The sequence below is a fragment of the Vibrio jasicida CAIM 1864 = LMG 25398 genome (genome assembly GCF_000400365.1).
GTDB classification, from domain to species: domain Bacteria; phylum Pseudomonadota; class Gammaproteobacteria; order Enterobacterales; family Vibrionaceae; genus Vibrio; species Vibrio jasicida.
On sequence record NZ_BAOG01000038.1, the window covers coordinates 1 to 42,844 of the forward strand.

The window sequence follows — 42,844 nt, forward strand, 5'->3', positions numbered from 1 at the left end:
GTGAATGGTAGACATATGGTTCACCTCGTTCTGAGAGCCTACTCTAAGCGTAGGGCTTGAGAGTGAGGCGGACCATATAATTAGCCCACGCGATGGTGGGCTTCAATTGAAATGAGAGCGTGATTACAGGGCGATAAACAACCCTGCCAGCGCTGCACTCATCATGTTGGCAAGCGTAGCAGCAATCACGGCACGGAAGCCAAGTTTTGCCACTTCTTGGCGTCGCTCAGGTGCCATTGCGTTAATTGAGCCAAGCTGAATTGCGATAGAACCGATGTTAGCAAAACCACACAGTGCGAAAGTGATGATGATTTGGCTATGTGCTGAAAGAGTTTCTTTCACGTTGACGAAATCAAGGAAGGCCACGAACTCATTCAGAATCGTCTTCTGACCGATCAGCGAGCCAGCGGTTAGGATTTCATTCATCGGGATACCAGCAAAAAACGCCAGTGGTGCGAACAGGTAGCCAAAGATCAATTGCAGCGTTACGTCTTCGTAGCCAAACCAGTTGCCCACGGTTTCAAAGCCTGCGTTGACCATCGCGATGACGCTGACAAAAGCAATCAGCATGGTACCCACTGCAACTGCTACTTTCACGCCGTTCATTGCACCAGAAGCTAAGGCATCAACGATGTTGGAATCTTCGCTTTTCTCTAGCTGAATTGTGCCTTGATGCGCCGATACTTCACGTTCTGGCACTAAGATCTTCGCCATCAACAAGCCACCTGGTGCTGCCATAAAGCTCGCCGCGATAAGGTATTTCAGTTCAATACCCAGTGCCGCGTATCCGCCTAGTACGGAACCTGCGACAGACGCCATGCCACCAACCATTACTGCGAACAGTTCAGAACGAGTCATGTTGGGCAAGAACGGACGAACCACCAAAGAGGCTTCACACATAGATAGGAAGATGTTGCTGGTTGCAGCAAGAGATTCGACTTGAGAAGTACCCAGTAGGCGATGGATAGCACCACCGATGACTTTGATAAGAGCTTGCATCACGCCCAAGTAGTAGAGCATTGAGATGATAGCGGAGAGGAAAATGATAAGAGGGAGTACGCGAATTGCGAAGATGAAATTGCCCGTTGCGAGTTCGCCAAAAACAAACCCGATACCTTCGTCTGCGAATGAGAGGAGCCCGGATACGCCGTTGCTGATGGAGCCTAACATGGATTGCCCGAGAGGGAAGTAGAGCACCAGTGCCGCAAAACCTGCTTGAAGAGAGAATGCGCCGATTACGGTGCGCCAGTTGATGTCGCGACGACTATCAGAAAGTGCGTAAGCACACGCCAACAAGGCCAATACGCCGGCCAAGCTGAAGATGATTTGCATTATGTTACCTTGCTATGTATCTGTATTTGAGCGAGCCGTGAAAAAGACGCACGCGTGCAGAGGCAACATTGCGGAGAGTGCAAAATGTTGTCTTTACCCGAAGTCGAATTCAAAGCCCGTAAACGCTAACAGTTACGCTGGGCCCTGTTCCTTGGGGCAAGTTTCCATTTTGCAGCCGATTGAAAGCTGGTTCGGTTCCATTTCATCGTGAAAGGAGAACCTATCTAACCGGGCGCGGAGTATACGCACGGTTTTCGGTGCTGACAATGGTTATTGAGGGGATTTTTCGTTGAACGAAAGCAAGGGCGCAATTGTTAATCAGCTAAGGCCTCAATCGCTTGTTGGACGGAAGTGAAATGGATTTTGATGATGCAGCGCTGTGCTTGAGCAAACTCGTGTTTTTGAATCAGCTCTGTCACTTGCTGCACGTTCAAGGTTTGTGGCAATAGACCCAATTCCACCGTGTTATTGCGACCCGTTTTTAACGCAAAGCAGTGACCTTGTGTATCAATCACAATGTCATCCTGACCCCAAATTAAGGCTTGGCACTCGGCGTTTAACTGCTCTGGCGAAGCCAAATACACCAGTTCGTCGTCGCCATCGAGTTTGAGCAAACAAGGCCATGTGATCATTGCGTTACCTTAGTATTGGAGTGGGTCATTTAAAATCGTCTACGCGCTAAATTAGCGGTGTAAGGCAAGTACGATACACAAAGCTTAAAGAGAGCAAAAGGCTTTGTGTCTTGCTGTGTATTTAAAGAGCTTTAGTTTCGCGTTTATTGAGAGAGGCTAAGCGTACTTGCCAATGATGCTGAGCAAGTCTGCCACTTGATGTGCCACATAATCGGGCTGGGCGAACCAGTGCTCTGGTTGAGCGCCGCTGTACGCCGCTGCTACGGCAATCACTTTGCAGCTGCCACCTAACTGATGCTCGATATTACGTGCAAACTGCGTGTCTGCCTCGTGGTCCCCTATGTACATCAGCAGTTGCTTATCAGAGTGCCCAAAGATGGACTCGATGCATTTAACGCCGCCAAAAGGGTCCGGTTTTTGATGCCCGTTAGACACATCATCGTAGCCCACGACGGCTTTAAACGGTGCATTGATTTGGTTGGCGCTGAGTACGTTACGAATGTTGGATTGCGAGTTCTGAGAGCAGACTCCGTGTGGTAGGTGTTCGAACGCATTCACCACATCGACAATGCCATTGAAAAGATTCACTGGTGTTTGGTTTTGCTCTTGGTGCTCAGCCCACATGGTACCCGCGATGAGCATTTCATCATGGGACAGACCATAGTAGTTTACGTACAGATCTTGCCAGTTTTTCGCCGCGTGATTGGCATGATGGTAATCCGCTTCACTGCGTAGGTATTTCGGTAAGTTATCCCCGGTCAGGTGCGGTGCTATAACGGACAATATCGCTTTGGTGATGTCGATATTTTTCGGAACAGAATTTACTAGGGTGCCATCGTAATCCCACAATACGGCGTCTAACTTCATGCAAAACCTTTTGATACAGCGAAGGGTGAGTAGGTTTAAATCTTGCCAGTCTTAGTGGGGAGATAATCAGATCTTGCTCATGTTTTCATAAGCTTGCTTTGAATCACTCGGGAAGGGCGGAAGAGAGAGCTAGCGAGAGGAAAACAAAAAGCCAGCAAGGTGATGGTTGCTGGCTTTCTAGTGCATGCTGCGTTGTACAAAGCGTTAAGCGATGTGCGACATCTCGTTTAGAGTGAAGGTGTCTACCGCGCCTTCAGTTGCTTTCATGTATTGCGCTAGGTGCTCGTTGTCCATGTGCGTGCGCCATAGTTCGCGTGATTCCCAGTTTTCGTAGAAAGTGAAATGCGCTGGGTTTTCGTTATCTTGGTGAAGGTCGTAGTTGATGCAACCTTCTTCTGCACGAGTGACATCAATCAGTTTAAGTAACTCGGCTTTTACCAATTCTACTTGGTCTGCTTTGGCGATGATGTTAGCGACGATAGTCAATTTAGCCATGATGGAAATCCTCTGTTGTTCGTGATGTATCGTGTTGACGAGGTAAAGATTAGTCGCGAATCATCAAATGATAAACAGCACAATGATTGATTTATTATCAAATATAAATTGATAATCGAACTTCAATCTTGTGCTAGCTGTGTTTAAAAACTGGAACCCGGCTGTTGTAAGAATTCCACTTCTTCTGCGGTGCTATCTCGGCCTAGAATCGCATTGCGGTGCGGGTAGCGACCAAAGCGATCAATTATTACTTTATGCTTTAGTTCGAACTCGTAGTTCGATTCTCTACCTATCGCTTTGAACAGCTTCTCTGCCTCTTCATGAATCCGCTTAGATTCACTGTGCATAAATGGCATGTACAAGAAGCTGCGTTCGACGTCCGTCAATTCTTGGTCTAAGCCTAGACGAATTGCCTCTTGTGCCAAAGCAAGCGCGAGAGCATCTTGAGCGAACGCTTTAGGCGTATTGCGGTAAACATTGCGAGAGAATTGGTCGAGCACGATGATCTCTGCGAGGCGACCTTGCGCTGTGTCTCGCCAGTCAAACAATTCAGATTGAGCGGCTTGTTCTAAGGTGGTGAGAAAGCGTGTTTCGATTTGTTTATCGACGTCGGCATTACTCACAAACCAGTCTTTTGGTTCCAGTTCTTCAAACCAGAAAGTCAGGATATCTTGGTACATGGTTGCTTCCCTGATAGAAAAAGAGCTAGGGGTATATAATACCCCCAGCTCTTGGTTTAGCTTATCGACCGTAAGTCTCTTGGATGTAGCGCTCAAACTGCTCGCACATCTGCTCGTCTGAGACCGAGTTGCTTGCAAGCTCTTTGCTGCCATCTACCACCTTGATGCTGGCATTTAAAGACGCTACTGGAGCACGTTCACGAGTTTGCAACGAGGCAATTTTCTTCTGCTGAACTTCCCATGCTTGTTCTGGCGATAGGTTACACACGTCTGCCAGATATTTAGCGTTAAAGCCCTCACCCGTTAGGCTAACGATAGTCTCGTTGTGCGATAGGTGATTACCCGCATGCCAGTAATGTTTCGCCAGTAGCGGACCAATCTCTGGGTTGTCAGTCAGGTAGCCAAACTTGTCGAGGAAGTAAGCGCGAGTCTGGTAAACCGCCATGTGTGCTAGCAAGTAACCGTGGTAGGCACACGCTGCTTCATCAGACAGAAGGTGTGGAATTGCCATCAATGGGCGTGGGCTGCATTCCAAACCAAGAATTTGCTTTTCGCAATCGCGTGCCAGCTTCGTGATGCGCTCTGGCGTCAGTTCTTCATCACTTAATTGGTAAAGCGCACGTTCAAAATACGGCACAACCAAAATGCTGCGCTCTTCGTACGCTTTGAATGGCTGACGGCTGTTGATCATCGCCTGAATGATCTCATCCGGTACTGGGTTACCTTCTGCGTCCAACGCGTATTGTTTGAGCCAATCGGCATCGGTCAACAGGCTGTCACAGAACATAGATTGTGTTTCTGCGTATGCCATGGAAGTTGGTGCGAATTCTTGAGAGAAACACGGCGCGTTCATCTTCACGTTAGCGAAGTGCGCAGCGTGACCGCCTTCGTGGAACAGAGTATTGATGCCATCGTAGCCGCTGCCCACTTGGTCTGGTTTCGCGTTACTGGTGAAGTTCACCTGCGCGGCAACCCATTCGCCTTGGTTGTAGAACGATGGGATAGGACCATGGCAGAAACCGTTCGGGTATTTGCCTTTGCGGTCAAGTAGGTCTAGCGTCAGCTCTGCGCCTGAGTATTCGATGTTAAGACGACCGAACGATTCCACCCAACGACGTAGCGACTTTGAGAACGGTACGTACGGGTCAAGATCACGCATGACGTCACCCGCGAACGAGTACACAAAGTTGTAGCCAGTCAGTGCGCTTTGACCTTTTTGCTCAGCAAGGTTTGCCAAGCTGTTTAGGTGGGCATCACGCGTGCGCTGTTCAAAGTCATCTAAGATGCTGAACAGTTGCTCTGAGCTCATCTTTTCCGTCTTCTTCACTGAGTAGTCAAAGAAGGTTTTGTAGCCCAAAGAACGTGCGAATTGATTACGCAGTTTGATCAGCTCAATAAAGCCGTTTTGCAGCAACCATTGCTCAAGGTCGAGCAGGGTTTGGTGTGCTGATTGACGTACTTCTTCGTGATTATTGGCGCGAATGGTCGAAGATAATACTGGCAAAGAGCCCTCTGTTTTTTCGCCGTTTTCATTGGTAAACGTCAGAACGTGGTTTTGCTTTTTCTCGAACAACTCGGCTTCAAATGCAATCAGATCATTCTTTTGTGCTTGAGCTTGTTCGCCTTCAATTGCATGCGATTCAAACGTTGCCAACCAGCCTTGCAGACCAATTTGCGTTTGCTGCTTCTCTTGTGGATCTGCAATTGTTTCAGCCGCTTCAAGTTGCACTTTGATAGCTGAGATTTGCTCGGCGTTACTTAAGAAATTGGTCCAAGCGGTTTGTGCTTTTGTCGAACCATCGTGGTCGTCGCTGATGCCCATGTAAGTCTCCCAAAAGAAATCTTCTTTGGTGCGATGGATAGCGAGGTAACGTTGGTTTAGGTCGTTTAGGTATTCCGTTGCAGTCATTTTGATCCTTCAAATGTTTGCTTTATTGAGGTTTTTATCGTCATTGATTATGGCACGCATAAGCAGCAGAAAGGAATGCGAAATCCATTTGCCATGTTTATGGCTTGTAAACAGGAATTTACCGCACTTTTTACATGTGCAGACGTCAGTCACAAAATTTTTCCGTTTTTGATTAGTAATGGCCGTTCTCTATTTATAAAATTCGGTCTTTCGCAGTGGTGCTGAAAGTAAGGAAAACAATAATGAAAACAAGAATCGCAGCTCTAACAATGGGGCTAACCTTGGTGGGATGTTCAGCGACAACACCAACCAATGACCAAGTTTTTAATATCGAGGAAAACTGCGCCGTCATTATGAGTGAAGGAGTGACGCCAGAAGAACGTTGGAGCGCCTACAACAAGCTTATTGAAAGCTATGGCGACCACTATGTATCTGATAAGAACCGCTTGGAATTGGCTCGATGGAACTCATTTCGCCAAAAACTGATTCGCGATGAGAGTCATCAGTTACTCAAAGAATTTATTGAAGTGAGTGACTGGGGCTGCGCAAATGGCAATTACCTTGAAGAGATGTACTTATTTGTGAAGGAAACACAAGCGAGCAAATCAGAGTAAGACCTGCGCCTTACTCGTCTTCATCCGATTCTTGATGCTGATTGATCTCTTTACCACACCCTAAACATTGGTTTGAGAGGTCGGTTGGCATCATGATGATCAAACCACAATGAGGACATAAATCGCCTTGGTCGTATCGTCGCATTGTTCACCTTTTCATTATACGGTCTGTTGTTTTGTACTTTTAAACCAACCCCGCAGAAATTACGACATCATCAGCAAACTAAACCAATTTGCATATACTCAATGTGTTAGCGAATACAACGGAAGGTGTCATGTTAACTCCTCATAGACTGATTCTTGGTGCTGCGTTGCTGCCTGTATTTAGCGCGTGGGCGAATGCTGCTGAGCAAACCGCAGACGTGGTGTACATCAACGCTGGTATTTATGGTCATCCAAAAGCAGACGCTGTTGCCGTGCATCATGGACGGATTGCTTTTGTTGGCGATAAAGCTAAGGCACAAATGTGGGTTGGTGAAGGCACGGAAGTGGTGGATTTGACTGATACCTACTTGTTGCCAGGTTTTGTCGATAACCACAATCATGTGTTTGAGGCGACTTCCGAAGCAGGCGGTACGTGCTTATTGCAAGCTGGCACCTTGTTGGATGAGCAAATCCCACAACTGCAAGACTGTAAAGAGTTTGTCCAAGATGGCGAATGGTTGATGGGATACGGTTTTACGCTTGATGCGACCTTATCGGAAGAAAACCAACGCACGCCTCTCGAAGTGATCGATGAGGTATTTCCTGAGACGCCGGTGGTGTTAATGGAGCAAACCTCTCATTCGATGTGGGTGAACTCGGCTGCGCTGAAAGCGGCGAATATTGATAAAAGCACACCCGATCCGCAAGGCGGTCGTATTCTCAAAGATCCGGATACAGACGAGTTGAATGGAATCTTGTTGGATAACGCCGGTGATGTAGTGATGGAACTGGCTTGGAACAGCATGAGTGCGCAATTTGCGGTGAGCTACCAAGGTTTGTTGACTGGTTTAGAAGAAGCCGCGCTTTACGGCATTACCACAATTGGTGATGGGCGAATGTACTGGAAGCGAGGTTGGTATGAAGTGTGGAAGGAGAGTGAAAAACGAGGTGATCTGACCGCTCGCGTCTCTTTGCGACCATGGATTTATCCGACTGACAGCATGGACTCTCAGCTGTCGTATTTGAAAGGCATTCAGTCCGACGATACTTCTCGCTTATTGCTGGTGAACCAAGTCAAAATGTACAGTGATGGCATCTTCATCAATGGTACAGCAAAAACCCTTGCGCCTTATCTTGATACTTACCTGCCAGATTCTCCCTATGGGCTGAATTACATTTCGCCACAAGCAATGCCCGAATGGCTAAGCAAGCTCGATAAACTCGGTTACAGCGCGCACATTCATGCTATCGGTGATGGTGGTATTCGTGAATCACTCGATGCAATTGAGAAGGTGCGCAGTCAGGGCAATCAGAGACGTTACACTTTGACGCATGTCGAATTGGTCAACAGCAAAGACGTGCCAAGGTTCGCCAAGTTAGGTGTCACGGCAGACTTTCAAGTTGGCTCCGATTATGTGGCTTATCACGATCACCAATGGGCAGAAGCCTTCTTAGGCGGTAAGCGAGCCAGAGCCTTAATGAACCTGCGTGCGCTTTACAATGCCAAAGCTAACGTGACGTTAAGCAGCGATTGGAATGTGCATGATTTGAATCCATTGGTTGGCATCTCCAATAGCTTGGTGATGGGCGAAACTGGATTGCCAAACGTCTCAGCTGCGATTGATGCCTACACGATTCATCCGGCTTACAGCTTGGGTTTAGAAAAGGAAATTGGCTCAATCGATATCGGGAAATCGGCAGACTTTGCTGTATTGGATCAAGACATCACCCAACTGAAAGCGGAAGACATCGCCCAAGGTCGCGTCCTCATGACGGTGTTGAGAGGGGAAGTGGTCTACGAGCAACTAGATGATGAATAAGCCGAGCGATGACTCACTCGGCTGAAAGGTTATACCCAAGTAGCTTCAAGGTGTTAGGTTCAGCGAGAATGACTTGGTTTGAAGGCGAGGCAACAATTTGAAGATCTAGTGGTTCTAAATCAAAAATTGTTAACGAAGCATACGAACCAAGGCAACTCGCCCTTTGGGATCGTGTCACTGACGCAATTTCATCGTCAAACAACTTGCTATTACGCTGCGTTGTTTTCCTTGCTTGCTTTCGGTAAATAGGGAATCAGTGACAACGCTCTGAATCCTGCATCTTGAAGTCATTTGGGTATATTGTCTTTTTGAAGCGTATTTAGAGACTATTGCTCAGGGTATTCGCCCATACCTTGCGTTTGCCCTTCTGCTTTCCAATGCTCGCCTGGGTCAAAAGCTTCATCGCATAGATCAACGGTGTAGCCCATCTCGGTAATTTCTTTCAGGGTGAGGTTGTCAGCAATTTTGGCAATGTCGCCCGCCTTGTTCCGCAGTTCCATGGTTTCCCTCCGGTCACTGTTTGGTTGTCGGTTCAAGTCGCGCCAAGCACAAAAACTTGGGTGGCTCGGTTATAAGTATAAGCAGTGATGAAGGACTTTTTGGGTTAATAACCATAGTTTATTTAAGGTTAATTGGTCGGTATAACACTTTGGCGTCGATATCAGTTCAATATCATGGCGATAGAAGACAAAGTGTGATTTATTGACGCCTTAATCGTGGAGATTTTAGGAACGGAAATGGTGATTCTCGACCACACACTCGCGCAGCAAATCGTCGATCGCACCATGTCGATCATTGGTCATAACATCAATGTAATGAACGCGGCAGGAACCATTATTGGCAGCGGCGATGCTGAGCGTATTGGTCAAAAGCACGATGGTGCAGTGCTGGCGCTGAATCATGGTGACTCGTTAGAGTTGGATGAGCAAAGTTGCCAATCATTACAAGGCGTGAAACCGGGCATCAATATGCTGCTGCACTTTAAAGGTGAAGTGGTGGGCGTGGTGGGTGTGACTGGCAACCCTGAACACATCCGAGCGTTCGCTCAGTTAGTGAAGATGACAGCAGAACTGACGATTGAACAAGCTTCGCTGGTGGAGCAATTGCAATGGGACCGCCGCCATCAAGAAGAGTGTGTCTCAGCATGGTTGAACCAACAACTTAGTGATTCTGAGCACCACGATTGGGCGCAGCGTCTTTCCATCGATTTAACAACACCACGAGTTGCTGTCGTGATCGAGCTTAAAGCAGAGAATGCTCCTGTTAGTTTGAACAGCGTGCGCGGCGTTGTTGACGTGTTGTATCGCTCTGAAGATAAGCCGTTGGTGGCGATCATGTCGATGAATGAAATTGTTGTTCTCAAGTCTTTACGTTCCTCTTCTTCGAATAGCGACCAAAGTGTGCTGGAGAGTATTCAGCGCCGCTTAACGGCCAATCAGATTGATGATGTCCGTCTCGCGATTGGGCAACGTTTTGATGGCGCACAGCAGCTTCCTCTCTCTTACCAAAGTGCCAAGCAGGTGCTTGCTGTCGGTCGTCGCTCTCATCCAGAAAAAACTATGCTTAGCTTCTCTGAATATCGCTTACCTGTGTTACTCGCCCCTTTAGCCGATTCTTGGCAAGGTGAACAACTCGCTCAAGCGATGGCAGCTTTGGTTTCGGCAGACAAATCTGGACAGTTGATAAAAACCTTAGAGGCGTATTTTCAAGCCAATGGTAACGCCAATGACTGCGCTAAGGCATTGTATATTCATAGAAATACCCTGAGATATCGTCTGGATAGAATCAGTGAAGTGACGGGTATCTCGACGCAAGATTTTACGGGATTGACCGAGCTGTATATCGCAAGCCAGTTAAGAAAGCTAAATTAGCTAGTTGTGCAAATGCACAAAATAATTCAAGCATAGTCAGTATTGTTTGGATGTTTGACTAAAGAATATGCCAAGTTTTTAAGTGAGAATAGCCACATTGATGACCTGCGACTTGTCGCTCGCAGCGTGCTGTTTTCAGGAGAATGAAATGAAAGTTGTGATTGCCCCAGATTCGTTTAAAGAGAGCTTGACCGCCAAACAAGTGAGTGACGCGATCAAGAGCGGTTTGTCTCGTGTTTGGCACGATGCAGAATTCGTTACGGTACCTGTTGCTGATGGCGGTGAAGGGACAGTTCAATCTTTGATTGATGCGACTGAGGGCGAGCAGGTTTTCGTGACCGTAAAAGGCCCACTTGGCAATGATGTCGAGGCGTTTTATGGCATTCTAGGTGACGGTGAAACCGCAGTAATCGAAATGGCAGAGGCAAGTGGTTTGCACCTTGTGCCAAGTGAGCAACGTGACCCGAAAAACACCAGCAGCTTTGGTACCGGTCAGTTAATTCTAAATGCGCTTGATCGCGGTATTCAACGCTTGATCATCGGCTTGGGTGGCAGCGCAACCAATGACGGCGGCACGGGTATGCTGGCGGCTTTAGGTGTTAAGTTTCTAGACAGTGCAGGTCAGCCAATCACTCCTAACGGTGGCGGTTTAGTTGCGCTAGCAAGCATTGATGTGTCTGGGCTTGACGCTCGCTTAGCGGACTGCGAAGTGCTGGTGGCATGCGATGTGGACAACCCATTGTGTGGCGAGAAAGGCGCGTCAGCGATTTTTGGCCCACAGAAGGGTGCGACGCCGGCGGATGTGGAGCTGTTAGATTCTGCTCTAAGCAAATACGGTGAACTGACAGAGCAAGTGACAGGCAAGCATGTGCTGACTCAAAAAGGCGCAGGAGCCGCCGGTGGTATGGGCGCGGCGTTACTTGGTTACCTACCTGCACGACTTAAGCCGGGTATTGAGATTGTGCTAGAAACCGTAAAGCTCGCAGAGCACGTAGCAGACGCTGATATTGTCTTTACTGGCGAAGGCCGTATTGATCACCAAACTGTGCATGGCAAGACACCAATGGGTGTGGCGAAAGTGGCGAAAGAATATGGTTTGCCTGTCATTGCCCTAGCTGGTTGCACAGGTGATAACTTCCAAGCAGTCTACGAGTGCGGCATTGACGCAGTATTTGTATGTGTACCACGCGCAATGAGTTTGCCAGAAGCTATGGAAGAAGCCGACGTGAACCTTGCGAACTTGGCTGAAAACGTAGCCAGATTGTGGCAATTACCTCGCTAACACTCTGTGTTTGGTTGAGCAACTAGCTCAGAGAACTCAAATCAAAGCCTCCCAATTGCGGAGGCTTTGTTGTTTCTGGTGCTGAATGTTTGGAACGGAATGCTTGGAACGAATTGTCTGGAGCGACTATTTAGCGTGTTGAGCAATCAGTGTTGCTAGCGTTTCCATCGCAGGGATCCAGTTTTTCTCCGCTCCAAAGTTCGCGACGCTGAGACGAATGCAGTTTTGATACTGTCCCTGAGTGCCAAATACCGAGCCGGGCAGGATACTGATTTTGTGTTCGTTACAGGCTTGATAAAGCGCATAGCTGTCAGTTTTGGGTGGCAAGCGTAACCAAAGCAAGAATGAACCTTGTACTGCATTGATTTGGTAGCGGTTTTTTAGTTCAAAGTGTGCATCTAAGCATTGGTTGAGCATCTGCAAATATCGTCTCACGTTGGCTTGGTAAACACGGCACATACGCGAAGTGTGAGTGCGGTATTTGCCTGAGGTTAGGAAAGTGCCCACCGCCGATTGCATCAAGTTCAAACTGCCCATGTTTTCACATAACAGGTATTGCTCGACTTGAGCGCGATAACGTCCCGCTAGCATCCAACCAATACGAAGGCGTGAATCGAGCGTTTTCGATAACGAGTTGACGTAAATCACCCGTTGTTTCTCGTCCAATTTGCGCAAGCTTGGCAAGGGTTCGTCGTAACTCAACGCGCCAAACACGTCATCTTCAATGATTGGAATATCTCCAGAAACCTTAAGCAGTCGCTCTCGCCTTTCAAGGGGCATCATTGAGCCTGTTGGGTTGGTGAAGTTTGGCGTGACAATAATGACTTTGATCTCCCACGTTGCCATGGCTTTTTCCAGCGCGTCTGGATCCATACCATCACGAGGGCAGCTAGGGATCTCGACCACTTGTAAACCGAGAGATTCGAGCATCAACAAGTTGCCGAAATAGCAGGGCGATTCTACCGCCACAATATCTCCAGTCTGTGTTGTTGCTCTAAGGGCAAGACTGATCGCTTGCTGTGCTCCATGGGTAACCAAAAGATCATCCACGTTTGCCGGCGTTCCCAGATCTTGGGTGATCTTCGCCAGCTGTTTGACCAACAAGTCATCACCCGGTGGCAGTTGATAATGACTGGAAATATGACTTTGTTGGCGGCTCTGGCGGCCAATTTCGGCATACAGGCTTTTGATGGCTGGCGCGTCAATGTTCGGGTGTGCTGAGCCAGTCGGAAGCAGCTCTTGATACTCGGGATAGGTAAGGATTTGTTTGCACACCGAGAGCAAATCCACACGCGTAGGCTTAGCAATCTTGGCTTCATGTCGCTCGGTTGGCTTTACTCGATAACCGGATTTTGGCACCGAGTAAACCATGCTTTGTGCTTCTAGTTCCTGATAAGCGCGGATCACCGTGTTCTTGCTTACCTTGAGTTCAGTGCTCAATTGACGGATGGAGGGCAACTTGTCGTCTGGCTGATAAACCCCATTGCTGATCGCTTGTTTGAGATGCTTCTCGACGATCAAATACTTATTGGCATCAAGTGTACTTGCTAAATCTGTACCCATAAAAACACTTCCATCTGTCACTTTTTGAAAACACTGTACCTAACTACATTAGCAACATTCGAGATTAAAAACATTCAAGATTTAAAAGTAAGTAGAGTGAGGGCGAATCATGTTAATCAGAGCCATTCCTTTTGTGTTCGTGATCCTTTGGGCTTCTGGATTTGTTGGTGCGCGATTTGGTTTGCAATATGCCGAGCCTGCGACCTTGTTGTCGATTCGCATGGCGTTTAATGTCCTGCTGTTTCTGGTGATTGTTGCCTTTCTGCGCCGTCGTATTCCAACGGGAAAAGACTTTTGGCACAGCTGCGTTGTCGGGATATTGATTCACGGCTTTTACCTCGGTGGAACGTACTTCGCCATCAGTTTGGGAATGCCTGCGGGCTTAAGTTCGCTACTCGTCGGGATACAACCTATTTTGACGGCCGTATTGCTGGTGGCGTTTGCTTCTGAGCAGTTCAAACCATCACAGTGGATTGGTTTGTCCTTGGGTTTTGTCGGTATTGCTATGGTGCTTATGGGTAAGATGGAGTGGCAATCCGATTTGCACAAAACCTTAGCGATTGGTGTGTGCTTGTCGTCATTGTTTGGTATTACGCTTGGCACTTTGTATCAAAAGAAATATTGCCAACAAGTGGATATGGTAGGCGGCGCGACCGTGCAGTATTTAGCGGCATTGGCCATGTTCCTGCCAATCGCGATACAGTTTGAAACCATGCAGGTGCAATGGACGACGGAATTCATTCTCACCTTAATCTGGCTTGTGGTCGTGCTGTCTTGTGTGGCGATTCTGTTGCTGCTGTACATGGTGAAGAATGGCGCGGCATCGAGTGTTGCTTCTGTGTTCTACCTTGTGCCTCCGACCACGGCGCTTCAAGCTTGGTTTGCCTTCGGTGAGTCGTTTGATTGGATGGGCATTATTGGCTTTGTATTAGCGGCGACGGCGGTCTACTTAGTGGTGAAAAAGCCTGAGCTACCAATGTTTAAATCAAAGGTTGCAAAGCAGAAACGTAAAATATACCTAAATTAGGTAGGGACATTTGCGTGCCAGAGAGTACAATCCGGCTCCTTACATGTTTGTGGAGTCGGATGATGACCGTCAAGCCAGATCGAATGAGCGCGATGCGCAATATCATTGAACAAGTGAAAGCAGAATTGCCGATTTATGAATCGGAGACCTTTGTTTGTGGTCCTGAGGGTAAATGCATCGGTTGCCCAAAAAAACTGTTGGAAATGGTCGATTCTGAACTGAGCTATTGGGAATCTGCAATGGATCGCGGTATCACGCCTCAGTTTGATGAAATCCGCCGATTTGGCAAAATGTGCACCAGCGTACGCCGAGGTTTAATCCGCAATAACGTGCCGTTGCTCAACGCTTAATCAACACTTTTTCGACATCCCCCTCGTTACCTTGTCTTTATTGATTAAACGAAGACAAGGGGCTTTCATGCGCAAATTCTTTTTCTCTGCTGTTTTGTTATTACTGGCTTCCAGTTCTGGTTTTGCGGGTTACAAATGGTTCACTGACAACCAATATGGCGAAGCGGATCTTGCTGCGGGTAAGCAGCACTTTGAATCTTACTGTGTCTCTTGTCATGGTGATAAAGGGCATGGTGATGGATTGGTGGCTAAGGCGATGAACATCAAACCCGATAATATTTTTGATGAACTGACCAATCCATTCGGAACAAAAGTGGAGTTAATAGAGACGGTATTGGAAGGGGAGAATGGTCAAAGCGGTGCAATGCCACCATTCAAATCTGTGCTGAGTGAAAAGCAAGTAAATGACATTTTTGAATACATCAAAAGTATTAACTGATCTAAATTCTTATTTTAGAAACAGTTACTTATTGTTTTTCTGTGTGCTTCAAGGCTTTGAATTCTGTCGAATTTTTACGTTACTTTAGCCGCTAGTTTCAAGGTAATTTGGCGGTCACTCTCAAGTTCTCGATTCCCTCGTTTTTTCTTATCATTTGCGCGTTTCTCTGCGTAATTTCAACGATATATTGGCTCGATTCTCACATGGATGTGGGAGCGAACCCCCTATCATCTGTCTGTGCGCTGAGAGTCAAAAGTGAAAACAAAAGGATTTACGTTGATGGAAATCACCATCGTCTTAGCAACCTTGGGTTCCATCGCTCTCGCCGCCTTGCCAATTCTGCTCGATATTCACCGCCAAGCTTATGTTTCTATGCTGCACAGTTCGCAGTCTTCTCTGGGGACGTCTCTTAAGTTCTTCCATGCCAAAGTGATGATTGATGATGCGCAGGAACGCAGACAAATGACGTACATTGATCATCAAGTGAACATGCTCAGTGGGATGCCAGAAGCAAGTGCAAATAGCATACGAGCGTTATTAGAGATTGGTCTGCCTGGCAAAGGCAATTCACCCATTGATAAGCCGTGTGAAGGCAGCGACTTTTGCATTATGGGGAATCAATTCCCAAACAGTGCCTATTTTGTTGCGATTCCTGAGTATGAGTTCGCTGATCATTCTGGTTTAGATCGTGTGGTGTATATTTGGCCGCAAGGGTACACCTTGGAACGTGAAGCCTGCTATTTCTATTACGTTAATCAAGCGTCGACGCGCTCAGTGGTTAGAGGGCATGTTACAGAAGGTTGCTAGACATCAAGCAACCTGACGCGAGCAAAAAAGTACAAAGCCCCAAGTGCAGAACTTGGGGCTTTGTTTATTCTTAGGTTGGAAAAACTTAGCGAAGCGCTAAATCTCTGCGACCAACTTTTTTAGCAAGCGAAGCATCTCTTTTTGTTCTGCTGGCTCTAGCGGACTCATCAGCTCTTTATTAACAGCCAGTGGAATTGGCACCAAGGTTTCTTTGAGGCTTCGTCCCTCTTCCGTTAGATAAATACGGAACGAGCGGCGGCTGTTTGGATCGGGATGGCGCTCTACCAAACCTAACTTCTCCAACTTGTCTAAGGTACGAGTCGTGGTTGAGTTTTCTACCTTAGATTTCGCTGCGATATCGCGCTGCGTCACGCCTTCTTCTTCCCACAAACACATCATGGTCGGCCAAAGTGCAACGGTAAGTCCGTGCTTTTTGAGCTCGGCTTCAAATCGTTTCGCTGCATCGTGTGCAACGACATTGATCATCCAGCCAAAGCTGTCTTGTCTGTCAAACTGTTCGCTCATTTTCTTACTCTTATGATAAAGCAACGATTGCCATGGTAACCAATGTTGCAGCAACTAGCACCCCTAAAGCACGGCTTTGCGGCGCGAGATAGACAATTTTCTGTTCGGTGATGAGCGCTTGCTTGTTCATTTGGGTTTGTTTACCTGTGATCATCGCTTTCAACAAGGGTTTACCTCTTAGTTTATAAAAAAGGATCGCACCAACATGTAAGACGATCAGTAAAGGCAAAAGATCGGCCAAGGTCAGGTGTAACCACTCAATCCCTACAAATACGTTGTCGTTAAGCCAAACATCGGAATACGGCCACGTATCGAATAAGCCGCCAAGCGCCATTCCCGAGATACATTGAAGCAGCAATGTCGTCAGCAGTGCTGCCACCATCCAGCCGCCAGCAGGGTTATGACCCACAGTCGCCGCCGATTTGCCTTTTAAGTATGTAATGACACCTTTTGGCGAGCGGAGAAACTGTCGAAACAAACTGGTTTCGCTGCCGATAACTCCCCAAGTCAATCGCCATAACAACAAAGTGAATAACGCTAACCCCAATTGAACATGGGGCCCATTGCCAGACAATCCAGATGCCATCAAAGCCATAAACAGTAAGGCTTGAGCCCAGTGATAAAGTCGCGTTGCTAAATCCCAAATTTTCATAATTACCTCGATCTTTTCTCGGTGTGATGATCTTCTTTACGGTAATTTACATGACAACAGTTGCGAACGCAATGATTGTTGTGTAAATTTATTTGCAACCACACAGCAATAACGAAAAACCAGGAGAACGAAATGAAAAAGACATTGGCACTGATTGCACTTTTACCGACCATCTTTGTATCAACAACAGTGTTTGCCCAAGACTTCAGCGCTCAAATCGAAACGCGTCAGAATGCATTTGAGCAAATAGAGTCTCTGTCGAAACAAGCCGATAAAACATTGAAAGGCAGCAATACCGATTGGCACGCGCTAGAGCAGATTGGTGTTGAGCTCACTCGCCACAGCGCACAACTGCAACAAGCGTTTCCAGAGGGAAGCCAAGCTGAGAGCAAAGCGAAGAAAGAAGTGTGGAGCAAACCAGATAACTTCAATCGCTTGATGCTTCAAATGGATGAAGGGTTTGCACAGTTGTATCAAGCTGCGCAGAACCAACAAGTTTCATCGGCTGAGGCAGGACTTAAGCAAGCTCAGAGTACTTGCCGAAGCTGTCATCGTGCATACCGCAGTCGTTGGTAATCAAGCGATCCACAACATTGAATTTATATTGAAGCAAAAAAGAAAATCGTTAAGTGAAAGGTAACCTTATGAAAAAACTCATTCTATTAAGCACGCTGACTGTGGCTTCTTTCTCTAGCTTTGCTGCTGATTACGGTGTGGAACTGGCTTGGAACACCAATGATTCGGAGCAGGTTCTCAAAACATTGCCAGAACAGAAAGCGGCCTTTAGCCAACTGATCGAACAAGGTGATGTGAAAGATATGTTTGTTTTACCAAGCAGTATTGATGGTAAACCAGTACAGATTCTGCGTTTCGTGTTGTCGGCAGATAACGAGGCGGAAGTTGCCACGAAATTGCAGGACTTACCTATGTACCAGCAAGATTTGGTGAAGATCGCGAGCATTCAACCACTGGGAGCCAAATGGTTAGACAATACGCCAGAAAGTGATAACTACAGTGTGACGTTACGTTGGAAAGAAGGCATTGAGGCGTTAGAAATGGACCGTGTATTGGGTGTCGATTTGCAGCGAGTGATCAGCTTGAACAACTCTGGCTTAGTCACGTCGTCTTACATCAATACCCAAGTGTTGGAGAATGGTGTTGAGCGTCCGATTTACTCCGTCGCCGTATTGGCGAAAGATGCCAAGCAGGCGCAAAACCTGATGTACTCTTTTGAAGCGGTACAGCTTGGGTATGCGACTTTTGAAATTGAATACTTGGGTAAAAAGTTGGATATGAAAAGCTAACTAAGCCTTTATGTTTAAAGGTCTAGATACAGACGTAGCATGTCTTTGTGCTGGATACCGTTCTCCCAAATTGGTTCTGGGTAGTGGAGTAAGAAGTGATCTTTATCCACGCTCTCTACCCTGAAACCCAAGCGTTGATAGTAAGTCAGTTGGTAACCAAACGTCCCCGTTCCTAATATCAACTTTTGGAAAGATTGGCCTTTTAACTGTTCAATGGCAAATCGCAATAAATCTGAGCCAATACCGCGTTGTTGATGCGTAGGTGCGACTGAGACGTTCATGATTTCAGCCTGCGTTTCTGAAAGCGGCAGCACCACGCATGCTCCGACGATCTGGTTCTCTTCCACCGCAACAAAACTCAATGAATTGGCAAGATAGCGATTAACATTGTCTTGGTCTGGATCGGCTTCTAATAGCAAAGCCATCGGGATTTGATTTGGCGATAAGGGTTTATATTCAATCATTACTAGCACGCGGTAAATATTGGGTTCCGGTCAGTATATCGCAAAGGCAATGTGGTCTTGCTACTAGAATCAACTTACGGAAGCTTTAAAACCATTTTCTGACTCATCAGATATTTGCCGTTAGGCAGCAGCACTTCACCTAATTCGCCACAATGCCCGAAGCCAAACTTCTCATACAGAGCAATCGCAGGGTGGTTGGTCTTGTAAACATTCAACGCAATAGTGTCATAGCCATATTGCCAACCGCTTTGAATGGCGGTGGTAAGTAGCTTCTTTCCTAACCCTTGGTTTCGATAGTGGCGGTCAATATGGATGCCAAGAATGCCCGTCTTAGCGAATTCTCCTCCTTCATAGCCACACATTTCGGCTGGAAAGATTTCGATGCTGCCAACTAGGCGTTTTCCATCGAAGGCCACAAATTGGGGAATGGATTCTATTTCTACACGAGTGATTACCTCACTCAGCATCGCTTTGTCCGGCGCTGGCGAGCGTAAGTATTCTCCTTCCTCATAAACGCGATTCCAGAGCGAAATAAAGTGGTCAATGTCGTTGACGGTAATCGGTCTAATCTGCATTCATCTTCCTTGATTGGTGAATAAAGTTTAGTGGCTCAAGTGTATTTGTGCGTATGTCGGTTAGATGCGTAGTAACTCGGACAAACAACGTATTTGATTTGGGATGGGTTTGTTTGGCGCAGGGAAGTCTTGAGGATTGAACCAAACGACGTTTAACCCTGCGTCCATTGCTGGGTAAATGTCTTTTTCTGGTAAGTCGCCAACCATGGTGAGTTGGCTCGGCTCAACGCCCAATTGTTTTGCGACCGTAAGATAAAAATCAGGCTGATTCTTGGCAATCCCAAGGTTAGCAAAGCAAAAGTAGCCAGAAAGGTATTGGTCGAGTCCGACTCGTTGAAAGGCTTTTTGCACATCTTCCATCGCGGAATCTGATGCGCTGGTCGCGATATAAACTTGGTGATCTTGTGTGAGTTGAGCCAGAGTCTCTTTGGCTTGAGGAACGGTTTCAACGTGTTCCCAATCGCACATTTTTCCTTGTGCGTGAGGAAAATCGACCATCAAGGTGTTTCCCCAATCGAAAAGATAAATCATGTTCGAATCTCCTTTATACCCAAGTCAACTCGCTCTGAATCCTGCATCTTGAAGTCACTTGGGTATATCCGTACATCATATCGTCTTTTCGAAAAGGGAAGGGAAGCGCGAAAGATAAATGCGATTCACGTTAGCTTTAACGCTGAAATTCGCTTAAATGCCGTGATCGTTACAAACATTTCATCATAAGACGGGAGTTGGGAACAAAGCCCAGTTTGTCGTAAAACTGCTGCGCATTGTGGTTAAACTCCATGACTTCTAAGCGGACTTGAGTTGCACCTGACTCGCGTGCCCATTGCTCAACGGCCGTCATTAAGGCTCGGCCAACGCCTTTTGACTTCTGATTTTCATCGACAACGATGGTGCCAATGCGGCAAATCGGGTCTTTGATTAAAAAGCTGATGTTTTCATTTTGGGTAATGGTCGCAGTGATAAAGCCAAGTGCTTGTTGACCTTCTTCGGCTATGAGCACCAATCGAGCATCATCGGCCAGCGCATCTGCGAGAAAGGTTCTGTCTTCTTCAGAAGGTGGTACAAAAGTGTGTGGCGCATGACGAAAGTGAAGTTCGCTAATTTGCGTGTTTAGTACAAAGAGCGCATTGAGATCGTCGGGTGTCGCTGATCTGATTTTCATTACTGTTCCTTAATTTCCGCCAGCTAGATCGATAAACGAACCTGTGACATAAGACGCTTCATCACTGAGTAGCCACGCGATGGCATTGGCCACTTCATCTACCGTGCCACCTCGCTTGAGAGGGATTTTTTCACTGAGCCTGTCGACTCGATTCGGCTCGCCGCCATCGGCATGGATGTCGGTATAAATGCAGCCGGGACGAATCCCGTTTACGCGGATGTTTTGCTCCGCCAACTCTAACGATAACCCCTTGGTGAGCGAGTCCATTGCACCTTTTGAGGCAGCGTAATCAACGTATTCAAATGGCGCTCCAGAGCGGGATGCGGCAGAAGAAACATTAACAATCGCATTGCCAGATTCAAATCGTTTTGCTGCTTCTCGGCAACAAAGAAAACAGCTCGTAACATTAGCGTTCATGACAGCTTGGAATCGCTCAAGGCTCATGTCCGCAAGACGAGACTGGGTGAATAAGATGCCCACATTGTTGACGAGGTGAGTGACTTTTCCGAGTGCTTGTTCGGTTTGTTCAAACAATGAGAGTACCTGCTGCTCATCGGAAACATCCGCTTTTATGGCGATAGCTTTACCGCCAACCTCCTCAATCTCACGAACAACTTGCGCGGCAGCCTCGGCTTGTGCGCGATAGTTAACGCATACGGCATAGCCTTGTTTGGCGAGTAATTTGGCGGTTGCGGCTCCGATGCCTCGGCTTGCGCCTGTGATAATGACTACTTTCTGCAAAACACGTCCTTATTGTTTGTCGTGAATATTATTTTTGTAATGAATAGAGCTTATCTGCGTACTTTTTCCCGCCTATTTCATAGGCTTCGGGGATGGTCTCGGTGAGTTTGAAACCACATTTTTTCAGCACTCGCTCAGAGCCAATATTGCCCTCAGTGACCGTGGCGGAAAACTGAGAAATTTTGTGCTGCTCAAACGCCCACTCAATCACACCGGTAAGAGATTCCGTACCAAACTGTTGGCCATAAAACTCTGGCAGCAATAAATACCCGACTTCAGCAATGCCATCTTGCAATACAAAGCCTGTGATGCCGATTGGTCGTGCACTTTGTTTTTCATAAATCACCAAACATAACCAATGCTCGCTTTGCGGTGTCCATACAGGTAACCGCGATTCGAACTTTTGGCGCATTTCGTCTTCGGTCGGTGGGTCAAAACAAAGCGCGATGATTTGTGGTTCGCTACTCAAGCGGCGATACAGATCCCAATCACTTTTTGTTAGCGGTTTAAGCTCAGTTCTTGGGGTAGAAATGGGTAGAGATAACACGTTTGAATCGCCTCCATGTGATCGAGTTTTCATATCTCACACAAACATATCAAAAGTGCTTTGATAAACAACATCTATCGTTATGGCGAATAGGTTCGGTCAAGAAAGATTTTTCAGAAAAATGGAATATGTCAAGGAGTCTCTCAATAACGAAAAATAAGTCACCACCTAGGGTGTACGTATGACTCAGATCAATTACCAGATACTACTAAAGAGGTAAATATGCGACAAAGCATGTGAATTTGTGAGTATTTATTTCTAATTATGTCAATTAAAAAACGTTATATCGCCGCAATGGTGGCAGTGGGTATTGGTGTGGGCTGGCTAACTTTAGGTGGCACCGCAGCAGTGATGCATTACACATCTGACACTGAGTTCTGTCTCTCTTGTCACTCTATGGAAATCCCTTACAAAGAGTATCAAGGCTCAGTGCACTTCAGTAACGCCAAAGGTATTCGCGCAGAATGTTCGGACTGCCACATTCCGAAAGAGCCAATGGATTACTTGGTCACTAAGATCCGCGCTTCAAAAGACATCTACCATGAGTTTGTAACAGGTAAGATTGACACGCCAGAGAAGTACGAAGCACACCGTACTGAACTTGCTGAGATGGTTTGGGAGCAGTTCCGTGAAAACGATTCGGCAACCTGTCGTTCTTGTCACGACTTCGATGCAATGGAAGAGTTCGAGCAATCACGTGATGCGGCGAAGATGCACGCATACGGCAAAGCGAATGACCAAACGTGTATCGACTGTCACAAAGGTGTAGCGCACTTCGCTCCAGAAGCGGAACTGGATAGCAAAGCGTTTGAAACACTGATGAGCTTCACAACCAAAACAGCAGCCGATGCGAAAGTGGTTTACCCAGTGACATCTATCAGCATGGGTGATTTTGGTACAGTGAACCCAACAACCAAACTGAACGTTGTGAAAGCGGAAGGTGACAACCGCACCGTTAAGATCAATGCATTCCAAATGAAAGGCGCAGAGCAAGTGCTTTACATGGGTGAAGGTCAACGCGCGATTGTTGCAACACTATCTGAACAAGGCCAACAAGCAGTTGAAGCTGGCGAGTTCAAAGCAGACGTATACGGCAACGAGTGGCGTCCTGTTTCTCTAACGGCAACGATCGATTCTCCAGTGGTTGATACGCTAGAGCCGGTTTGGTCATACGCAGAAGAGTTGGACAATGTTTACTGTGCAACTTGTCACGCGAAAATTCCTTCAAATCACTTTACTGTGAACGCATGGGGTCCTGTAGCGAAGAGTATGGGTGATCGCACTGATATTTCAGCAGAAAACCTAGAAATTTTGACTAAGTTCTTCCAGCACCACGCGAAAGATGTGGTTGGTCACTAATAGAGAAATAGAAGGATAAGATTATGACTAATTTAACTCGTCGCGGATTTCTAAAAGGCACTGGTCTAACTGCTGGTGCTCTGGCTTTCACTTCATTGACGCCAATGAGCGCACTAGCGTCTGATAAGCGTGGTTCAGGTGTACTTACAGCGGGTCGCATGGGCCCAATGCTGTGTGAAGTAAAAGATGGCAAGTTGGTTTCAACCACAAACGCATTGCCACAAACGGTACCAAACAGTCTTCAAACTACGGGCCCTGACCAAGTTCATACTAAAGCTCGTGTTAAGTACCCAATGGTACGTAAAGGCTACTTGGCAAACCCATCAGCGCCAGAAGGCGTGCGTGGTAGCGATGAATTCGTTCGCGTGTCTTGGGATGAAGTTTACAAACTGATTCACGAACAACACACGCGCATTCGTAAAGAGCACGGTGCTGAATCTGTGTTTGCTGGTTCTTACGGCTGGCGTTCAAGTGGTGTGTTGCACAAAGCACAAACGCTTCTACAACGTTACATGAGTATGGCGGGCGGTTACTCAGGTCACCTTGGTGACTACTCTACAGGTGCTGCACAGGTGATCATGCCGCACGTGGTAGGTTCTATTGAAGTTTACGAACAGCAAACGACTTACCCTGTGGTTCTTGAGCACAGTGACGTTGTGGTGCTTTGGGGTCTTAACCCAATCAACACACTGAAAATCGCTTGGAGCTCAACAGACTGTGCGGGCCTTGAGTTCTTCCATCAGCTTAAGAAGTCAGGTAAGACGGTTATCGCTATCGACCCAATGCGTTCAGAAACCATCGAGTTCTTCGGTGACAACGCACAATGGATTGCTCCGCACCCTATGACGGACGTGGCGATGATGATGGGTATCGCGCATACGCTTGTGAAACAAGGAAAGCACGACAAAGAATTCCTAGCAAAATACACCACAGGTTACGACGTATTCGAAGCTTACCTAATGGGTAAAGAAGACGGCGTTGAGAAATCTGCAGAATGGGCATCTAAGATTTGTGGCGTGCCGGTTAAGCAACTTGAGCTGCTTGCAGACATCTTCAGCAAAAACCGCACAATGCTTATGGCGGGCTGGGGTATGCAGCGTCAGCAATACGGTGAGCAACGTCACTGGATGCTGGTAACGCTCGCTACCATGCTGGGCCAAGTTGGTCTACCGGGTGGTGGTTTTGGTTTCTCTTACCACTACTCAAACGGCGGTAACCCTTCACGTGATGCGGGTGTACTTCCTGCTATTTCTGCGTCTCTAGGCGGCGGTTCTTCTGCAGGTAACGACTGGGCTGTTTCTGGTTCTGTTAACGCGTTCCCTGTGGCACGTATTGTTGAAGCACTAGAAAATCCGGGCATGAGCTACCACCACAATGGCCATGACTTAACGTTCCCTGAGATCAAGATGATTTGGTGGGCAGGCGGTGCGAACTTTACTCACCACCAAGACACTAACCGTCTGATCAAAGCGTGGCAAAAACCAGAGCTTATCGTTATCTCTGAACCATACTGGACAGCGGCAGCGAAGCACGCGGATATTGTTCTACCGATCACCACATCGTTCGAGCGTAACGATATGACCATGACAGGTGACTACAGTAACCAACACCTAGTGCCAATGAAGCAAGTGGTTGAGCCTCAGGGCGAGGCGCGTAACGACTTTGATGTGTTTGCGGATATGTCAGAGCTTCTAGCTCCGGGTGGTCGTGATGTTTACACCGAAGGCAAGACTGAAATGGAATGGTTGTACGGCTTCTACAAAGCGGCGCAACAAGGCGGTCGTGGCCAACGCATCGCAATGCCAAACTTCAGCAAGTTCTGGGAAGATAACCAGTTGATTGAGATGAAGTGGAACGAGAAAAACGCACAGTTCGTTCGTTACGCTGAATTCCGTGAAAACCCAATCATGAACCCACTAGGCACACCAAGTGGTAAGTTTGAGATCTTCTCTCGCACTATCGAAGGTTACCAGTTAGAGGATTGCCCTCCACACCCAACATGGTTAGAGCCAACAGAGTACACGGGTAACGCAACTAATGGTGAACTTCAGCTGATGACAGCACACGCAGCACACCGTCTGCACAGCCAGTTCAACTACGCGAAGATTCGTGAAGAGTACGCGATTGCTGACCGTGAGCCGATTTCTATCCACCCAGAAGACGCAAAAGCGCGTGGCATTAAGACCGGCGATCTTGTTCGTGCCTTCAATGGCCGTGGTCAAGTTCTGGTTGGTGCATTGGTTACCGATGGCATCAAGCAAGGTTCTGTTTGTATTCACGAAGGTGGTTGGCCAGATCTAGACCCTAAAACAGGCATCTGTAAAAACGGTGGCTGTAACGTTCTAACGCTCGATATTCCAACCTCTCGCCTTGCGAACGGTTGTGCGGCTAACTCTGCATTGGTTCGTATCGAGAAGTACGAAGGTCCAGTGCTAGAACTAACGGCATTCACACCGCCGAAGAATGGTTAATGTGAACGCTAATTAGCAAATCCATTATTCGATGTTTAAAACAAGAAGCCAGCGATAAGCTGGCTTCTTTGTATTTGCGCCTCAATTTTCAACAGAGTCTTATCAAGACAGAATCAAACAATAAGCCATCTAATTTCCGCTAGTAAATTGAGTTGCAGCTTGGGTAATTAAAATAAAACCATTAAGTGAAGATGACTTGGGCAATAAATTGTTTGTCTTCAGTACGGTGAGTAAATTGCCAATTCATCCGTTCACAAATTCGCTCAATAATGATCAATCCATATCCGTACCCCGAACTATTTTCATTATTGGCTTCAAATTGATTTCTGACTTGTAAGCGGTGGTCATTCAGATCAATGAAGACATCACCAGAGCTATAGCTGAATGCATTTTTAACTAGGTTGTTGATGACGATTGATATGAAGCTCTTTGGCGCAAACAAGTAAATATTGCCTTGCTGCTGAAAGTGGTGCTGAGCGCCTTCTTTAATAAACAGTGTTCCAACTTCTTCGAGTTGCTTTTCTATACACTTTGCCAAATCGACCTGCTCAAAATGACGTGAGTTTATCTCTTCCTTTCCTAGTAACAGGAACACTTCGGTCAATACTCTCATGTCTTCACAAGCTCGCTGCGTACGCTGAATTGACTTTAGGGCAACGCGCGGCAGATCCGATACGCGATTCAAGATATCGGCTGATCCTTTTATGACCATGATTGGCGTTCGGAGCTCATGAGAAGCGAAGCGGTTGAACTCTTGTTCGCGTTGAAAGTTATGCGCAATATGCTTCTTGCCATCAACAAGGGCTTGCTCAATATAACGCGTTTCACTAAAGCGGGTTTCCACTTCAAAATCTTCGTACTGGGGCGGCATGCGGTCTATTTTGTTGACGATCACGTTGAGTGGGCGGGAGAGAATACGAACAATGTGAATGCCATACAGAAACATCACTAAACAAAGGATGGCAACGGAATAAAGCGTAAAGTGATGCAAAGCGCTCTCGTACTCATCCCGAAACTCATCAGAATCGCCTTTGAATACAATGTACATCAGCCCTTTTCCTGAAGGGTGATGGAACACACCGAAGCTCTTTTCATCGGAGCGCACTTCTTGGCCATAAAACCCCAATTGAGTGTGAATCGCGAGCCATTCAGGTACATGTGTTAACGACCAGTAGAAATCAAATACCAAAGAGTTTGGTGGAGGTGCGAGGTGCTGAAACTGTTGGTAGTTGTGTAAATACAGCTCTGCTTCTTTTTCCAACCAATGGTTTAAGCTCAGAGATTCAAACTTACTTTCGGCGATGTAAATAATCGTCCAGAAAAACAGGGCAATAATGAATGCCATCCTAGTAAAACTCCAACGTATTTTGGCGTAAATACTGGGGGCTTTTTTATGAACTGGTTTGATTATTGCCCTAATATCCATAAAGTTATCCTTGTCGAAAAATAGAAATAGTATGCGGAAATAATTCGTTCATCCTCACAGGGATATCACACCCATTAAATGTGCGTTATTTATTTTCTTCACGAATGCTTCACGCGTTCTCAAATAACATGGCTATATGAACAAAATATGAAAATGACTTTCCAGATCCAAAGCCGAAGTAGGGGAGAGTGTTTTCAGTAAATGGATTACTTTTATCGAAGGGAATGCGTATGAAAGTAGCGATAACTTATGTGAGCTGCAAAGTGTGTCGAACACAGTTTATGGCGTATAAACAAGGCGCTTTTGAAATGAACTTGTTATATCAGGTTCATTGCAGTAACTCAGATTGCCAACACCAATGGCAGTTTACGGTTTTGTCTGCGTTGATCGCGAATCAAGTTCCAAGTGGTGCTGTGCAAGCACAAGAGTACTGCTCATTAGCCTCTGATTTGGATGTCGCTTAGATAACAAAACGCCCGACGCATAGTGTCTTATGGTCGGGCGTTTTTGTATTTCTCGAGCTGAATATGCTTGAGTAGAGTATGTCTCGTTATGACTTAGCGAGAGTCACAAAAGGCATTTTCTTGGTGACTTGAAATGCCGGCAGCAAAGTAAACACGATGGCGACAAATACCACTGAACCAATCAGATCCTCAATTCTGTGCATGCCGAGCCACAAACGGCTGTACGCCACGCCCATTGCCCACACCCATAAGGTAGCAGCAGAGAAATAGCATTTGTTCTGCAAAAATAACCCACCAAAGAAGGCTAAACAGATAGAAACGAAAATCGTATGCCCCGATGGGAAGGAATAGTCTTTTTCACCTTGCCAGTGACGAGTTCGCCATTCGCTGACTTTTTCGGAGATTTCACCAATCACACTCGCTTGTTGTTCAGTCTCCAACTGATAAAACGCTTCTGGATGCTCAATCAATTGCTCTGCGGCAAGCAGTTCGGTGTAGGGACGCGGGCTTTCTGTCATCAGCTTTAAGCCTGTTTTGCTGGCAAAACCAATCACCAGTAACAATCCCAGCATGGAGAGTTTTTGCATCCAATCAGACTGGCTAGGTTTGTAGCGGTAAAGCGACAACACCAACAGCGTGAGAGTGATCAAAAAGCCTTTACTGCCCGCAGAATCGGTTAGCAGAGTAAAGAGAATACCAGTGCCATCAGAAACGTGAGAAGTAAGATCGTGATACGAGGCAAACAGCGAAAGTGGGATGATGCCAAGAATGAACAAGGCGAGCATCATCAAACCGTATTTTTTAGTTTTCATGAAAAGTCATACAGCAGTCGAAAATAGGCGGCTATCTTACGACAATCGATGTGAAAAACTTATCAACGCTCTGTCAATTCGGTCTTGTTTATTTTACTTCTGATCTCCATTGGGGAGAGGCCGAAGTTGCGCATCGTGAAACGATTGAGTGAGGATTGAGATTGAAAGCCTAACCGCTCAGACAAAGTAACAAGAGGAATGGAGGTGTAGGACAAGACCTCGTAACACTTCTTTTGTTTGAATTGGTTTAGCAATTCATCAAAAGTTTGCCCTTCTTGTTTGAGTTTGCGGGCAAGCGTCCAACGAGAGTAACCCATTAGATTGAGTAGCTTGTTCGATGCACGGACCAGAGAATCATGATGATACAGGCGCTCCAATGTCAGCATCACGAGTTCTGTGGTGCTTAAATCATTCAACAGCTCCAATTGAGAAAGAGAGTGTTGTAGTTGACGTTTGAGGTGCTGATCTAACAAGGGGTTGTTGGTGTTGAGTTGGCGCTGAGCAAAGGGAGCTTTCAATATGAGTAAGTTTTGTGGGCCGGTGTAGATAGAGATACCACTCGTTTGTTCAAAGTCTTTGATATTAGGGATGAACTTGTTGGATTGAATTTGCATGGACTCGGCGGGAATCGCCAATGCCGTTAATGCTTTAGCAACAAAGCATAGATTAAGAATAGGGCCATAAATATCGACGACGCCATCATCCTGTACGTAATGGACAACAACATCACCTTGCGGTGCTATCCGATAATACAACCGATCACGGGAGCCCATGACGGGTTTAAATTGGACGTGGCGATGGATGACTTCTATTGCGTTTGGTGCATTGAGGACGTAGGCAAATTCGGGATAAGTGCTCAATAGTTCAGAGATTGAAATATCATGAGCGGGAAGAGGAATTTCATATTTCGCGACAATATAACACAGCTCTTGAAAGTGCTTCTCTGAGACGTGCTGAACCTTATCCAAGCGATGATTTAATTTGGATAATTCATCACTTATCCCTTCAATATGTTTGTGTTGCGCGAGATAAGTGTAGAGCCGAGTGTAAACATGATGGTGGATATATTTCATACAGTTCAATGCAGCATGGCTTGGCGCGTAATTTGATCGCAAGCCATGCTGTGTTTATTGCGTTGCTACCTATTCATGACGTTAGTGTAGCAACGAAAGTTAGTAGCTAAGACCATATCCAAATGGGTATAGCGTGATTGACGGATCTTCTTCATAAGAAGGAACATCTTCTTTACCTTTGGCAACCACCTCATCGGTCGACTTTGGAAGGCCGAAAGGTAACTTACCTTCTGGTTTCACTTTACCGGTAATGACATCAAAAAAGACAGCGTCCGATGTACCGAAGTTCGCCAGAATGATTGGCAACTGATCGTTGATATTATCTAGGGCTGCTGGACGAATCATGAATACATCAAAAATTACTCGCTTACCTGAGTTGATAGCCTGATTAATGACACTATAGACATTGCCACTATTGTAAATACAAGCTCCTAGGTTGTCGGTCAAACCCTCATAACAAAGTTGTGCAGATTCTCCCGGTTCACGGTCAGGTTGCGTTTCGTAAGGACGTAATTGGAAGTCTTCCTGTGCTACAAAACCAAGCTCGCCAGACGGCATAGCGACCCCAAATGGGAACCATGCCGTGGCGAGAGTGGCGGGGGTTTGCGTACGAATAATGATGGTGTCAGCATCTGCCATGTTTTCTGCGACGTTTAAGCCATATTGTTGTGCGTTGTCGACAATACTTGGTTGCTCTGTACCGCCATAGTTGGCGTAGACATACACTTTACCTAACTCCTCTACTGATAAAGGCAATGCGTTGTTGTCGTTTTTCAACAAGGTAACGGAGCGTCCTTGAGATTCAATACCCAGCTCTTGGAACTCTGTTTTACCGACCACATCATTGACCTTGGCGATATCAACAAATGGGTCTTCAAACAAACCTTGTTTGAACTTATTCGTCAGGATTCGATTTACCGATAAGTCGATGCGCTCTTGGGTAAGACGCCCGCTCTCAATATTCGTAAGCAATAAAGCAGGGTCATCGATACCCCCAAATTGGTCAATACCCGCATCGACAGAAGCAGCGAAACGCTCTGTTGAATCTTCGTCTTCTTTACCCCAAGGCATACCTAAGTAAGTGAACGGATTCTTCTCTGCATCTTCATGTGTGATGATCCCGGTTCGACATGTATCGACACAATCGTTAGCGACTAACCAATCTGATAGCAACACGCCATCGAAGTTTTCTTCGCCTCGAAGAATATCTGTCATGATGTATTTGCTGTAACCAAAGCCAACATTACCTTCACTTTCCGGTAGTTGCTCATAAGGAATTCCGTAATAAGGCATCACGCCCGCAACGCCAGCCTCAAAAGCACCTTTAAATGGAATGCGGTGGTAGTCAAAGTTGTTGCCCGGATAAACCTGATAGCGGCCAGCGAAGTAGTGTGCATCCGCGCCATTTTCTTGTGGACCACCACCTGCAAAATGTTTTACGACTGCCCAGACTCCATCTTTCGTCAGCTCGGTATTGTTGTGTTGTAAACCTTGGACATAGGCTTTGGTCATTTCTCGTGATAACTCAGCGTTTTCACCGAATGTACTGCTCACTCGCCCCCACCTTGGTTCAGTAGCGAGGTCAGCGGTTGGATGGAGTGCTTGGTTGATGCCGACGGCTAGGTACTCTTGACGAATGACATCGGCGAAGGTTTTAGTGAACTCAGCATCGCCAATCGCGGCTAAGCCGAGTGTTTCCGACCATTGTGAAAAATCGCCAGAAGAGACTGAAGTTCCTAATGCGGCATTAAAGTGGTTGCGTGGGTCGGTTGAAATAGAAACGGGAATTCCTAAGCGAGTGTGCTCCGCTAATTCTTGAGCATGATTATTATCTTCTGCCATCAGAGTGGCATCGCCTTCTTGGCGAGTTATAAAGGTATTGAGGAAACGTTCTTGAATTAATGTGGTGTTGGTTATGCCATCGCCTTTAAAAACGAGTCTTGAGCTATCGCTGCTGAGTACGAATGTTCCGTGCATCATCAAGCCTGCCTTTTCGGCGTTGTTCATTTGTTGAGTAAGATTCTCTGCGCGTTGTTTTGGGCTCAGTCGCCAATCCTCATAAGCGTCTAATTCGCCATTCTTATTATGATCCTTAAAGGTTAGCCCATCGACCGTGAGAAGATTGAGCGTTTTGGTTTCCAATGTTGGTATAGTGAGTTGTTCTGAATCTGATCCACAACCGCTAATGAATAGGGGAGGCAGCGCAAAGACTAAGAGGTTTTTTCCAGAGGTTTTCATCGTTATTGCCTTTTATTTTGTTGTTTGGCGCAGTATGACTCTGGAGGTGAAGGAAAGTATTTCCTTTAGGGAGCAAGGTTTTGACGTTCAGGTGCAGAATAGGGAAAGTGTGAGATTCTGTCAGAATGATTAGTGTGATGAATATCTCGGTGCAGGAGAAGAGTCCACTTCTGCTTTGGTTTTCACTCGGTCTTTTAGCGTAGCGAAATACGAGATCAAAGTGCTCATCCATAAGCGCTTTATTCTGGAGTGAGCAAGGTTAGCTCATCAACCCTAACAGATATTCCGATGCGGCTTTTGGATCTTCTGCGTGGCAAATCGCTGAAACCAAAGCCAAGCCGTGAACACCAGTGGCGCTGAGCAGCGGAATGTTATTTTCGTTAATGCCGCCAATGGCAACAATCGGCAGTGAAGTCGTCTCTAACGCCATCTTCAAACCATCAATACCCCAATGTTTTTTGGTGTTGGTTTTGGTCGGCGTCGCGAAGATTGCGCTCAAACCGATGTAATCAATCGGAAGAGAGTCCGCTTCTGCAAGCTGCTCTTCATTTTCGATGGATAAGCCGAGGATTTTGTTTGGTCCAATCAACTCACGAGCGATAGTTGCGGGCATGTCTGATTGCCCGAGGTGAACCCCGTCAGCATCGACAGCTAGTGCGACGTCAACGCGGTCATTGATGATCAAAGGCACATCGGTATCTTTAAGGATGTCTTTCACGGCTTGAGCACGTTCGATAAACGCACGCACATCGCCGTGTTTTTCGCGGACTTGTACCATGGTCACGCCACCTTCCACGGCTTTTCTCACAACACGCTTTAGTGTGGCTAAATCTTGTTGGTCATCGGTGACCAAATATAAACGATAGGCGTTCATTTTGTTTCCTTTGGGCCTCTCATCTAGATGGAATGAGAGGCTGGTATTTGTTAGAGAAAAGCTTAGCTCACTTGCAGTTTTAGGCGTTTTGCCAGCGTTTCTTCGTCCAACTGGTAAAGCTCATCCAACAGATTCATTTGCAGGCTACCTGGGCCGTGAGCTTGTTCCGCTGCAATCTCGCCAACAACGCCTAGTACCGCCGCTGCAGCAAGTCCGGTGTTATCACCAACAGCAGCAAAAGCGCCTGTAAGAGCCGTTAGCGTACAACCCACTCCGGTTACGTATGGCATCATCTCGTGACCATTGTTCAGTTGCACGGTTTGTTCCTTCGTGACGATGTAATCAGTCTCGCCAGAAATCACCACGCTCGCGCCATACTCTGCGACTAAAAAGTTCGCTGCGCCAAGTGCTGCGTCGCTGCTGTCTAACGCATCGACGCCTTTGCTTTGTGCTTGCTCGCCAGCGAGAGCGATGATTTCTGAGGCGTTACCACGAATGATCAACTTGTCTGCAAGGCGTGCGATTTCACGTGATGTCTCTGTACGTAGTGAGCTTGCTCCGCAACCGACTGGGTCGAGTATAACGATTTTACCATTGGCATTGGCTTGCTCTACGGCATAGCTCATACGCGGTGTCCAAACGCTGTCTAGGGTACCAATGTTGATAACCAGTGAACCCGCGAACGACATCATCTCTGCCATTTCCTGCTTGGAGTGCGCCATGATTGGAGAAGCGCCGATAGCCAATAGCGCGTTTGCCGTGTTGTTCATCACCACGTAGTTAGTGATGTTGACGACTAATGGCTTTTGCTGGCGTACTGCGGTTAATGCTTGGGTGATTTGTTCAATTAACATGAGACTCTCCGATTAATCTTGCTGAGCATTCAGACCTTGTTGCCAGAATGCTACTTCCATACGCGTTGCAGTTTTGAATACCTGAATCAGGTTTTGACCGCGTTGGCTGTTGATGTCGATTTCTGCTAGCAGCTGGTTAAAGTGTTCTGTACCTTTTGCGACACCAGATTGGAACTCTTCACCACCGTAGAGGTTGATCCAACTTGCGTATGGGTTGCCTTCGATTACCGTGTTCTCATCTTCAATCAGCATCTTACCGATAACTGCATAACCGATAGAGCATGGCGCCAGTGCCGCGTATAAATCAACAAGATCACCCGTCATACCAGCATCCAACACGTAACGGGTATAAGCTACCGTACCGAAATCTTCTGGCTCGTTTTCTAAGTCGGATTCTGTTAGTCCCCATTGCTCACAGTAAGTCACGTGGTGGGCGATTTCAGAATCGAGCAATGCATGTACGCTTGGTAGGGCACGGCGCATGTCATCCAAAGTACGTGCTTTGTAGATCGCTAATGCGTAAGCTCGTGTGTACTGCTTTAGGAAAAGAAAATCCTGCTTTAGGTAATGCAGAAAACAAGGCTGAGCCAGAGTGCCTTGCGCCAATTGCTGCACGAAAGCATGCTCAGTGTATTCTTGCCAATCTTGGCGGCAAGCGTCGATCAAATCTTGGTATTTCATTATGGGTATCTCGTTATCAAAAGACCTTAGGCTTAGATCCTAAGGTCAGTAGAATTAGTCAAAGCTCGGTACGTAATCTTTCGCTTTTGGTAGTGTTTCGATGATTTTTTGTGAATACATGAATTCGGCATAGTCATCGTAGCGTTTCAGATCTACTGCAGATGGACGAAGAGCGAAACGAGTTAGCGTGTCATTCCAAGCGCGTTGGTTAAGCTCGTTGTTGAGGGTGTCTGGTGAATAAGCCACAAACTCTTTCCACGACTCTTTTGGATGGTTAACGATGTAAGTGGTCGCTTGCTCTAGTGCTTTGTTGAATGCCTTGATGGCTTCTTTGTCGTAGGTTTTTGCATTGGCTACGAAGACCAACTCGTCATACGCTGGCACGCCGTGTTCTTCAGGGAAGAAGGCCTTAGCTTTATAACCTTCTAGTGCCAGTTGGTTGGTTTCGAAGTTACGTAGACCGCCCCAAATCGCATCCACCTTGCCAGACGCAAGAGATGAAGACAGCGCCCAACCTACGTTGATGATTTGTACGTCAGAAAACTTCACGTTCTCTTGTGCTAGCATGGTGCCGATTGTCGCTTCTTCGTTGCCTGCGATCGCAATACCGATCTTCTTGCCTTTCAAGTCGCCAAGGTTTTCATTCTTACCGTTGTCCAACACCATCAACGTGTTGAGTGGCGTAGCAATCAAAGTCGCAGAGCGGATTAGTGGCAAACCAGCCGCGACATCGATAGTTAGGCTTGGTTGGTAAGAAATCGCCATGTCGACTTTACCCGCCGCGACCAACTTAGGTGGTGTGCTTGGATCTGCTGGCTCTTGAATGTTGACCTTCAAACCTTGCTCTTTGAAGTAACCACGCTCTTTGGCAATCACGATAGGACCATGGTTTGGATTGACGAACCAATCCAACATCAGTGTCATCTCTTTTTCAGCGGCAAGCACGTTGGTTGATACCACTGAAGCGAGTAGAGCAGCAGCGCTCATAAGTTTGTTTTTATTCACGGGGTTCTTCCTTTTCTTTCCCAGTTTCCTTTGGTTATTTTCGGCAATTACTTGCTTTCCCAAGGGATGGCTTTTTTCAATAATTTATCGGTGATGAAGTAGAGTGCGATAGACAGCACAGCGAGGATAAACAGCGCCGCAAACATCTCATCAATGATCATGCGAGCGTTGGCTTGGAGCATCAGATAACCCAAGCCTTCACTTGAACCTACCCACTCACCTACCACTGCTCCAATTGGCGCAATAACGACGGCAACACGAATACCTGAAGCTAAAGTTGGTAGGGCGGCTGGCAATTGAATATGACGAAGTAACTGCCATTTAGACGCACCCATGGTCTTGGCAAGGTCGAGGTAACCTGCTGGTGTATTGCGCAAGCCGTCGTAGCAACATGTCGTGACGGGGAAAAAGATGATGATCGCCGCCATGACTACTTTCGATGCAATGCCGTAACCCAGCCAAAGCATGAGCACTGGCGCTATGGCGAACACAGGGATCGCTTGGCTAGCAATCAGAATTGGCAGTAACCAACGCTTCAGCGGCTCGAACATCAGCATTTGCAATGCGAACAGCAAACCCATTGATAAACCAAGCGCCAAGCCAAGTAAAATCTCTTGCGCGGTAACCCAAGTATGCTTGAGCAGGACATCGTAACGAGTGACCAATCTATCCAGCACTTCAATTGGTGAAGGTAAGATGAAGCTTGGCATATCGAATATCACCACGACCAACTGCCACAATCCCAAGATCACCGCCGTGCTGATCATTAAGCGCAGAGCCGGATGGGTCACGCGCTCTTTTTTACTAATACGTGCCGAGACGGAGTTGTACTGGGTCATATCACTCATAGTCTTTCTCCAGTTGATCCAAAATCGCTTGCTGTAGCGCCGCGCACTCTCCATCGAGAACTCGTGGTGGCTTGGAATCCGGAACGACCAAGTGCTGAGCTTGCGCAGGTGTGCCTTGCAGTACATAGAGTTGGTGAGCTAATCGCACCGCTTCTTGTGGGTCGTGGGTAATCAGAACAACCGTCTTATCTTTCAGTAATTCGGCAGACAAGGTTTGCAACTTATGACGAGTAACCGCGTCCAGTGCAGAGAAAGGCTCATCCATCAGAACTAGAGGCTTGTCTTGCATCAGAGTGCGAGCAAGGGCAACACGCTGTCTCATGCCGCCAGAGAGCTGAGTTGGCTTAGTATCCGCGTAATCGGCGAGTCCCACTTGGCTTAGTAAAGTCAGTGCACGTTGTTTATTTTGCTCTAGTGCTTGGTGTTGAGAAAATCGAGAGCTGAGGCAGACGTTGTCTAACACATTTAGCCATGGTAGCAACAAGTCTTGTTGTGCCATGTAGGCAATACGTTCGTGTAGGGCGATGCCATCCGTCGTAGTTAATTCACCATGCCATTCGACTTTGTCGTCTAACAACCCGGCTAGATAACGAAGGATTGTCGTTTTTCCGCAACCACTGCGACCAAGTAACACAGTCCATTGATTGGCAGGGATGGTCATACTCAACCCTGCTAACGTTGGTGTTTGGCTGTCTTTGTATTGCAGACTTGCCTCGTTAAGCTGAATGCCGAGTGCATTAGCGCACATGCGTGTGACCTGCAAAAAAGTGGTTCACAGGGCCGTGACCTTTACCGACATCCAATTCGTCAGCGTGCGCGATAGCTTGGCTGATGTACTGCTTACCAAGGTGCACCGCTTTGTGCAGGTTGTTGCCTTGTCCAAGATAAGACGCGATAGCAGAAGACAGCGTGCAGCCTGTGCCATGGGTGTTTTTGGTTGGAAAGCGTTTAGCGCTGATTAACTCGGCACTGTCTTGCATGATCAGCAGATCGTTGCTGTTTTCGTCTTTTTCTAAGTGGCCGCCTTTTAACAGCACCGCTTTTGCACCGAGTGCGCGTAAATCAGCAATCATATCACTCATTTCAGATTCCGACTGAGGCACTGGCTTACCCGTCAATGCGGCGCCTTCTGGTAGGTTAGGAGTAATGATGTCTGCGAGCGGAATCAATTCTTCTTTTAAAGTGCTGATTGCCGACTGTTCCAGTAATAGATCGCCGCTGGTGGCCACCATTACAGGGTCAATCACGAGGTGTTTTGGCTGGTATTGTTTAATTTTGTTGGCAACGACCTTAATGATGTTGGAATCGGCCAACATGCCCACTTTGACTGCAACGATGTTGAGGTCGGTAAATACCGCATCGAGTTGGCTCTCTACGTGGTCGAGAGGAATTGGGAAAATCGCAGAAACGCCTTGGGTATTTTGCGAAGTAATCGCCGTGATTACCGAGCAAGCAAAACTGCCGGTTGCTGACATCGCTTTGATGTCGGCTTGAATGCCTGCGCCGCCGCCACTATCAGAACCTGCAATCGTCAACACAATCGGTGTGTCTGTTGAAGTTGCTGCTTGTGGCTGTGTTGATGGTTTTTCTTGGCTTGACTGCTGCGCCATGGTCGCTCCTATTACAGACGTAAAGGAACTGACTTGGCCATTGAAGATCGGTGTATGGATCCGTTGAGGCTAGCTGCGTCGATACAGACTTGAGGCAGGCTAGTGGCAAAGTGATGATAGTTCCCTACGTCAGTGCTAACTGAATCAGGTTCAACGGGTCTCGAATTTCGATCTCAGCCGACGCATTCACTGCATGGGCCCCCCGACTATTTCGTCAAGATAATAGCAGTTCACTCAGTTACGGTGCACGTGTTTTTTCCTGTACAGGGATAGTAATCGTTTAAATATGAGACTTGATAGCGGTAATGAGAGAACAGAATTTAGTGTATACCCAAGTAACCTCGAGATGCTTGGTTCAGCGAGAATGACTTGGTTTGTAGACGCGGCGGCGATTTGAAGGCTTAGTGGGTCTAAATCAAGAATCGGCAACAAAGTATACAAGCCAAGGCCCTTACTATTTGCAAAGAGGGCCCTCTGGGAGCGTGTCATTGACCCGATTGCTACGTCAAACAACTCGGAAAGAGCGTGCTATTCCGCTTCGTTGTTTTCCTTGCACTCGAATCAATGACAACGCTCTGAATCCTGCACCTTGAAGTCACTTGGGTATAAATAACGTGCTGCATTGAAACTGGCAGTTCAAGACACTATCTAATAGTGAGATGTCGACATAATACGTAACGAATCGTTCTTTGATTTAGCAAGGATTAGCATAAAACAAGGTTAAAAAAGTGTTAATATTTAGCGCGTTGCCAATATGCTTTTGAGTCATCCAATTTAGGTTATGACTGTTATAAACAGAGTCTAACTCAAAGGTGGGGAAGGCTAGGACGATCAACGAGCAAGGAGATTTCATGCTTAATTCTGTAACAGCGAAAGCGGTGATCGATCATGCCCTCTTTTTAGGGGCTGATTTCGCTGAGCTATTCGTTGAACACCATCAAACCAACACTGTCCAGATCGCATCTGGTGAGGTGGATAAGGTAAACTCGGGTATCGATTTTGGTATCGGTATTCGTCTCTTCTTCGGTCATAAAGTGCTTTACGGTTACACCAACAGCACCGATGAAGCCGAACTTAAACGCGTAACCTCACTGCTTGCTGCAAAAGATAAGCGTGAGCAAATCGCGTCAGCAGGTTCTCTCAATCTGAACCGCTACCCAATTCAACATGGTTGTCGTATGCCACTTGGCAAAGACGCTAACCTAGATTCCAAAATTGCTTTCCTATTGCAAGTTGACCAAGCAGCACGCGCAGAGAGTGAACATATCAGCCAGTTCATCGGCAGCGTGCTTCAGCGCGAACAACAAGTGTCTATCTTCAACTCAGAAGGTCTACACGTTGACGATACTCGTCACTACATCCGAGTTGCTGGTAATACTGTTGCGCAAAAAGGTAATGAGCAGTCTTCTGGTATGGAAGGCCCTGGCGCTCTTGCTGGCTGGGAGTTCAGTGAACAGCTTGATGCGAAAGAGCTAGGTCAAACTATCGCGCAACAAGCGTTGGTAAAACTTGGCGCAGATGCTTGTCCATCGGGTGAAATGCCAGTGGTAATTGGTAACGGCTTTGGTGGCGTAATCTTCCATGAGGCGTGTGGCCACTTGCTAGAAACCACTTCAGTTGCGAAGAAAGCGTCCGTATTCCACGACAAGATGGACGAAATGGTTGCTCACACCGCGGTGAATGCAGTCGATGATGGCACCATGACCAACGAATGGGGCTCGATTCATGTTGATGACGAAGGCATGAAGACTCAGCGCACTCAATTGATCAAAGACGGTAAGCTAACCAGCTTTATGGTCGATAAAATGGGTGGCATGAAGACGGGTTACGAACCTACGGGGTCTGGTCGTCGTCAAAACTACAAGTTCGCACCAACCTCGCGTATGCGTAACACCTTTATCGAAGAAGGCGAGCATTCACTTGATGACATGCTGGCTGGCATCGAACGCGGTATCTATGCGAAGAAGATGGGCGGCGGCTCGGTTCAACCGGGTACGGGGGAGTTCAACTTTGCCGTTCGTGAAGCTTACCTCATTGAAAATGGCAAAATCACCAAGCCTCTGAAAACAGCAACGCTGATCAGCACGGGTCCAAAAGTGTTGAAAGAAATCAGCATGGTCGGCAAAGACATGGCGCTTGCGCCGGGCATGTGTGGTTCCGTGAGTGGTTCAGTGCCAACAACAGTCGGTCAGCCAACGCTGAAAGTCGATAACATTCTGGTAGGAGGCGGTAACTAATGAGCCAAGAACAACAACTTCTTAATGCGGTTGATTACGTCCTATCAGAAGCAAAACGCCAAGGTGCAGAAGCGGACGTCATTGTAAACCGCAACAGTAGCTTTTCTTTGAAAGCGAACCAAGGAAAGCTGGATGAGTACAAAGTAAGCTCAAGCCAAGTTCTGGGTGTTCGTGTTGTGAAAGATGCGCGCGTTGCAACGAGTTACTCTGAGTCTTTAGAGCAATCAAGCTTAGATTTGATGCTGACTAATGCACTACAAAGCGCTCGTTTTTCCAAGCAAGATGAACATCAGACTATTAGCTGCGTGAACAGCGAAATCACGACTGATTTCGCTGAGATTGCTCAAGAAGACACAACTTCGGTTGATGAAAAGATTGAAATGTCTCTCGCACTTGAGCAAGGCGTAATAGCGCTACCTCACGCTTCTAGCGCACCTTACAATGGTTATAGTGATGGCGAAACGCAATTAATCATTGCCAATACACAAGGCTCGTTGTGCCAACACTTCGAACGCTCGTTTACTTGTTACGCGTATACCTTGTTTGAAAAAGACGGTAAACAGTCGATGGCGGGTAGAATGTCACTTGGTCGCCGTTTTGATGAGTTGAATCCAGCTTACTGTATAGAAGGTGGCTACAACCTTGCTCGTGATCTTCTTGAAGGCGCACCAGTGGCTACGGGTAACTACCCAGCAATCTTCCATATCAATGCGCTAGCAAGTTTGTTCGGTGCTTTTGGCAGTGCTTTCTCCGGCGTAAGCGCGATGAAAGGCATTACGCCACTGGGTGACAAGCTTGGTCAGCGTGTTGCGAGTGACTTGATTACCTTTACTGATACGGCTTACATGCCAAATGGTATGGCAATTTCGGGCTTTGATAGTGAAGGTTTTGCTACTCAAGACAATGTAATGATTGCCAATGGTGAATTGAAAACCTTGCTACACAACAGCCAGACTGCGAGTTATTTGGGCGCAGTCTCGACAGCAAGTGCCGCTCGCGGTGCAAAATCGAGTCTAGACGTTTCAGCGAATCATAAAGTGATTTCGACCGGCGGCAGCAGTGCGTCAGAAGTAAAAGCGGGTGAGTACCTAGAGTTAGTCGAACTTCAAGGTGTCCATTCTGGTGCGGATGCAGTGAGTGGTGATTTCTCGTTTGGTGCGAGTGGCTTCTTGTGCCGTGATGGAGAGCGCATTCAACCGGTTCGAGGGATCACGGTAGCGGGAAACTTCTACAAGATGTTGCAAGAAGTTGAGGCGGTAGGTGATACTCAGCTTATTAGCGATAGTCGCACCTTCTTTGCTCCAGACGTGCGTTTTGCTCGTTTGAGCATTGGTGGTAAATAACCCCAGCATTCCTATAGAAACAAAAAGAGGACTCAATCGAGTCCTCTTTCTTATATGGAGTGATTAACTCGTGAGAATTAAAATTCGCGGATGTCCAGTTCATTGTGGATCAATACCACACACTGAGAAGCGAAAAGCATCTTAGGACCTAAGCTGATCTTCTCTGTGCCAAGGCGTTTCAAGCTGTTAAAAGACTTCTTCGGCATCGGAATATGGTCAGTTAGCAAGAAACATGGGTTTCCACCGATTTCTGCATCACGAACAAATTCGCCTTTTTTATCCAACATATATAGTTGGTGATCTTCTGCCAGTTCTTGCACTAGGCGTTCAAAACTGACGGTACGAACGGTGATACCAGGTTCGACTTCACGAAGTTGCTCTTTGCCCATACCAACCGAAGCATCCAAAGCGCGAGCCACTGCTGCAATCAAGGTTGACTCATGAAAGCCTCCAATGTTGGTGATGTCGTTGGAGCGAATAGTAATGGTGCGTGAGAAATCTTTTGTGCTTTCTAAAACCAAGTGCACAACCACATCTTCACGGTGCGATTGAGCAACGAACATAGTGTTCATCATGGTATGAGCAAGAATCTCTGTATGCGCTTCATTACCAACACCTTCTAACAGTGCTTTGCTGGTGGTTGGTGCCGCGCGAGCTCGTAAAACAAAAGAGCGCATGAATTTAGCCTCTATATAGGAAGAGTGAATGCGCGGAAGTATATACCCAAGCAGGGAAGGGATGCGAGTTTAATAGCAAATGTGAACTTACTTACAAAGCTTCGATTGTCGTGCGGAGTGTGCTGGTTAGAATAGAGGCAACCTGTTAGGAGCGGTATATGGAAATCAAAAAAATAAACAAACAAGTTTATAGAAAGAAGGTCAACTTAGTGATTGGTTGCTTTGTTGCCTTGCTTGCTATCTCTTCTCTTGCTTTTAGTACTTTATTAATTGTCTTGTTCGGTAATACAGATGTAGTACCTGAACAGTCGACGGGGAACTTTCATTGGAACTTAATTGGTGTTGTGCTCGCCTTAGTCACTTCACTGTCTTTGCTGAACCAATTCAAAACACGCCCTTATATGGAAGAAGTGTTGTATGTCTGGAAACTCAAACAGCTGCACAACAAGATCTTTCGCAAACTGAAAAGTATTAAAGCCGCTTCTACTGAGCACGATGTAAAAGCACTGACGATACTTAAGTTCTACTATACGACTCAAAGTCAGGTGTTTGAGCTAGATAACAACACATTGACGATGAGCAGTGTAAATAAAGAATTAGAGGCTATTGAGCAAATCGAAGCGGCGAAGTCTCTGGATCTTGATATCACAAGCTTTGAAGAGTCTTGGATAGATACATATTGATTGCCTATTTGCTACGTTAAGTTAACAACTAAGTGCTAAAAATAAGCGTTTGAGTGAGATTTCATCACTCGACGCTTTTTTTTAAGTTTTTTTCTAAAAAAAGGGTTGCCAAGAAAAATCATCTCCCTATAATGCGCCTCCGTTGTCAGGGCAAAGCGGAAACGCAAAAGTGGCTGGCAATGAGGCGAAAGAAAAGCTTCTAAAAATTAATTTGAAAAAGTGTTTGACACTAAGAATTAATTCCTTAGAATACGCCTCCGCTTCGATAGCAAAGCTTACGAAGCAAGCTCTTTAAAAATATAGACCTATCAATCTGTGTGGGCACTCGTTGATGATAATCCAATTAGAAATTTCTCTTAATAAAGAGCGGTTTCAAATTAGGTT

General features: G+C 46.7%; 45 protein-coding genes and 1 riboswitch. Of the genes, 16 read left to right on the forward strand and 29 right to left on the reverse strand.

The window, feature by feature from the left end:
* Positions 1–123: 123 nt before the first annotated feature.
* The 6 genes from VJL_RS10740 to VJL_RS10765 form a co-directional block, all read right to left on the reverse strand.
* Positions 124–1,332 carry a NupC/NupG family nucleoside CNT transporter gene (locus VJL_RS10740; RefSeq protein WP_038877821.1) on the reverse strand — a complete coding sequence of 403 codons (1,209 nt, stop codon included), beginning with the start codon at positions 1,330–1,332 and terminating at the stop codon, positions 124–126.
* 314 nt (positions 1,333–1,646) lie between these two features.
* On the reverse strand, positions 1,647–1,964 hold the full coding sequence (locus VJL_RS10745; RefSeq protein ID WP_038868152.1) for a DUF4144 family protein: 318 nt from the start codon (positions 1,962–1,964) through the stop codon (positions 1,647–1,649).
* Positions 1,965–2,120: 156 nt separating this feature from the next.
* The gene (locus VJL_RS10750; protein WP_038877823.1) at positions 2,121–2,831 is read right to left on the reverse strand and encodes an HAD family hydrolase; all 711 of its coding nucleotides are present in this window, start codon (positions 2,829–2,831) and stop codon (positions 2,121–2,123) included.
* 204 nt (positions 2,832–3,035) lie between these two features.
* Positions 3,036–3,326, reverse strand: coding sequence for a putative quinol monooxygenase (locus tag VJL_RS10755; protein ID WP_005435368.1), 291 nt, complete (start codon positions 3,324–3,326; stop codon positions 3,036–3,038).
* 143 nt (positions 3,327–3,469) lie between these two features.
* Positions 3,470–4,006 (reverse strand): DUF924 family protein, encoded by a 537-nt coding sequence (locus VJL_RS10760; protein ID WP_038877826.1) that lies wholly within the window; start codon positions 4,004–4,006, stop codon positions 3,470–3,472.
* A 61-nt stretch (positions 4,007–4,067) separates the two neighbouring features.
* Positions 4,068–5,915 carry a M3 family metallopeptidase gene (locus tag VJL_RS10765; RefSeq protein ID WP_038877829.1) on the reverse strand — a complete coding sequence of 616 codons (1,848 nt, stop codon included), beginning with the start codon at positions 5,913–5,915 and terminating at the stop codon, positions 4,068–4,070.
* Positions 5,916–6,157: 242 nt separating this feature from the next.
* Between VJL_RS10765 and VJL_RS10770 the strand changes: the two genes are divergently transcribed.
* Positions 6,158–6,529: a hypothetical protein gene (locus tag VJL_RS10770; RefSeq protein WP_033005074.1), complete on the forward strand. Its 372-nt coding sequence runs from the start codon at positions 6,158–6,160 to the stop codon at positions 6,527–6,529.
* A gap of 10 nt (positions 6,530–6,539) precedes the next feature.
* Here the strand turns inward: VJL_RS10770 and VJL_RS30200 are convergent, their stop codons facing one another.
* Positions 6,540–6,674 (reverse strand): hypothetical protein, encoded by a 135-nt coding sequence (locus tag VJL_RS30200; RefSeq protein ID WP_258070912.1) that lies wholly within the window; start codon positions 6,672–6,674, stop codon positions 6,540–6,542.
* A gap of 130 nt (positions 6,675–6,804) precedes the next feature.
* Here VJL_RS30200 and VJL_RS10775 point away from each other — a divergent pair, with 130 nt between their 5' ends.
* Complete coding sequence (locus VJL_RS10775) at positions 6,805–8,493, forward strand: amidohydrolase (RefSeq protein WP_038877830.1); 1,689 nt, start codon at positions 6,805–6,807, stop codon at positions 8,491–8,493.
* Between the two features lie 326 nt (positions 8,494–8,819).
* On the opposite strand, the gene VJL_RS28975 is transcribed toward VJL_RS10775, so the two are convergent.
* Positions 8,820–8,993: a hypothetical protein gene (locus VJL_RS28975; protein WP_009706819.1), complete on the reverse strand. Its 174-nt coding sequence runs from the start codon at positions 8,991–8,993 to the stop codon at positions 8,820–8,822.
* A gap of 237 nt (positions 8,994–9,230) precedes the next feature.
* Here VJL_RS28975 and VJL_RS10780 point away from each other — a divergent pair, with 237 nt between their 5' ends.
* Positions 9,231–10,364, forward strand: coding sequence for a sugar diacid recognition domain-containing protein (locus VJL_RS10780; protein ID WP_038868167.1), 1,134 nt, complete (start codon positions 9,231–9,233; stop codon positions 10,362–10,364).
* A 148-nt stretch (positions 10,365–10,512) separates the two neighbouring features.
* Positions 10,513–11,646 carry a glycerate kinase gene (locus tag VJL_RS10785; protein ID WP_038868169.1) on the forward strand — a complete coding sequence of 378 codons (1,134 nt, stop codon included), beginning with the start codon at positions 10,513–10,515 and terminating at the stop codon, positions 11,644–11,646.
* A gap of 126 nt (positions 11,647–11,772) precedes the next feature.
* Here VJL_RS10785 and VJL_RS10790 read toward each other — a convergent pair whose 3' ends face one another.
* Entirely contained in the window at positions 11,773–13,209 is a 1,437-nt protein-coding gene (locus tag VJL_RS10790; RefSeq protein ID WP_038868171.1) for an aminotransferase-like domain-containing protein, read from the reverse strand.
* Positions 13,210–13,318: 109 nt separating this feature from the next.
* On the opposite strand from VJL_RS10790, the gene VJL_RS10795 reads away from it, so the two are divergent.
* The 4 genes from VJL_RS10795 (at position 13,319) to VJL_RS10810 (ending at position 15,832) form a co-directional block, all read left to right on the forward strand.
* Entirely contained in the window at positions 13,319–14,236 is a 918-nt protein-coding gene (locus tag VJL_RS10795) for a DMT family transporter (protein ID WP_038868173.1), read from the forward strand.
* Between the two features lie 62 nt (positions 14,237–14,298).
* Positions 14,299–14,586, forward strand: a complete 288-nt coding sequence (locus VJL_RS10800) for a hypothetical protein (RefSeq protein WP_009706824.1) — start codon at positions 14,299–14,301, stop codon at positions 14,584–14,586.
* Between the two features lie 67 nt (positions 14,587–14,653).
* Entirely contained in the window at positions 14,654–15,025 is a 372-nt protein-coding gene (locus tag VJL_RS10805) for a c-type cytochrome (RefSeq protein WP_038877832.1), read from the forward strand.
* A gap of 279 nt (positions 15,026–15,304) precedes the next feature.
* Positions 15,305–15,832 (forward strand): hypothetical protein, encoded by a 528-nt coding sequence (locus tag VJL_RS10810; protein WP_038877833.1) that lies wholly within the window; start codon positions 15,305–15,307, stop codon positions 15,830–15,832.
* A 96-nt stretch (positions 15,833–15,928) separates the two neighbouring features.
* Here VJL_RS10810 and VJL_RS10815 read toward each other — a convergent pair whose 3' ends face one another.
* Positions 15,929–16,357 (reverse strand): MarR family winged helix-turn-helix transcriptional regulator, encoded by a 429-nt coding sequence (locus tag VJL_RS10815; protein ID WP_005435347.1) that lies wholly within the window; start codon positions 16,355–16,357, stop codon positions 15,929–15,931.
* A 10-nt stretch (positions 16,358–16,367) separates the two neighbouring features.
* Entirely contained in the window at positions 16,368–17,009 is a 642-nt protein-coding gene (locus tag VJL_RS10820) for a cytochrome b/b6 domain-containing protein (RefSeq protein WP_038877835.1), read from the reverse strand.
* Positions 17,010–17,141: 132 nt separating this feature from the next.
* Between VJL_RS10820 and VJL_RS10825 the strand changes: the two genes are divergently transcribed.
* On the forward strand, positions 17,142–17,585 hold the full coding sequence (locus VJL_RS10825) for a c-type cytochrome (RefSeq protein WP_020195147.1): 444 nt from the start codon (positions 17,142–17,144) through the stop codon (positions 17,583–17,585).
* Positions 17,586–17,653: 68 nt separating this feature from the next.
* A complete protein-coding gene (locus VJL_RS10830) occupies positions 17,654–18,313 on the forward strand; it encodes a hypothetical protein (protein WP_038877838.1) in 660 nt (219 codons plus the stop codon).
* Positions 18,314–18,327: 14 nt separating this feature from the next.
* Here the strand turns inward: VJL_RS10830 and VJL_RS10835 are convergent, their stop codons facing one another.
* From VJL_RS10835 to VJL_RS10860, 6 genes are all read right to left on the reverse strand, one after another.
* A complete protein-coding gene (locus VJL_RS10835; protein ID WP_038877839.1) occupies positions 18,328–18,777 on the reverse strand; it encodes a GNAT family N-acetyltransferase in 450 nt (149 codons plus the stop codon).
* A 74-nt stretch (positions 18,778–18,851) separates the two neighbouring features.
* Positions 18,852–19,352, reverse strand: coding sequence for a GNAT family N-acetyltransferase (locus VJL_RS10840; RefSeq protein WP_038877841.1), 501 nt, complete (start codon positions 19,350–19,352; stop codon positions 18,852–18,854).
* Positions 19,353–19,412: 60 nt separating this feature from the next.
* Positions 19,413–19,883, reverse strand: a complete 471-nt coding sequence (locus VJL_RS10845) for an HAD family hydrolase (RefSeq protein WP_038877842.1) — start codon at positions 19,881–19,883, stop codon at positions 19,413–19,415.
* A 169-nt stretch (positions 19,884–20,052) separates the two neighbouring features.
* Complete coding sequence (locus VJL_RS10850; RefSeq protein ID WP_038877843.1) at positions 20,053–20,517, reverse strand: GNAT family N-acetyltransferase; 465 nt, start codon at positions 20,515–20,517, stop codon at positions 20,053–20,055.
* 9 nt (positions 20,518–20,526) lie between these two features.
* Positions 20,527–21,258 carry an SDR family oxidoreductase gene (locus VJL_RS10855; RefSeq protein ID WP_038877844.1) on the reverse strand — a complete coding sequence of 244 codons (732 nt, stop codon included), beginning with the start codon at positions 21,256–21,258 and terminating at the stop codon, positions 20,527–20,529.
* A 28-nt stretch (positions 21,259–21,286) separates the two neighbouring features.
* Positions 21,287–21,838 (reverse strand): GNAT family N-acetyltransferase, encoded by a 552-nt coding sequence (locus VJL_RS10860; protein ID WP_038877845.1) that lies wholly within the window; start codon positions 21,836–21,838, stop codon positions 21,287–21,289.
* A gap of 231 nt (positions 21,839–22,069) precedes the next feature.
* On the opposite strand from VJL_RS10860, the gene VJL_RS10865 reads away from it, so the two are divergent.
* Entirely contained in the window at positions 22,070–23,164 is a 1,095-nt protein-coding gene (locus VJL_RS10865) for a NapC/NirT family cytochrome c (RefSeq protein ID WP_009706835.1), read from the forward strand.
* 23 nt (positions 23,165–23,187) lie between these two features.
* Positions 23,188–25,635, forward strand: coding sequence for a molybdopterin guanine dinucleotide-containing S/N-oxide reductase (locus VJL_RS10870; RefSeq protein ID WP_038877851.1), 2,448 nt, complete (start codon positions 23,188–23,190; stop codon positions 25,633–25,635).
* Positions 25,636–25,816: 181 nt separating this feature from the next.
* On the opposite strand, the gene VJL_RS10875 is transcribed toward VJL_RS10870, so the two are convergent.
* The gene (locus tag VJL_RS10875; RefSeq protein ID WP_408696640.1) at positions 25,817–26,980 is read right to left on the reverse strand and encodes a sensor histidine kinase; all 1,164 of its coding nucleotides are present in this window, start codon (positions 26,978–26,980) and stop codon (positions 25,817–25,819) included.
* Between the two features lie 311 nt (positions 26,981–27,291).
* Here VJL_RS10875 and VJL_RS10880 point away from each other — a divergent pair, with 311 nt between their 5' ends.
* The gene (locus tag VJL_RS10880) at positions 27,292–27,525 is read left to right on the forward strand and encodes a hypothetical protein (protein WP_038877853.1); all 234 of its coding nucleotides are present in this window, start codon (positions 27,292–27,294) and stop codon (positions 27,523–27,525) included.
* An 86-nt stretch (positions 27,526–27,611) separates the two neighbouring features.
* Here the strand turns inward: VJL_RS10880 and VJL_RS10885 are convergent, their stop codons facing one another.
* From VJL_RS10885 to thiD, 10 genes are all read right to left on the reverse strand, one after another.
* Positions 27,612–28,337, reverse strand: a complete 726-nt coding sequence (locus VJL_RS10885) for a phosphatase PAP2 family protein (protein WP_038877857.1) — start codon at positions 28,335–28,337, stop codon at positions 27,612–27,614.
* A gap of 62 nt (positions 28,338–28,399) precedes the next feature.
* On the reverse strand, positions 28,400–29,410 hold the full coding sequence (locus tag VJL_RS27535) for a helix-turn-helix domain-containing protein (protein WP_050566686.1): 1,011 nt from the start codon (positions 29,408–29,410) through the stop codon (positions 28,400–28,402).
* A gap of 99 nt (positions 29,411–29,509) precedes the next feature.
* Entirely contained in the window at positions 29,510–31,648 is a 2,139-nt protein-coding gene (locus VJL_RS10895; RefSeq protein WP_038877858.1) for a glycoside hydrolase family 3 protein, read from the reverse strand.
* Between the two features lie 259 nt (positions 31,649–31,907).
* A complete protein-coding gene (gene thiE / locus VJL_RS10900) occupies positions 31,908–32,522 on the reverse strand; it encodes a thiamine phosphate synthase (RefSeq protein ID WP_038877859.1) in 615 nt (204 codons plus the stop codon).
* Between the two features lie 62 nt (positions 32,523–32,584).
* Entirely contained in the window at positions 32,585–33,376 is a 792-nt protein-coding gene (thiM, locus tag VJL_RS10905) for a hydroxyethylthiazole kinase (RefSeq protein ID WP_038877860.1), read from the reverse strand.
* Between the two features lie 12 nt (positions 33,377–33,388).
* Positions 33,389–34,057 carry a thiaminase II gene (tenA, locus tag VJL_RS10910; RefSeq protein WP_038877866.1) on the reverse strand — a complete coding sequence of 223 codons (669 nt, stop codon included), beginning with the start codon at positions 34,055–34,057 and terminating at the stop codon, positions 33,389–33,391.
* A 54-nt stretch (positions 34,058–34,111) separates the two neighbouring features.
* Positions 34,112–35,062, reverse strand: coding sequence for an ABC transporter substrate-binding protein (locus tag VJL_RS10915; RefSeq protein WP_020195161.1), 951 nt, complete (start codon positions 35,060–35,062; stop codon positions 34,112–34,114).
* A gap of 47 nt (positions 35,063–35,109) precedes the next feature.
* Entirely contained in the window at positions 35,110–35,910 is an 801-nt protein-coding gene (locus tag VJL_RS10920) for an ABC transporter permease (RefSeq protein ID WP_038877867.1), read from the reverse strand.
* Positions 35,903–36,658, reverse strand: coding sequence for an ABC transporter ATP-binding protein (locus VJL_RS10925; RefSeq protein ID WP_038877868.1), 756 nt, complete (start codon positions 36,656–36,658; stop codon positions 35,903–35,905). Before VJL_RS10925 ends, VJL_RS10920 begins: the two co-directional genes overlap by 8 nt.
* Positions 36,648–37,520: a bifunctional hydroxymethylpyrimidine kinase/phosphomethylpyrimidine kinase gene (gene thiD, locus VJL_RS10930; protein WP_038877869.1), complete on the reverse strand. Its 873-nt coding sequence runs from the start codon at positions 37,518–37,520 to the stop codon at positions 36,648–36,650. Before thiD ends, VJL_RS10925 begins: the two co-directional genes overlap by 11 nt.
* 104 nt (positions 37,521–37,624) lie before the next feature.
* Positions 37,625–37,735: riboswitch (TPP riboswitch) on the reverse strand.
* A 636-nt stretch (positions 37,736–38,371) separates the two neighbouring features.
* On the opposite strand from thiD, the gene VJL_RS10935 reads away from it, so the two are divergent.
* Both VJL_RS10935 and VJL_RS10940 read left to right on the forward strand, forming a co-directional pair.
* Positions 38,372–39,757, forward strand: coding sequence for a TldD/PmbA family protein (locus VJL_RS10935; RefSeq protein WP_038877874.1), 1,386 nt, complete (start codon positions 38,372–38,374; stop codon positions 39,755–39,757).
* Positions 39,757–41,100 carry a TldD/PmbA family protein gene (locus VJL_RS10940; protein WP_038877876.1) on the forward strand — a complete coding sequence of 448 codons (1,344 nt, stop codon included), beginning with the start codon at positions 39,757–39,759 and terminating at the stop codon, positions 41,098–41,100. Before VJL_RS10935 ends, VJL_RS10940 begins: the two co-directional genes overlap by 1 nt.
* A gap of 77 nt (positions 41,101–41,177) precedes the next feature.
* Here the strand turns inward: VJL_RS10940 and trmY are convergent, their stop codons facing one another.
* Positions 41,178–41,777: a tRNA (pseudouridine(54)-N(1))-methyltransferase TrmY gene (trmY, locus tag VJL_RS10945; RefSeq protein ID WP_005374282.1), complete on the reverse strand. Its 600-nt coding sequence runs from the start codon at positions 41,775–41,777 to the stop codon at positions 41,178–41,180.
* Positions 41,778–41,935: 158 nt separating this feature from the next.
* Here trmY and VJL_RS10950 point away from each other — a divergent pair, with 158 nt between their 5' ends.
* A complete protein-coding gene (locus tag VJL_RS10950) occupies positions 41,936–42,460 on the forward strand; it encodes a DUF3087 domain-containing protein (protein ID WP_038868217.1) in 525 nt (174 codons plus the stop codon).
* The last annotated feature ends 384 nt before the right edge of the window (positions 42,461–42,844 follow it).

Excerpts from the sequence above, each read along its gene's own strand:
- VJL_RS10770 (WP_033005074.1), top strand. The coding sequence starts at position 6,158 with ATGAAAACAAGAATCGCAGCTCTAACAATGGGGCTAACCTTGGTGGGA.
- VJL_RS10865 (WP_009706835.1), top strand. The coding sequence starts at position 22,070 with ATGTCAATTAAAAAACGTTATATCGCCGCAATGGTGGCAGTGGGTATT.
- VJL_RS10745 (WP_038868152.1), bottom strand. The coding sequence starts at position 1,964 with ATGATCACATGGCCTTGTTTGCTCAAACTCGATGGCGACGACGAACTG.
- VJL_RS10830 (WP_038877838.1), top strand. The coding sequence starts at position 17,654 with ATGAAAAAACTCATTCTATTAAGCACGCTGACTGTGGCTTCTTTCTCT.
- VJL_RS10825 (WP_020195147.1), top strand. The coding sequence starts at position 17,142 with ATGAAAAAGACATTGGCACTGATTGCACTTTTACCGACCATCTTTGTA.
- VJL_RS10850 (WP_038877843.1), bottom strand. The coding sequence starts at position 20,517 with ATGAAAATCAGATCAGCGACACCCGACGATCTCAATGCGCTCTTTGTA.
- VJL_RS10790 (WP_038868171.1), bottom strand. The coding sequence starts at position 13,209 with ATGGGTACAGATTTAGCAAGTACACTTGATGCCAATAAGTATTTGATC.
- VJL_RS10795 (WP_038868173.1), top strand. The coding sequence starts at position 13,319 with ATGTTAATCAGAGCCATTCCTTTTGTGTTCGTGATCCTTTGGGCTTCT.
- VJL_RS10950 (WP_038868217.1), top strand. The coding sequence starts at position 41,936 with ATGGAAATCAAAAAAATAAACAAACAAGTTTATAGAAAGAAGGTCAAC.
- VJL_RS10755 (WP_005435368.1), bottom strand. The coding sequence starts at position 3,326 with ATGGCTAAATTGACTATCGTCGCTAACATCATCGCCAAAGCAGACCAA.
- VJL_RS10775 (WP_038877830.1), top strand. The coding sequence starts at position 6,805 with ATGTTAACTCCTCATAGACTGATTCTTGGTGCTGCGTTGCTGCCTGTA.
- VJL_RS10840 (WP_038877841.1), bottom strand. The coding sequence starts at position 19,352 with ATGCAGATTAGACCGATTACCGTCAACGACATTGACCACTTTATTTCG.
- VJL_RS10765 (WP_038877829.1), bottom strand. The coding sequence starts at position 5,915 with ATGACTGCAACGGAATACCTAAACGACCTAAACCAACGTTACCTCGCT.
- VJL_RS10920 (WP_038877867.1), bottom strand. The coding sequence starts at position 35,910 with ATGAGTGATATGACCCAGTACAACTCCGTCTCGGCACGTATTAGTAAA.
- VJL_RS10800 (WP_009706824.1), top strand. The coding sequence starts at position 14,299 with ATGACCGTCAAGCCAGATCGAATGAGCGCGATGCGCAATATCATTGAA.
- VJL_RS10845 (WP_038877842.1), bottom strand. The coding sequence starts at position 19,883 with ATGATTTATCTTTTCGATTGGGGAAACACCTTGATGGTCGATTTTCCT.
- VJL_RS10780 (WP_038868167.1), top strand. The coding sequence starts at position 9,231 with ATGGTGATTCTCGACCACACACTCGCGCAGCAAATCGTCGATCGCACC.
- thiM (WP_038877860.1), bottom strand. The coding sequence starts at position 33,376 with ATGTTAATTGAACAAATCACCCAAGCATTAACCGCAGTACGCCAGCAA.
- VJL_RS10835 (WP_038877839.1), bottom strand. The coding sequence starts at position 18,777 with ATGATTGAATATAAACCCTTATCGCCAAATCAAATCCCGATGGCTTTG.
- VJL_RS10875 (WP_408696640.1), bottom strand. The coding sequence starts at position 26,980 with ATGGCATTCATTATTGCCCTGTTTTTCTGGACGATTATTTACATCGCC.
- VJL_RS10880 (WP_038877853.1), top strand. The coding sequence starts at position 27,292 with ATGAAAGTAGCGATAACTTATGTGAGCTGCAAAGTGTGTCGAACACAG.
- VJL_RS10895 (WP_038877858.1), bottom strand. The coding sequence starts at position 31,648 with ATGAAAACCTCTGGAAAAAACCTCTTAGTCTTTGCGCTGCCTCCCCTA.
- VJL_RS10815 (WP_005435347.1), bottom strand. The coding sequence starts at position 16,357 with ATGAGCGAACAGTTTGACAGACAAGACAGCTTTGGCTGGATGATCAAT.
- VJL_RS10810 (WP_038877833.1), top strand. The coding sequence starts at position 15,305 with ATGGAAATCACCATCGTCTTAGCAACCTTGGGTTCCATCGCTCTCGCC.
- VJL_RS27535 (WP_050566686.1), bottom strand. The coding sequence starts at position 29,410 with ATGAAATATATCCACCATCATGTTTACACTCGGCTCTACACTTATCTC.
- trmY (WP_005374282.1), bottom strand. The coding sequence starts at position 41,777 with ATGCGCTCTTTTGTTTTACGAGCTCGCGCGGCACCAACCACCAGCAAA.
- VJL_RS10885 (WP_038877857.1), bottom strand. The coding sequence starts at position 28,337 with ATGAAAACTAAAAAATACGGTTTGATGATGCTCGCCTTGTTCATTCTT.
- VJL_RS10860 (WP_038877845.1), bottom strand. The coding sequence starts at position 21,838 with ATGAAAACTCGATCACATGGAGGCGATTCAAACGTGTTATCTCTACCC.
- VJL_RS10805 (WP_038877832.1), top strand. The coding sequence starts at position 14,654 with ATGCGCAAATTCTTTTTCTCTGCTGTTTTGTTATTACTGGCTTCCAGT.
- VJL_RS10940 (WP_038877876.1), top strand. The coding sequence starts at position 39,757 with ATGAGCCAAGAACAACAACTTCTTAATGCGGTTGATTACGTCCTATCA.
- VJL_RS10750 (WP_038877823.1), bottom strand. The coding sequence starts at position 2,831 with ATGAAGTTAGACGCCGTATTGTGGGATTACGATGGCACCCTAGTAAAT.
- VJL_RS10870 (WP_038877851.1), top strand. The coding sequence starts at position 23,188 with ATGACTAATTTAACTCGTCGCGGATTTCTAAAAGGCACTGGTCTAACT.
- thiE (WP_038877859.1), bottom strand. The coding sequence starts at position 32,522 with ATGAACGCCTATCGTTTATATTTGGTCACCGATGACCAACAAGATTTA.
- VJL_RS10820 (WP_038877835.1), bottom strand. The coding sequence starts at position 17,009 with ATGAAAATTTGGGATTTAGCAACGCGACTTTATCACTGGGCTCAAGCC.
- VJL_RS10760 (WP_038877826.1), bottom strand. The coding sequence starts at position 4,006 with ATGTACCAAGATATCCTGACTTTCTGGTTTGAAGAACTGGAACCAAAA.
- VJL_RS28975 (WP_009706819.1), bottom strand. The coding sequence starts at position 8,993 with ATGGAACTGCGGAACAAGGCGGGCGACATTGCCAAAATTGCTGACAAC.
- VJL_RS10925 (WP_038877868.1), bottom strand. The coding sequence starts at position 36,658 with ATGTGCGCTAATGCACTCGGCATTCAGCTTAACGAGGCAAGTCTGCAA.
- VJL_RS10785 (WP_038868169.1), top strand. The coding sequence starts at position 10,513 with ATGAAAGTTGTGATTGCCCCAGATTCGTTTAAAGAGAGCTTGACCGCC.
- thiD (WP_038877869.1), bottom strand. The coding sequence starts at position 37,520 with ATGGCGCAGCAGTCAAGCCAAGAAAAACCATCAACACAGCCACAAGCA.
- VJL_RS10935 (WP_038877874.1), top strand. The coding sequence starts at position 38,372 with ATGCTTAATTCTGTAACAGCGAAAGCGGTGATCGATCATGCCCTCTTT.
- tenA (WP_038877866.1), bottom strand. The coding sequence starts at position 34,057 with ATGAAATACCAAGATTTGATCGACGCTTGCCGCCAAGATTGGCAAGAA.
- VJL_RS10740 (WP_038877821.1), bottom strand. The coding sequence starts at position 1,332 with ATGCAAATCATCTTCAGCTTGGCCGGCGTATTGGCCTTGTTGGCGTGT.
- VJL_RS30200 (WP_258070912.1), bottom strand. The coding sequence starts at position 6,674 with ATGCGACGATACGACCAAGGCGATTTATGTCCTCATTGTGGTTTGATC.